Annotated in this window: 57 protein-coding genes and 1 riboswitch (1 of these 58 only partly in view); of the genes, 26 read left to right on the top strand and 31 right to left on the bottom strand. The window is 71.6% G+C overall.

The annotated features are described in order from the left end of the window. Window positions 1-628, top strand: partial view of a helix-turn-helix domain-containing protein gene (locus tag JHE00_RS21970; protein WP_200321082.1) — the final stretch only. It extends 1832 nt beyond the left edge of the window; only the last 628 of its 2460 coding nucleotides appear in the window; the start codon falls outside the window, past its left edge; the stop codon is at window positions 626-628. On the opposite strand, the gene JHE00_RS21975 is transcribed toward JHE00_RS21970, so the two are convergent. Together JHE00_RS21975 and JHE00_RS21980 are read right to left on the bottom strand one after the other, a co-directional pair. Then, window positions 625-1101, bottom strand: a complete 477-nt coding sequence (locus JHE00_RS21975; protein WP_307832054.1) for a nitroreductase family deazaflavin-dependent oxidoreductase — start codon at window positions 1099-1101, stop codon at window positions 625-627. The genes JHE00_RS21970 and JHE00_RS21975 overlap by 4 nt on opposite strands. Next, complete coding sequence (locus JHE00_RS21980) at window positions 1098-1697, bottom strand: TetR/AcrR family transcriptional regulator (RefSeq protein ID WP_200321084.1); 600 nt, start codon at window positions 1695-1697, stop codon at window positions 1098-1100. The genes JHE00_RS21975 and JHE00_RS21980 overlap by 4 nt, the downstream gene beginning before the upstream one ends. A gap of 121 nt (window positions 1698-1818) precedes the next feature. On the opposite strand from JHE00_RS21980, the gene JHE00_RS21985 reads away from it, so the two are divergent. After that, a complete protein-coding gene (locus JHE00_RS21985) occupies window positions 1819-2811 on the top strand; it encodes a LamG-like jellyroll fold domain-containing protein (RefSeq protein ID WP_230424696.1) in 993 nt (330 codons plus the stop codon). A gap of 30 nt (window positions 2812-2841) precedes the next feature. Further along, entirely contained in the window at window positions 2842-3780 is a 939-nt protein-coding gene (locus JHE00_RS21990) for an RluA family pseudouridine synthase (RefSeq protein WP_200321086.1), read from the top strand. A gap of 542 nt (window positions 3781-4322) precedes the next feature. On the opposite strand, the gene JHE00_RS21995 is transcribed toward JHE00_RS21990, so the two are convergent. The 3 genes from JHE00_RS21995 to JHE00_RS22005 all read right to left on the bottom strand — a co-directional run bounded on the left by JHE00_RS21995 (window position 4323) and on the right by JHE00_RS22005 (window position 10074). Next, window positions 4323-6806: a DNA gyrase/topoisomerase IV subunit A gene (locus JHE00_RS21995; protein WP_200321088.1), complete on the bottom strand. Its 2484-nt coding sequence runs from the start codon at window positions 6804-6806 to the stop codon at window positions 4323-4325. A 16-nt stretch (window positions 6807-6822) separates the two neighbouring features. Further along, on the bottom strand, window positions 6823-8880 hold the full coding sequence (locus JHE00_RS22000) for a DNA gyrase/topoisomerase IV subunit B (RefSeq protein WP_200321090.1): 2058 nt from the start codon (window positions 8878-8880) through the stop codon (window positions 6823-6825). 156 nt (window positions 8881-9036) lie between these two features. Beyond that, entirely contained in the window at window positions 9037-10074 is a 1038-nt protein-coding gene (locus JHE00_RS22005; RefSeq protein WP_200321092.1) for a DNA polymerase IV, read from the bottom strand. Window positions 10075-10134: 60 nt separating this feature from the next. On the opposite strand from JHE00_RS22005, the gene JHE00_RS22010 reads away from it, so the two are divergent. The 4 genes from JHE00_RS22010 (at window position 10135) to JHE00_RS22025 (ending at window position 14352) form a co-directional block, all read left to right on the top strand. Further along, the gene (locus JHE00_RS22010) at window positions 10135-11046 is read left to right on the top strand and encodes a ribonuclease Z (protein ID WP_200321094.1); all 912 of its coding nucleotides are present in this window, start codon (window positions 10135-10137) and stop codon (window positions 11044-11046) included. Window positions 11047-11128: 82 nt separating this feature from the next. Next, window positions 11129-11392: a WhiB family transcriptional regulator gene (locus JHE00_RS22015; protein ID WP_230424697.1), complete on the top strand. Its 264-nt coding sequence runs from the start codon at window positions 11129-11131 to the stop codon at window positions 11390-11392. A gap of 649 nt (window positions 11393-12041) precedes the next feature. Beyond that, the gene (locus tag JHE00_RS22020; protein WP_200321097.1) at window positions 12042-12764 is read left to right on the top strand and encodes a class I SAM-dependent methyltransferase; all 723 of its coding nucleotides are present in this window, start codon (window positions 12042-12044) and stop codon (window positions 12762-12764) included. A 259-nt stretch (window positions 12765-13023) separates the two neighbouring features. Beyond that, window positions 13024-14352: an MBL fold metallo-hydrolase gene (locus tag JHE00_RS22025; protein WP_200321099.1), complete on the top strand. Its 1329-nt coding sequence runs from the start codon at window positions 13024-13026 to the stop codon at window positions 14350-14352. 13 nt (window positions 14353-14365) lie between these two features. Here the strand turns inward: JHE00_RS22025 and JHE00_RS22030 are convergent, their stop codons facing one another. Then, window positions 14366-14662, bottom strand: a complete 297-nt coding sequence (locus JHE00_RS22030; RefSeq protein WP_200321101.1) for a hypothetical protein — start codon at window positions 14660-14662, stop codon at window positions 14366-14368. Window positions 14663-14753: 91 nt separating this feature from the next. On the opposite strand from JHE00_RS22030, the gene JHE00_RS22035 reads away from it, so the two are divergent. Next, window positions 14754-14975, top strand: a complete 222-nt coding sequence (locus tag JHE00_RS22035) for a ribbon-helix-helix domain-containing protein (RefSeq protein ID WP_200321103.1) — start codon at window positions 14754-14756, stop codon at window positions 14973-14975. Next, window positions 14975-15322 (top strand): type II toxin-antitoxin system PemK/MazF family toxin, encoded by a 348-nt coding sequence (locus JHE00_RS22040; protein WP_307832055.1) that lies wholly within the window; start codon window positions 14975-14977, stop codon window positions 15320-15322. Before JHE00_RS22035 ends, JHE00_RS22040 begins: the two co-directional genes overlap by 1 nt. Before the next feature lie 19 nt (window positions 15323-15341). On the opposite strand, the gene JHE00_RS22045 is transcribed toward JHE00_RS22040, so the two are convergent. Both JHE00_RS22045 and JHE00_RS22050 read right to left on the bottom strand, forming a co-directional pair. Next, window positions 15342-15656: a DMT family transporter gene (locus JHE00_RS22045; protein ID WP_200321107.1), complete on the bottom strand. Its 315-nt coding sequence runs from the start codon at window positions 15654-15656 to the stop codon at window positions 15342-15344. Between the two features lie 37 nt (window positions 15657-15693). Further along, window positions 15694-15758, bottom strand: a riboswitch (guanidine-III (ykkC-III) riboswitch). 26 nt (window positions 15759-15784) lie between these two features. Further along, complete coding sequence (locus JHE00_RS22050; protein ID WP_307832056.1) at window positions 15785-16168, bottom strand: hypothetical protein; 384 nt, start codon at window positions 16166-16168, stop codon at window positions 15785-15787. Between the two features lie 202 nt (window positions 16169-16370). On the opposite strand from JHE00_RS22050, the gene JHE00_RS22055 reads away from it, so the two are divergent. Continuing rightward, window positions 16371-17150, top strand: a complete 780-nt coding sequence (locus tag JHE00_RS22055; protein WP_200321110.1) for an alpha/beta fold hydrolase — start codon at window positions 16371-16373, stop codon at window positions 17148-17150. 43 nt (window positions 17151-17193) lie between these two features. Here JHE00_RS22055 and JHE00_RS22060 read toward each other — a convergent pair whose 3' ends face one another. Beyond that, on the bottom strand, window positions 17194-17691 hold the full coding sequence (locus tag JHE00_RS22060) for a DUF1269 domain-containing protein (protein WP_200321112.1): 498 nt from the start codon (window positions 17689-17691) through the stop codon (window positions 17194-17196). Window positions 17692-17876: 185 nt separating this feature from the next. On the opposite strand from JHE00_RS22060, the gene JHE00_RS22065 reads away from it, so the two are divergent. Beyond that, on the top strand, window positions 17877-18329 hold the full coding sequence (locus JHE00_RS22065) for a DUF7144 family membrane protein (protein ID WP_200321115.1): 453 nt from the start codon (window positions 17877-17879) through the stop codon (window positions 18327-18329). A gap of 89 nt (window positions 18330-18418) precedes the next feature. Here the strand turns inward: JHE00_RS22065 and JHE00_RS22070 are convergent, their stop codons facing one another. Continuing rightward, window positions 18419-18625: a DUF8691 family protein gene (locus JHE00_RS22070; protein WP_200321117.1), complete on the bottom strand. Its 207-nt coding sequence runs from the start codon at window positions 18623-18625 to the stop codon at window positions 18419-18421. Window positions 18626-18865: 240 nt separating this feature from the next. Here JHE00_RS22070 and JHE00_RS22075 point away from each other — a divergent pair, with 240 nt between their 5' ends. Together JHE00_RS22075 and JHE00_RS22080 are read left to right on the top strand one after the other, a co-directional pair. Further along, entirely contained in the window at window positions 18866-19465 is a 600-nt protein-coding gene (locus JHE00_RS22075; protein ID WP_200321119.1) for a potassium channel family protein, read from the top strand. A 35-nt stretch (window positions 19466-19500) separates the two neighbouring features. Continuing rightward, window positions 19501-20340 (top strand): formylglycine-generating enzyme family protein, encoded by an 840-nt coding sequence (locus JHE00_RS22080; RefSeq protein ID WP_200321121.1) that lies wholly within the window; start codon window positions 19501-19503, stop codon window positions 20338-20340. Here JHE00_RS22080 and JHE00_RS22085 read toward each other — a convergent pair. Beyond that, window positions 20333-22936 (bottom strand): winged helix-turn-helix domain-containing protein, encoded by a 2604-nt coding sequence (locus JHE00_RS22085; RefSeq protein WP_200321123.1) that lies wholly within the window; start codon window positions 22934-22936, stop codon window positions 20333-20335. The two genes, JHE00_RS22080 and JHE00_RS22085, sit on opposite strands and share 8 nt — an antisense overlap. Window positions 22937-23028: 92 nt before the next feature. Next, complete coding sequence (locus tag JHE00_RS22090; protein WP_200321125.1) at window positions 23029-25695, bottom strand: winged helix-turn-helix domain-containing protein; 2667 nt, start codon at window positions 25693-25695, stop codon at window positions 23029-23031. A 196-nt stretch (window positions 25696-25891) separates the two neighbouring features. Between JHE00_RS22090 and JHE00_RS22095 the strand changes: the two genes are divergently transcribed. From JHE00_RS22095 to JHE00_RS22120, 5 genes are all read left to right on the top strand, one after another. After that, window positions 25892-26362: a DUF7144 family membrane protein gene (locus tag JHE00_RS22095; protein WP_200321127.1), complete on the top strand. Its 471-nt coding sequence runs from the start codon at window positions 25892-25894 to the stop codon at window positions 26360-26362. Further along, a complete protein-coding gene (locus JHE00_RS22100) occupies window positions 26359-26616 on the top strand; it encodes a DUF8691 family protein (protein WP_200321316.1) in 258 nt (85 codons plus the stop codon). Before JHE00_RS22095 ends, JHE00_RS22100 begins: the two co-directional genes overlap by 4 nt. A 28-nt stretch (window positions 26617-26644) precedes the next feature. Next, entirely contained in the window at window positions 26645-27703 is a 1059-nt protein-coding gene (locus JHE00_RS35910) for a methyltransferase domain-containing protein (RefSeq protein WP_307832058.1), read from the top strand. A gap of 218 nt (window positions 27704-27921) precedes the next feature. Continuing rightward, window positions 27922-29946: a S9 family peptidase gene (locus JHE00_RS22115; protein ID WP_200321128.1), complete on the top strand. Its 2025-nt coding sequence runs from the start codon at window positions 27922-27924 to the stop codon at window positions 29944-29946. 72 nt (window positions 29947-30018) lie between these two features. Further along, a complete protein-coding gene (locus tag JHE00_RS22120; protein WP_200321130.1) occupies window positions 30019-31092 on the top strand; it encodes a MerR family transcriptional regulator in 1074 nt (357 codons plus the stop codon). Window positions 31093-31138: 46 nt separating this feature from the next. Here JHE00_RS22120 and JHE00_RS22125 read toward each other — a convergent pair whose 3' ends face one another. The 5 genes from JHE00_RS22125 to JHE00_RS22145 all read right to left on the bottom strand — a co-directional run bounded on the left by JHE00_RS22125 (window position 31139) and on the right by JHE00_RS22145 (window position 36383). Further along, on the bottom strand, window positions 31139-31552 hold the full coding sequence (locus JHE00_RS22125) for a VOC family protein (protein WP_200321132.1): 414 nt from the start codon (window positions 31550-31552) through the stop codon (window positions 31139-31141). Window positions 31553-32236: 684 nt separating this feature from the next. Then, window positions 32237-33373: an ABC transporter permease gene (locus tag JHE00_RS22130; RefSeq protein WP_200321134.1), complete on the bottom strand. Its 1137-nt coding sequence runs from the start codon at window positions 33371-33373 to the stop codon at window positions 32237-32239. Continuing rightward, entirely contained in the window at window positions 33373-34263 is an 891-nt protein-coding gene (locus JHE00_RS22135; protein ID WP_200321136.1) for an ABC transporter ATP-binding protein, read from the bottom strand. The genes JHE00_RS22130 and JHE00_RS22135 overlap by 1 nt, the downstream gene beginning before the upstream one ends. Window positions 34264-34341: 78 nt before the next feature. Beyond that, a complete protein-coding gene (locus tag JHE00_RS22140; RefSeq protein WP_200321138.1) occupies window positions 34342-35043 on the bottom strand; it encodes a response regulator in 702 nt (233 codons plus the stop codon). Beyond that, complete coding sequence (locus JHE00_RS22145; protein ID WP_200321140.1) at window positions 35040-36383, bottom strand: sensor histidine kinase; 1344 nt, start codon at window positions 36381-36383, stop codon at window positions 35040-35042. The genes JHE00_RS22140 and JHE00_RS22145 overlap by 4 nt, the downstream gene beginning before the upstream one ends. Window positions 36384-36452: 69 nt before the next feature. Here JHE00_RS22145 and JHE00_RS22150 point away from each other — a divergent pair, with 69 nt between their 5' ends. Next, entirely contained in the window at window positions 36453-37445 is a 993-nt protein-coding gene (locus JHE00_RS22150; protein WP_200321142.1) for a LacI family DNA-binding transcriptional regulator, read from the top strand. A gap of 3 nt (window positions 37446-37448) precedes the next feature. Here the strand turns inward: JHE00_RS22150 and JHE00_RS22155 are convergent, their stop codons facing one another. The 7 genes from JHE00_RS22155 to JHE00_RS22185 are packed head-to-tail and all read right to left on the bottom strand — an operon-like array spanning window position 37449 to window position 44699. Continuing rightward, a complete protein-coding gene (locus JHE00_RS22155; RefSeq protein WP_200321144.1) occupies window positions 37449-38546 on the bottom strand; it encodes a C45 family autoproteolytic acyltransferase/hydrolase in 1098 nt (365 codons plus the stop codon). After that, entirely contained in the window at window positions 38543-39547 is a 1005-nt protein-coding gene (locus JHE00_RS22160) for a P1 family peptidase (RefSeq protein ID WP_200321146.1), read from the bottom strand. The genes JHE00_RS22155 and JHE00_RS22160 overlap by 4 nt, the downstream gene beginning before the upstream one ends. Before the next feature lie 14 nt (window positions 39548-39561). Then, entirely contained in the window at window positions 39562-40311 is a 750-nt protein-coding gene (locus tag JHE00_RS22165; RefSeq protein WP_200321148.1) for an ABC transporter ATP-binding protein, read from the bottom strand. Further along, on the bottom strand, window positions 40308-41270 hold the full coding sequence (locus JHE00_RS22170) for an ABC transporter ATP-binding protein (RefSeq protein WP_200321150.1): 963 nt from the start codon (window positions 41268-41270) through the stop codon (window positions 40308-40310). Before JHE00_RS22170 ends, JHE00_RS22165 begins: the two co-directional genes overlap by 4 nt. Further along, complete coding sequence (locus JHE00_RS22175; RefSeq protein WP_200321152.1) at window positions 41267-42097, bottom strand: ABC transporter permease; 831 nt, start codon at window positions 42095-42097, stop codon at window positions 41267-41269. Before JHE00_RS22175 ends, JHE00_RS22170 begins: the two co-directional genes overlap by 4 nt. Next, window positions 42094-43068 (bottom strand): ABC transporter permease, encoded by a 975-nt coding sequence (locus JHE00_RS22180; protein ID WP_200321154.1) that lies wholly within the window; start codon window positions 43066-43068, stop codon window positions 42094-42096. Before JHE00_RS22180 ends, JHE00_RS22175 begins: the two co-directional genes overlap by 4 nt. A 23-nt stretch (window positions 43069-43091) precedes the next feature. Then, window positions 43092-44699, bottom strand: coding sequence for an ABC transporter substrate-binding protein (locus JHE00_RS22185; protein ID WP_200321157.1), 1608 nt, complete (start codon window positions 44697-44699; stop codon window positions 43092-43094). 214 nt (window positions 44700-44913) lie between these two features. Between JHE00_RS22185 and JHE00_RS22190 the strand changes: the two genes are divergently transcribed. From JHE00_RS22190 to JHE00_RS22205, 4 genes are all read left to right on the top strand, one after another. Beyond that, window positions 44914-46839, top strand: a complete 1926-nt coding sequence (locus tag JHE00_RS22190) for a primary-amine oxidase (RefSeq protein ID WP_200321159.1) — start codon at window positions 44914-44916, stop codon at window positions 46837-46839. Window position 46840: 1 nt separating this feature from the next. After that, entirely contained in the window at window positions 46841-47479 is a 639-nt protein-coding gene (locus JHE00_RS22195) for an FMN-binding negative transcriptional regulator (protein ID WP_200321161.1), read from the top strand. A gap of 251 nt (window positions 47480-47730) precedes the next feature. Beyond that, window positions 47731-47934 (top strand): cold-shock protein, encoded by a 204-nt coding sequence (locus JHE00_RS22200; RefSeq protein WP_200321163.1) that lies wholly within the window; start codon window positions 47731-47733, stop codon window positions 47932-47934. A 74-nt stretch (window positions 47935-48008) separates the two neighbouring features. After that, on the top strand, window positions 48009-48257 hold the full coding sequence (locus JHE00_RS22205; protein WP_200321165.1) for a hypothetical protein: 249 nt from the start codon (window positions 48009-48011) through the stop codon (window positions 48255-48257). A gap of 1 nt (window position 48258) precedes the next feature. On the opposite strand, the gene JHE00_RS22210 is transcribed toward JHE00_RS22205, so the two are convergent. Next, window positions 48259-49143 (bottom strand): LysR family transcriptional regulator ArgP, encoded by an 885-nt coding sequence (locus JHE00_RS22210; RefSeq protein ID WP_200321167.1) that lies wholly within the window; start codon window positions 49141-49143, stop codon window positions 48259-48261. A gap of 69 nt (window positions 49144-49212) precedes the next feature. Here JHE00_RS22210 and JHE00_RS22215 point away from each other — a divergent pair, with 69 nt between their 5' ends. Further along, entirely contained in the window at window positions 49213-49839 is a 627-nt protein-coding gene (locus tag JHE00_RS22215; RefSeq protein ID WP_307832059.1) for a LysE/ArgO family amino acid transporter, read from the top strand. On the opposite strand, the gene JHE00_RS22220 is transcribed toward JHE00_RS22215, so the two are convergent. The 3 genes from JHE00_RS22220 to JHE00_RS22230 form a co-directional block, all read right to left on the bottom strand. Further along, complete coding sequence (locus tag JHE00_RS22220; protein ID WP_200321171.1) at window positions 49836-50474, bottom strand: LysE family translocator; 639 nt, start codon at window positions 50472-50474, stop codon at window positions 49836-49838. The two genes, JHE00_RS22215 and JHE00_RS22220, sit on opposite strands and share 4 nt — an antisense overlap. A 61-nt stretch (window positions 50475-50535) precedes the next feature. Continuing rightward, window positions 50536-51003 (bottom strand): archease, encoded by a 468-nt coding sequence (locus JHE00_RS35630; RefSeq protein ID WP_200321173.1) that lies wholly within the window; start codon window positions 51001-51003, stop codon window positions 50536-50538. A gap of 55 nt (window positions 51004-51058) precedes the next feature. Beyond that, on the bottom strand, window positions 51059-52483 hold the full coding sequence (locus tag JHE00_RS22230; protein WP_200321175.1) for a DUF2252 domain-containing protein: 1425 nt from the start codon (window positions 52481-52483) through the stop codon (window positions 51059-51061). A 136-nt stretch (window positions 52484-52619) separates the two neighbouring features. On the opposite strand from JHE00_RS22230, the gene JHE00_RS22235 reads away from it, so the two are divergent. Next, the gene (locus JHE00_RS22235) at window positions 52620-52889 is read left to right on the top strand and encodes an amphi-Trp domain-containing protein (RefSeq protein WP_200321177.1); all 270 of its coding nucleotides are present in this window, start codon (window positions 52620-52622) and stop codon (window positions 52887-52889) included. A gap of 3 nt (window positions 52890-52892) precedes the next feature. Here JHE00_RS22235 and JHE00_RS22240 read toward each other — a convergent pair whose 3' ends face one another. The 3 genes from JHE00_RS22240 to JHE00_RS36225 all read right to left on the bottom strand — a co-directional run bounded on the left by JHE00_RS22240 (window position 52893) and on the right by JHE00_RS36225 (window position 54960). Continuing rightward, complete coding sequence (locus JHE00_RS22240) at window positions 52893-54224, bottom strand: diacylglycerol/lipid kinase family protein (RefSeq protein WP_200321179.1); 1332 nt, start codon at window positions 54222-54224, stop codon at window positions 52893-52895. 92 nt (window positions 54225-54316) lie between these two features. After that, a complete protein-coding gene (locus JHE00_RS36220; RefSeq protein WP_443678460.1) occupies window positions 54317-54712 on the bottom strand; it encodes a class I SAM-dependent methyltransferase in 396 nt (131 codons plus the stop codon). Next, window positions 54676-54960, bottom strand: a complete 285-nt coding sequence (locus JHE00_RS36225; protein WP_307832061.1) for a hypothetical protein — start codon at window positions 54958-54960, stop codon at window positions 54676-54678. Before JHE00_RS36225 ends, JHE00_RS36220 begins: the two co-directional genes overlap by 37 nt. 157 nt (window positions 54961-55117) lie before the next feature. On the opposite strand from JHE00_RS36225, the gene JHE00_RS22250 reads away from it, so the two are divergent. Next, window positions 55118-55921: an IclR family transcriptional regulator gene (locus JHE00_RS22250; protein WP_200321181.1), complete on the top strand. Its 804-nt coding sequence runs from the start codon at window positions 55118-55120 to the stop codon at window positions 55919-55921. Window positions 55922-55969: the final 48 nt, after the last annotated feature.

Here is a 55969-nt window from a genome sequence, read left to right on the forward strand (position 1 = left end):
CGCCTCGGTCGCCGAACAGATCACGACGCTGCTCGCCGAACTCGGCAACCCACCACTGTGGACGACCGCCACCCGCTGGGCCCGCTTCTACGCGAGCGTGATCTCCGAGGACAGGGCCGCCGCCGAGGACGGGCTCGCCGGGCTGCGCGAGTTCGCGGACGCGGGCCGCTACCCTGCCGTGCTGACGGAGGCGGGCGCCGCCTGGCTCACCGTCCTCGACGCGAAGCCGGACGTGGACCTGGTGACGGTGGCCGCCACCGCGCTGCACGAACTAGGCCTGCCCTGGGACGCTGCTCGACTGGCCGGGCAGGCCGCCATCCGCTCCGACGACCGCGCGGCAATGGCCCAGCTGCTCGACACGGCGCGCCAGTTCCAGCGCCTCTCGCACGGTGGCGAACCGGCGGCGCCCACGTCCCACCCCACGGCGAGGACGGTGCTGAGCTCACGCGAACAGCAGGTCGCCGCCCTGGTGGTGGAGGGCCTGACCTACAAGCAGATCGGCGCCCGGCTCTACATTTCGGGCAAGACCGTCGAACACCACATGGCCCGGATCCGGGGCAAGATCGGCGTGACCAACCGAGGACAGCTCATCACCGCACTGCGCGAGCTGCTCGGCAGGCCACGCTAGGCCGGATCGAGGCGCACGAACGGCATCCGGCGCCCGACCTCCCGGAAGTCCGCCTCGCCGCCGTCCACCGCGAACCCCATGTAGCGGGCGAGTTTGCGGCCCAGCGTCGGGTTGCGTGCACCGTAGGCGGCCATCACGTCGGCGCCGCCCTCGGCCTCGAGCGGCACGACCCTGGCCCGCGAGACGCGACCCCGGACCTGGATGTCGACCTCGGGCGTGGCGAGCACGTTGCGGTACCAGTCGGCCTTCTCCCCGAACCCGGAGCACAGGTAGTAGGAGCCCTCGCGCGTGCCCACCACCTCGAGCACGACGTCCCTGCGCCTGCCCGACTTGCGTCCGATGTGGATGAGATACAGAAAGCGGGCGGGCACCAGCCTGCCGAGCCCCACGCGGTACAACCTGTTGGGCAGACGGAACAACAGCCGCCGCAGCCCCGTCGGCGGCTCCGGTCTGGCGACGATCTCCACGGTCACTCCCCTCCTCCCGAGGCACCGAGGCGCCCCAGCGTGTCCAGTGCGATTCCCACGGGCAGGTCCGGATCGAGCAGCGCGTGCAGCACGAGCCCGTCGACCAGCGCGGCCAGCAGCACGGCGGCGCCGTCCCGGTCGCGTTCCGGCAGGTCCGGGTACAGCTGCTCCAGGTGGTCGGCGACGCGGGCGCGGGCCTGCCGCAACCCGGCCCGGAAGAGCTCGGCCAGCGCCGGATCCCTGGCCGCCCCGGCGATCAGCTCCACGCTGAGCCGGACCACCCGGTCGTCGGCGGTGACGGCGGGAACGACCTCGCGCAGCACGTCGAGCGCTGCGGCGGGACTGCCCGCCGCGAGCACGGCGTCCACCACGGGTTCGATCACCAGCTCACCGGCGCGCCGCGCGATCGCCTCGCGCAGTCCGGGCAATCCGCCGAAGTGGTAGTGGATCAGCCCCTGGTTCGCCCCGCCGCGCTCGGCGACCGCGCGCGTCGTCACCGCGGGCCAGCCACCCTCGCCGAGCAGCTCGATCCCGGCCGCGACCAGCTGTTGCCTGCGGCGCTCCCCGCGCGGCGAACTTGGCCGGTCGACTAAATTGGTCACTCGACCAAGTTAGCACGTTCTCGCCGATTCGGAACCTGGACGGTTCGGCTGATCGACTGTAGGCTTCAGAACCGGGTTACTGAAAGCGCTTTCAGGCTACGGATCACGACGAGGTGAGCAGATGTCGATGGCACAGGGATTCGTTGACCGCAGGCGGAAACCGGCGATCCGGACACTGGGCGTACTCGCGACCGCGCTCGTCTGCACGACGCTGGCCACGCCGGTCGCGCAGGCCGGGAAACCGGGTCGCGGGGACGTTTTCCCCACCCTGGCGCCGAACCTGGCCGCCTACTACGACTTCGACCACCCCGTGCGCGGCGACGCCGCGAAGGAACGCGACCGCGGCTTCTCCGGCACCGAACTCGACCTGGTCAACGGGGGCGAGCAGATGCGCGTGCGCGACAGCGCGTTCCCCGGCAGCGGCCAGGCCCTGCAGACCAAGCAGGTCGACCCCGAGGTCGACGGCAACGACGACTGGAAGGCCGGCGTGTACGACGCCGACGGCGTGCCGACGCTGAACGCGTTCAACGGGGTCACCGGCACCACCGTGATGGGCTGGTTCAAGGTCACCGGCGAGCACCCGAAACCCAACTCGACCACCCCCGATCCCGACGACCGCTACAACGCGGTGGGCCTCGCCGGGATACTGGCAGGCAACTCCGACGGACACGGCGTCCGCGCGCTGCTCGAACTGATCGATGTGGACGGTGAGCTGCGGCTCGTCGCACTCGGCAGGCGCGACGACAACGGCAGCTCGCAGACGTTCGCGGCCTCGCAGGACTGGCGGACGCTGCTGCCGGATGGCGAATGGGTGCACCTCGCGGCCACGTTCGACTTCGACGACGGCACGATGGCCCTGTACCGCAACGGAAAACCCGTCGACGGCTTCTACACCGACCCCGGCGACCCGTGGGGTGTCGACGGAGAACCGGAGCCGGACCGCACGTCGCCGACCGACCCCGCGGGTATCAAGATCGGCGGCAGCTTCCCGCAGAACACGCTGGAACGCAATCCGTGTGACTGCCGGTTCGACAGCCTCATGTTCCTCGACCGTTCGATCTCGCCCAACGAGGTGCGCCAGCAGTACCGGTGGATGGTCCGAGGCAGAGGGTGACACCCGCGGCGGCGGTTAGAGTGGGAGCCGATGAAACGCCCCGCTTCGCCGCTGCCGCCCCGGCACGGACTGGACGCCGCACGGCTCAGGCTGCCCCTCGAGGGCACCTGGGCCACGGTGCGCGACCACCTCGTCGAGCGGCTGCACCGGCTGGAGCCGAGCCGGATCGACGAGATGCTGCGGGACCAGCGCATCGTGGGCCTCGACGGCCCGATCGGCATGGACACGCCGTACGTGCCGGGGACGTTCATCTGGTTCCACCGCGACCTGCCCGACGAGGTGCCGGTGCCGTTCGAGATCGGCATCGTGCATCGCGACGACGACCTCGTGGTGGTGGACAAACCGCACTTCATGGCCACCATCCCGCGCGGGCAGCACGTACTGCAGACCGCGCTGGTGCGGCTGCGGCACGAGCTCCGGCTGCCCGAGCTGAGCCCGGCGCACCGGCTCGACCGCGTCACGGCGGGGCTGGTGATGTTCGTGGCGCGGCCCGAGCTGCGCGGGCGGTACCAGACGCTGTTCCGGGACCGCAGGGTGAACAAGGAGTACGAGGCGATCGCGCCGTACGACCCCGCCCTGGAGCTGCCGCGCACGGTCCGTAGCCGGATCATCAAGGAACGCGGCATCCTGACGGCGCAGGAGGTGCCGGGAGAGCCCAACGCGGAGACGTGGGTGGAACTCTCGGAGCAGCGCGACGGGCTCGGCCGGTACCGGCTGCGCCCGCAGACGGGGCGCACGCACCAGCTGCGGGTCCACATGTCCTCGCTGGGCGTGCCGATCCTCGGTGACACGTTCTATCCGGTGCTCAGGGAGACGCCGCTGAACGACTTCAGCCGTCCCCTACAGCTGCTGGCGCGGGTCCTGGAGTTCACGGACCCGCTCACGGGCGAACCGCGCCGCTTCGAAAGCCGCGCGACCCTGCAATCGTGGACGAACCACGAAGCCTGGCAATCCACAATCCTGGCGTAACCGCGCGAGTCCCCCACTCCGGCGCGCGAGTCCCCCACCCAGGCGCGCGAGTCCCCCACCCAGGCGCGCGAGTTGCGCGCCCAAGCGCGCGAGTCCCCCACTCCGGGGCGCGAGTTGCGCGCCAAGGGGCGCGAGTCGTGCGCACCAGTTCGCGAGTCAGGCGCTCGGAACGTCGAGCTGTGCGTTCAGGCTCGGTGCGGTGCCGGATCGCGGACGAGTCCGCCCATCGTGGTCGAAGTTGTTGAGGCGAACACGGAGCACCGGTCCTCAAAGATTCTGCGGACTCGTCGCAGCCCCCGCGGGCTGGAGCGGAGGACTCGTACACCCCGAGCGGTCGGCTCGCGGTCCCGAGTGCACAAGTCGGCGACCTGCACTGCACGACTCGCGGTTCCGAGTGCACGACTCGCGAGCAGGATTGCACGACTCGCGGGCCGGAACGGGCAACTCGCATGCCCGAGCGAGGGACTCGCGAACCGGAGCGAGGGACTCGCGAACCGGAGCGGGGGACTCGCGGACCCGGCGCGGAGCGCCGGGCCGGGGCTTCAGCCTCGTTCTACTTGGTGGCCCACCACGTCCGGGCCCGGGTGGGCGGCTCCGGAGCCGTCCCGGCGGGCGTCCACCTCGGGCAGTTCCACCGGGTCGCCGTTCTTCATCGCCGCCGCCGGCCTCGGGCCGATCCACGCCGCGGTGAGACCGTTCTCCCCCTTGAGGAAGCGGTGTGCCCGCACACCCGCCGTCGCCCTGCCCTTGGCCGGGTACTCCGCGAACGGCGTCATCTTCACGCTCTGCCCTGTCGCCGTCACGACCATGGGCTCGCCGTGTTCCTCGTCGTCGGTCCGGATCGCGCCGAAGAACACCACCTCGGCGTCACCGCTGAGGTTGATGCCCGCCATGCCACCGCTCCTGAGCCCCTGCGGCCGCACGAGCGACGCCGCGAACCGCAGCAGCGACGCCGCCGACGACAGGAACGCCAGCGTCTCCTCGCCGTCGGTGAGCCACACGGCGCCGATCACCTCGTCGCCGTCCTTGAGCCCGATCACCTCGAACTCGTCGGACCGCACCGGCCACTCCGGCGAGCACACCTTCACCACGCCACGCCGGGTGCCGATCGCGAGGCCCGGCGAACCGGCCGCCTTCTCCCCCAGCGGCGCGATGCCGACCACGCGCTCGCCCTTGTCCAGCGGCACGAGCTCGCGCGCGGCCATCCCGCCGCGCAGCGACACCGTGCCGACCTGTTCCGGCAGTACCGGCAGCGGCAGGACGTCGACCTTGAACGCCCGACCCGCGCTGGTCACCAGCAGCACCTGGCCACGCGCCGTGGAGTGCACGACCGCGGACACGGCGTCGTGCTTGACGCGACCGCTGCGCCGCCTGCTCTCGGAGGCTTCCTCCGACTCGGCCGCCGTGCGCGCCACCAGACCCGTCGCCGACAGGATCACCTGGCACGGGTCGTCGGCCACCTCCAGCGGGCCGGCCGGCTTCGAGGCGGCGAGCACCTCCTTGAGGTCACCGTCGATGAGCGACGTGCGCCGCTCCACCGGGAAGTCCTTGGCGATCCTGGCGAGCTCCTGCGAGACGACCTTCTTCAGCACCGACTCGTCGTCGAGGATCTTGGCCAGCTCGGCGATCTCCTCGAGCAGCTTGTCCTGCTCGGTCTCCAGGTCGATCTTGTCGTACTTGGTGAGCCTGCGCAGGGGCGTGTCGAGGATGTAGGTCGCCTGGATGTCGGAGAGCTCGAACCGCTTCATCAGGCCTTCCTTGGCGGCCTGCGCGTTGTCGCTCTGGCGGATCAGCCGGATGACCTTGTCGATGTCGAGCAGGGCCTTCAGCAGGCCCTCCACCAGGTGCAGCCGCTCCTCACGCTTGCGCTTGCGGTAGCGCGTGCGCCGCGTGACGACCTCGTAGCGGTGTGCCAGGAACACGTCGAGCAGCTGCTTGAGCCCCAGCGTCTGCGGCTGGCCGTCGACGAGCACGAGGTTGTTGATGCCGAACGACTGCTCCAGCGGCGTGAGCCGGTACAGGTCGGCCAGCAGCGCCTGCGGGTTGACGCCCACCTTGCACTCGATCACCAGTCGCGTGCCGTTCTCGCGGTCGGTGAGGTCCTTGACGTCGGCGATCCCACTGAGGCGCTTGGACTTGTTGACCTCCTCGGTGATCTTCTCGATCACCTTCTCGGGGCCGACGCCGTAGGGCAGTTCGGTGACGGTGATGCCCTGCCGCCTGCTGCCCTCGATCGGGCCCGTCTCGACCTTCGCGCGCATGCGCACGATGCCGCGGCCGGTCTCGTACGCCTTGCGCACCTCGTCGAGGCCGAGCAGCATCCCGCCGGTGGGCAGGTCGGGGCCCGGCACGAACTCCATGAGCTTGTCGAGCGAGGCGTTGGGGTGGTTGATCAGCCAGCGCGCGGCGGCGATGACCTCGCTCAGGTTGTGCGGGATCATGTTGGTCGCCATGCCGACGGCGATGCCTGAGGTGCCGTTGACCAGCAGGTTCGGGAACGCAGCCGGCAGCACGGACGGCTCCTCGAGCGAGCCGTCGTAGTTGAGCCGGAAGTCGACCGTCTCCTCGCCGAGTTCGCCGGTGAGCAGCATCGCCTCGGGCGACATGCGCGCCTCGGTGTAGCGCGAGGCGGCGGGGCCGTCGTCGGGCGAGCCGAAGTTGCCGTGCCCGTCGATGAGCGGCACGTTCATCGAGAAGTCCTGCGCCAGGCGCACCATCGCGTCGTAGATCGCGGTGTCGCCGTGCGGGTGGTAGCGGCCCATCACGTCGCCGACCACGCGCGAGCTCTTCACGTACGCGTGGGTGGGCCGGTAGCCGTTCTCGTTCATGGAGAACAGGATCCGGCGGTGGACGGGCTTGAGTCCGTCGCGCGCGTCGGGCAGCGCGCGCGAGTGGATGACCGAGTAGGCGTACTCCAGATAGGAGTCCTCGATCTCGGTCTTGACGGAGTTGTCGTAGACGTTCGCGCCCGCCTGGTCGAACGCGGCCGGATCGACGCGGGTGATCGTGCCTTTGCGGCGTGCCATCGCTTGTTACCTATCCCTAGATGTCGATCGCGGCCTGGTCCACGCGGGCGGCCGACGAGATGAGCCAGTTGCGCCGGGGTTCCACCTTCTCGCCCATCAGCAGCTCGAGCGCGGACTCGGCCGCGTCGACGTCGTCGAGGGTGATGCGGCGCACGGAGCGCGTCGTGGGGTTCATCGTGGTGTCCCAGAGCTCGTCGGCGTTCATCTCGCCGAGGCCCTTGAACCGGGGAACGGGCTTCTTGACCGTCTTGCCCGACGTCTCCAGCTGCGCGACCTTCGTCAGCATCTCGCGCTCGGTGAAGGTGTAGTGCGTCTCCTCGTTGCGGCCCTTGGTGACCACCTTGTGCAGCGGCGGCATCGCGGCGTAGAGCCTGCCGTCCTCGATCACCGGCCGCATGTACCGCGCGAACAACGTGATCAGCAGCGTGCGGATGTGCGAGCCGTCGACGTCGGCGTCGGCCATCAGGATCACGCGGCCGTAGCGCATGGTCGAGAGGTCGAAGGTGCGCCCGGTGCCCGCGCCGAGCACCTGGACGATGGACGAGATCTCGGCGTTCTTGAGCGCGTCGCCGAGCCCGGCCTTCTGCACGTTGAGGATCTTGCCGCGCAGCGGGAGCAGCGCCTGGTACTCGGAGACACGGGCCTGCCGCGCGGAGCCGAGCGCGCTGTCGCCCTCCACGAGGAACAGCTCGCTGCGGGAGACGCCGGTGGTGCGGCAGTCGACGAGCTTCGGCGGCATCGCGGCACCCTCGAGCGCGGTCTTGCGCCTGGCCGCGTCCTTCTGCTGCTTCTGCGCGAGCCGCACGCGCGAGGCGTCGACGATCTTCTGCAGCACCGTCTTGGCCTCGGCCTTGGTCTTGCGGTTCTCGGCCCACGCCTTGATGTCACGTTCGACGATGCCCTGCAGGACCTTGGTGATGCCCGCCGTGGACAGTTCGTCCTTGGTCTGCGACGTGAACTGCGGCTCGGGGATGCGCACGTGGACCACGGCGGTCATGCCCTCGAGCACGTCGTCGAGCGTCGGCGGGTCCTCCTTGGCCTTGAGCAGCCCGCGCGTCTTGGCGATGGTCTCCTGGAACGACTTCACGAGCGCGCGGTCGAAGCCCTTGCGGTGGGTGCCGCCGTGGAGGTTGCGGATGGTGTTGGTAAAGCACTCGACGGTGCGCTCGTAGCCGGTTCCCCAGCGGAGCGCGATCTCCACCTCGGCATGACGTTCCACATTGGACTTCATCACGCCGTTCTCGTCGGCGGCGTTCTCCTTGTAAACGCCTTCACCGTTGATGACGAGCATGCCGCAGACGGCCTTGTCCCCGGCGGGAGCGAGGAACTCGACCATGTCGGTGAGCCCGCTCGGGTGGTGGAACGTCTCCTCGTTGATGGCACCGTCGGTGGCGGTGCGCAGCACGTAGGTGACGCCGGGCACGAGGAACGCCGTGTTGCGCAGCTTCGTGCGCACCGACTCGACGTCCAGGGCGGCGCCGGTCTCGAAGTAGCGCGCGTCGTACCAGTAGCGGATCGTGGTGCCGGTGGACTCGGCGCGCTTCATCTTGCGCACAAGCCGCAATCCGGACTGCGGGGTGAACTTGGCCTTCGGGCCCTGGCCGTCGAACGTGCCCGCGACGCCGCGCGCGAAGGACACCTCGTGCACCTTGCCCGCGTGCTTCACGGTGACGTCGAGGCGCAGCGAGAGCGCGTTGACGGCGGAGGCGCCGACACCGTGCAGGCCGCCCGAGGCCTTGTAGCCGGAGCCGCCGAACTTGCCGCCCGCGTGCAGGCGCGTGAGCACGAGCTCGACACCGGAGAGCCCGGACTTGGCGTGCACGCCGGTGGGGATGCCCCTGCCGTCGTCCTCCACCTCGACGGAGCCGTCCGGGTGCAGGGTGACCACGACCTTGCTCGCGTGCCCCGCGACGCCCTCGTCGGTGGAGTTGTCGACGATCTCCGAGAAGAGATGGTTGACGCCGCGGCTGTCGGTGGACCCGATGTACATGCCGGGCCGCTTCCGAACCGCTTCCAGCCCCTCAAGGTGGGTCAGGTCGTCGGCCCCGTAGAGGGTCTCAGCAGAAGCTGTCACAGGGTGCTCTCTCCCAGATCTCGAAGCGCCGGTGCGTGCCGGACGAAGTGCGGCGCGACCAGCGAACAACCGTAGTGCACGGTATCCGCCCTTCCCGACATTTCCGCACGTGCCTCGCCGACCACCGGTGTGCGCGGCGGTCCGAGGTGACCAGGTTCACGTGCGGTCGAAGTCGGCCCTGACGCCGAGCAACCGGACCTCACGTGCCAGTTCGAAGCGATTCAGCACGGTCAGTGCGGCGCGCTCGAGCTCCACGGCGTCGCTGGTCGGACGCTCCAGGGTAGCGCTTCGGGTTTGCGTGGTGAACGGCGCGAACCGCACCTTGACCGCCACGCGCACCGCGGGCCGTCCCTCGGCCACCACGTCGTCGGCGACCCGGTGGGCCAGTTCGCGCACCCGCTGCTCCATCTCGGCGCGGTCACTGAGGTTGCGCTGGAACGTGGTCTCCCTGCTGCGCGAGCGGTGGACATACGGCGTCGCGGTGACCTCGCGATCGCCGGCGCCGTGCGCGAGAACCCGGAAGTAGGGGCCCATCGTGGGCCCGAAGCGGGCGGCGAGCTCGGCGGGATCGGCCGCGGCGAGCCCACCGACCGTCGTGATGCCGAGCTCCGCGAGCTTCTTCACGGTCTTGCCGCCGACGCCCCACAGCGCGTCGGGCGGACGGTGGGCCATCACCTGGACCCAGTTCGCCGCGGTGAGCCGGTAGATCCCGGCCGGTTTGGCGAAGCCGGTGGCGATCTTGGCGCGCGCCTTGTTGTCGCCGATGCCGACCGAGCACGACAGCCCGGTCTCCTCCAGCACGGTCCGCCGGACCCCGGCGGCGAAGGCCTCGGGGTCGTCGGCGCTCACCCCGAGGAACGCCTCGTCCCAGCCCATCACCTCGACGACGACGGGCAGCTCGCGCAACGCGGTCATGACCCGCTCCGAGACCGCCTCGTAGGCGGGTGGGTCCGAGGGCAGGAACACCGCGTCGGGGCAGCGCTTGGCCGCCGTGCGCAGTGGCATGCCGGAGTGCACTCCGAACTCGCGGGCCTCGTAGGACGCCGTCGCCACGACGGCTCGTTTGCCCGGATCGCCCTCGCCGCCGACGATCACCGGTTTGCCGCGCAGCTCGGGGTGCCGCGCCACCTCGACCGCCGCGATGAACTGGTCGAGATCGACGTGCAGGATCCAGTCCGATGTAGACGCCGACACGGGACCAGTATGTGCTCCCTCGGCATGCGTGGCCAGGGTGAGCGGGCCTAGAGTTCGTCCGTGTCGGTTCGCGAGCTCGTGGTGCTGGGCACCGGAAGCCAGGCCCCGTCCCGCACGCGCAACCACAACGGCTACCTGTTGCGCTGGGACTCCGAGGGGCTGCTGTTCGACCCCGGCGAGGGCACCCAGCGGCAACTGCTGTTCGCGGGGGTGCCCGCGAGCGCGATCAGCCGGATCTGCCTGACGCACTTCCACGGCGATCACTGCCTCGGCGTGCCCGGCATCGTGCAGCGGCTCTCGCTCGACGCCGTCTCGAGGCCCGTGCGGGCGCACTATCCGGCTTCGGGCGCGCACTACTTCGCGAAGCTGCGCCACGCGAGCGTGTTCCACGAGGTGGCCGAGCTGATCGAGGAGCCCATCGAGGCCGAGGGCACGCTCGCGACCGGCCCGTTCGGCGAGCTCCGGGTCCGCAGGCTCGACCACCCGGTGGAGGCGTTCGGCTACCAGCTCGTGGAGCCCGACGACCGGAGCATGGTGCCCGGGCTGCTCGCGGCACACGGCATCAGCGGGCCGGACGTGGGCGAGTTGCGGCGGGCGGGCTCGCTGCGCGGTGTCTCGCTAGCCGAGGTGAGCGTGCCGAGGCCGGGGCAGCGGGTCGCGTTCGTCATGGACACCAGGCTCTGTGACGGCGTCTTCGCGCTCGCGCAGGACGCCGACCTGCTCGTGATCGAGTCGACGTTCCTGTCCGAGGACGAGGCGCTGGCCCACGAGCACGGCCACCTCACGGCGGCGCAGGCGGCCAGGGTGGCCGCCGAGTGCGGCGTCCGCACGCTGGTGCTGACGCACTTCTCCCAGCGATATCGGGACCCGGCGAGGTTTCACGCCGAGGCCGCCGAGGTATACGGCGGCGAAATCGTGGTGGCGGAGGACCTGATGCGCGTCCCTGTCCCCCGTCGCCGCACAACGGAATAGTCCCCGGCGGGCAGGTGTTGACTCCGTGGCCTGCCCGAACCGAGGCAGGAAATCCCCGTAAGAAAAGGAGGGCGGCACAGCCATGCTCGACATCGCGTGGTCGGAGCGTGCCGCCTGCCGTGACGAGGATCCAGAACTGTTCTTCCCGGTCACCGACATGGGACCGGGCGCACAGCAGACCGCGCGCGCGACAGCGATCTGCGCGAGCTGTCCGGTGCGGGCGCAGTGCCTGCAGTACGCACTGGACGGCGGTCTGGACTTCGGGATCTTCGGTGGCACGAGTGAGCGCGAGCGTCGCGATCTCGTGCGCCGGAACCGCGCGGCAGGTCAGCCACGCGCCGCATAACGGCCGGTGAGAGAGTTCACCGAGCCACGGGAACATCGGCCGCGGTGCCGGTGTTGAACAGGATGGTCGATGCGCACCGTGTCCCCCGGGCCGCATTACTAATTGCCGTCACGGAATACCGTTCGGCTGGAGCCGTGACGCGCCTTTCGCCGAGAGGCGACCGTGCGCATCGACCCCTAGCCCGGAACGGCCCCCACTCGCGCGGTGGGGGCCGTTTTCGTTCTCGCGGCGCGCTCGGTGGCGCCGGCCAGCAGGTGGCCGCGCGCTGGCGGAACCATTCGTTCCACGGCGCGCCGGTCGTCCGGGGCCGGGCCGAGCGCTGGGGCGCCGGGAGAACCCTTGTCCCGTCACCACGTCGCGATGGACTCTCCGTGACTGGTCTCACCAGTGGGCGGTGCACCAGTAGGAGCGCCGGGGACCCCACCGGTTACAGTGATGCATCGAGTCGATCACGCCGGTGACACGCCGGAGATCACTCACCTGCCTTTCGCTCGATCGCAGAGTCGTTTAGGCTGACGGAAATTTCGCGCTAAATCGATAAATCGCCCTGTTTCGCGGGGCCTGGTCGTTATTGCTGCACCGCCACGGTTTCGCGGCAGTCACCTCGCCCGCTGCGTTGCTGAGGGCTCGCACGCCGACTGGAGGCCGCGTGACACACGACGAGCAGGGACAGGGCGCATTCAACGCCGCGACCGGCAGGAGCCTGGAAAGCGACAACGGCAAGCCGCGTTACCTCGCCTACCAGCGCGAACTGATCCGACCGCACTGCGGCCGGTCACTGCTCGAGGTCGGTGCGGGCATCGGTGAGTTCGCGGACGGCTTCACAGGTCTCGACCGCTACGTCGTGACGGATGTGGACCCCGAGGCGGTCCAGGGCATGAAGCAGCGCTTCGCCGACCGCCCCGAGGTCGAGGTCCAGCAGTTCGACATCGACGGTGCCGCCGTGCTGGAGCAGCCGGTGGAGACGCTGGTCGCGATCAACGTGCTGGAGCACATCGAGGACGACGTGGATGCGTTGCGGTGCCTGGCGAAGTCGGTCACCGACGGTGGCGACATCGTCCTGTTCGTACCCGGCTACCAGCAGCTGTACGGCGAGTTCGACCGCAAGGTCGGCCACTTCCGCCGGTACACGCCCACGACCGTCACCGCCGCCGCCGAGCAGGCCGGGCTCACGGTCGAGGTGGCCCGGCCCGTGAACTTCCTCGGTGCGTTCGCCTGGTGGGCCGCGGTGCGCAAGGGCGGAGCGGGCGCGCCGAACCCCAAGCTCGTGGCCGCCTACGACCGCTTCGTGGTGCCGGTGACCAAGGCACTCGAGTCCAAGGTCAAGGTGCCGTTCGGCCAGTCGATCCTCTGCGTGGCCAGGAAGAACTAGCTCTCGACCACGACCCGCCGCCGCCTCTCCGCCCGGCTCGGCCGGCGCCGGAGGGGTGCGCGGGCACGGTCCCGCTCTCGCCCCGATCGATCATCCACAGTAGACATCCTGGGGACGCCGCGATCTCTCGCTCGCCGGTGAGACCGTTGCCGGTTGCCCCGATACAGCGCCCTCCCGTGGAGAATGCGCTGAAGTTTTCGAACACCCTGGCGTCGCGACGCGGCTCGGTCTAGAAAGTGGATGTGGGAGGGAGCTGGACATGGAGATCGTGGCTGTCGACACGCCGACTCTGGGCGACCGCAGTTACCTGGTGCACGACGGCGAGGTCGCCTTCGCCGTCGACCCGCAGCGCGACATCGACCGGATGCTCGCACTACTCGAGGACCGGGGTGTGCGCCTGACCCACGTCTTCGAGACCCACATCCACAACGACTACGTGACCGGCGGCTTCGCGCTGGCCAGGCTCACGGGGGCCGCCTACCACGTGAACGCGGCCGACCCGGTGTCCTTCGAGCGGGAGCCGATCGACGACGGTGACGTCGTGGAGGTGAGCCAGGCGCTGCGCGTGCGCGCGCTGGCCACCCCCGGCCACACGTTCACCCACCTGGCCTACGTCCTGGACTCCCCCGGCGAGGTGCCCGCGGTGTTCACGGGCGGCTCGCTGCTGTTCGGCTCCACCGGACGCCCCGACCTGCTCGGCCCCGCCCACACCGGTGAGCTCGTGCACGCGCAGTACTCCTCCGCGCGCCGGCTGGCCACGGAGCTGCCCGACGAGACCCGGGTCTTTCCCACCCACGGCTTCGGCAGCTTCTGCTCGGCGACGCCGACCTCGGGTGAGGAGTCCACGATCGGCAGGGAGAAGCGGATCAACCCGGCACTGACCGAGGACCAGGAATCCTATGTGACCAGCCTGGTCGCCGGCCTCGACGTCTACCCCGCCTACTACGCGCACATGGGAGCGGCCAACATCGCGGGCCCCGGCGCTCCCGACCTGAGCCCGCCGGAGCAGGCCGAGCCGGCTGAGCTGCGCAAGCGGATCGACGCGGGCGAGTGGGTGGTGGACCTGCGCCACCGCACCGCGTTCGCGGCCGGTCACGTCGCCGGGACGCTGAACTTCGGCATCGACGGCGGCTTCGCGACCTACCTCGGCTGGCTGCTGCCGTGGGGCAGCCCGCTGACGCTGCTGGGCGACTCCCCCGAGCAGGTGGCGGAGGCGCAGCGCGAGCTGGTGCGGATCGGCATCGACCGGCTGGCCGCGGCCGCCGCGGGCGACGTGCGCGACTGGGCGCCGGAGCTGCGCTCCTTCCCCACCGCGTCGTTCGCCGACCTCGCGCAGGTGCGCCACCACCGCCCTGTGGTCGTGCTGGACGTGCGTCGCGGGTCGGAGTGGGCCGAGGGCCACCTCCACCACGCCGTGCACATCCCGCTGCACGAACTGCTCGAGCGCATGGCCGAGGTGCCCGACGGCGAGGTGTGGGTGCACTGCAAGTCCGGCTATCGCGCGGCGATCGCCGCGTCGCTGCTGGACGCCGCGGGGCGCAGGGTCGTGTCGGTCAACGACGACTACGACGCCCACGTGGCGGCCTGAGCGCACTCGCAGCTCAGGTCGATTGCTCCGCGGTGCGCCGCTCGATGAACGAGTCGGGCGCCGACTCGGGCACCTCGGTGCGCAGGTCGGAGTCCCGCAGCACCTCGCGCGCCTGCGCCTCCGGGTCGGCACTGCCCGCCGCTTCCTCCTCGGGCAGCAGCTCGGCACGGGTGTCGGCCCTGTGCTCGACGTCGTTGCGCTCGTCGAAGACCTCGGGCCGGTCCAGGTCATGCTCCCGGCGGACCGCGCGCTCGTCCTGCGCGGAGAGCTCCGTCTCGCCGAGGTCCAGTGGTTCGTGATCGCGAGCCATTCTCGCGGCTACCCCAGCGCGCGAGCGGCTAACCGGCGCCGCTGGGCTCCGACCTTTGCCACCACGTTCCCACCCCGGGTAGCATCGAAGTATGAAGATGAGTGTGAGCCTGCCCTCCGAGGACGTGGAGTTCCTCGACGACTACGCGCGCGAGCACGCCATCGGCTCCCGGTCGGCCGCACTGCACCGGGCCGTCGACCTGCTCCGCGCGGCCCAGCTCGGCGACGCCTACGCCGACGCGTGGGACGAATGGGAGCAGACCGGCGAGGCCTCGGTCTGGGAACCCGCCACCGCCGACGGCCTGTCGCGTTGATGCGCAGGGGAGACATCTACCTCGCCGACCTCGACCCTGCGCGCGGCGCGGAGACCAACAAACGCAGGCCCGTGGTGATCGTGAGCAACGACGGGGCCAACGCCACCGCCGAGCGGCTGCGCCGCGGGGTCGTCACCGTCGTGCCGGTCACGTCCAACACGGCGCGCGTGTACCCGTTCCAGTTGCTGCTGCCCGAGGGCGAAGCCGGACTCGACCACGACTCCAAGGCACAGGCCGAACAGGTGCGCTCCATCGCCGTGCAGCGGCTCGGCGCGAAGCTCGGCCGCCTCAACCCGAGGCTGGTGCAGGCGCTCGACGACGCCTTGCGCCTGCACCTCGGCCTCTGAGTACCCCTGACCGCGAGGGTCAGTGGAGGAACTTCAACCCGGCGACACCGGCGACGATCAGCACGAGACACGTGATCCGGGCCGTGGAGACGGGATCACCCATCGCCACCATGCCGTAGATGGCCGTGCCGATCGCACCGATGCCGACCCACACCGCGTAGCCCGTGCCGACGGGCACCGTGCGCAGCGCGTAGCCGAGACCGGCCATGCTGATGACGAGAGCAACGAGAAACACGATGCTGGGCACGAGCTTGGACAGCCCGCGCGACGCGCTGAGCGCCGCCGCCCACACGGTTTCGAACAAGCCGGACACAATGAGCGCGACCCACGCCATGACGATCCTTTCGCAGTAATGCGTTGACAGCTACATCACTGCGTCGTCTTGGCATGACCGGGTACGACGCGCTCGTCCGGGACCGTGAACCACACGGCCGAGATCCACGCTAGCACGCACTACGCGCGCTACAACCGGAAAGCGGCGCAGGACACCGCCACGTAGGAACGCTGCGGAGCGCGCCACGCCACCTCGGCCCAGCGGTTGTCGGTCACCTGCGCGCCGTTCGCGCCGACACAGCTGTAGACGCCGCCCTCGACGTAGGGGCCACAGGGCTGGTCCTTCGACGCGTGCGCGCACGTCGTGTAGTTGGCGCAGGTGAGCGTGATCAGGGCCGTCGAGGAGACGTCGGGGCCGGATCTGACGTTGAGCTTGCAGGCGTTCTGCCCGGACGCGTGCACGAGCGCCGGAGCGGGATCCGGTTCCGCCGCGCTGGCCGAGGGGCCTGCCACCAGCAGACCGGCCAGCGCCGCGCAGACGACGAAAACGGGAGCACGAAAGGAAAAACGCACGAAAGGCCTCCACAGCCGAACGATCAAGGACCTCACAGAGGGTATCGAAATCAAGACCCTCTGCGATCACACGATCAGGGGAGAGATCAGGGGGCCGGTACGCGGAATTGGACTACACCGCCGCCCCGTGAGGACGCGCACTGAAAAACCCCTGTCGCGTCGTACTTTTCCACGCGCTCACCCGAGGACAAGACTGTCGGTTATGGACTTCGACATCACCCGGCATGGCAACGGCGAACCAGTCGTGTTCGTGCACGGCGGCGGTGCGGCCGACGAGTTCCTGCCCCTGCTGCACGAACCGGCGCTCGAGCGGTTCCGGCTGATCTCCTACCGCCGCAGGGGATACGGCTACGCCGGCTACACCGGTCCGGTCTCCGTGGAGCAGCACGCCGCCGACTGCGCCGCGGTGCTCACCAAGGCGGGTGTGGACCGCGCACACGTGGTGGGCAAGTCCTTCGGAGCCCTCGTCGCGCTGCAGCTGGCCGCCGACGAGCCGAACCTCGTGCACAGCCTCACCCTGCTCGAGCCGACGCTGGCCGCGGTGCCGAGCGGGCCGCAGCTGCTGCGCGGGCTGGCTCCCGTCGCGCAGCTGTACCGCGACGGAGATCCCGGCGGCGCCGTGCACGCCTACCTCACCGCCGTGTGGGGCGTCGACTGGCGCGCCGAGTTCCACCGCGCCGTGCCGGGCGGGCCGAAACAGGCCGAGCGCGACGCGGCCGGCCTGTTCGAGTCCGACCTGCCGCAGCTGGCGTCGTGGGCGCTGCCGGCGGAGCTGTCGCAGCCGGTGCTGCACGTGCTCGGCACGCAGAGCAGCCCCGTCTTCGCCGAGGGCAGGGACCTGCTCGCCGCACGGCTGCCGCAGCTGGAGGTCGCCGTGCTGCCGGGACTCAACCACCTGCTGCAGCTCCGCGATCCCGCCCGCGTCGCGGCGGTCGTGGCGGGGTTCCTGCACCACCATCCGATGGAGGTCGCCGCGCGCTGAGGGCCACCCCGGCCGGGGTGGCCCTCAGGTACCTCGCGCGGAGCTACACGACCTCGGTCTCCGAGAACGCCTCGCGCAGCCGAACCTCCTGCTCGCTGGACAGGTTCGTCGAGATCAGCGTGGCGCCGCTGCCCTTGAACTCCTCCAGCACCTTGTCCACCACCGCCTGCGACGACATCAGGAACAGCGCCGAGGTGCCCGGCGTGACGTTCTCGCGCACCTCTCGGATGAAGTCGTCGTCGATGCCGACATCGGTCATCGCGCCGGTCGCCGCGCCCACGGCCGCGCCGACGGCCAGTCCGAGCAGCGGCACGAAGAAGAGCAGCCCGAACAGCAGGCCCCAGAAGCTTCCGCCGAGCGCCCCCATCCCGGCGAGGTGGTGGAGCTGTTTCGTCTTCGGCTTCTTCTGACCCTCTGGCCAGTAGACGTAGGCCGCGTCGTTGATCTGGATCAGCTGCTCCTTCTGCAGCCGCTCCAGTTTCGCCAGCGCGTCGGCGGCCCCGTCGGCCGAGTCGAACTTCCACACCGTGAAGGTGCCCATTTCCCTGCCTCCTCGAAGTCCATCGGCCCGTCGCGTACCGGGCCCGCCACAGCACTGTCCTGGCCCGCGAGACAGGAGGGCATCACCCGGCGCGGGCGACGTTCATCCTTCACGGATGAGGTGTGGCCGGGCGCCGGCGTGACGATGAGAGTGCAAGCCGGCCGCCTCAGCAGAAGGAGAAGGCCATGGCCGAATATTCGCACTCCGCACGGGACGCCACCCGCGACAGCTACACCACCGGCTGGAGCGGCTGGACCGGCTGGGTCATCTTCGCCGGAGTCATGCTGGTCCTGGTCGGATTCTTCCAGGCGATCGAGGGTCTCGTGGCGCTCTTCGACGACGGGTACTACCTGGTCGGTTCCAACGGCCTCGTCGTGGACGTCAACTACAACACCTGGGGCTGGGTGCACCTCGGCGTCGGCGTGGTGGCCGTGCTCACCGGGCTCGGGCTGATGACGGGCAACCGCCTGGCCCGTGTCGTCGGTGTGGTGCTCGCCGTGGGCAGCGCGGTGCTGAACCTCGCCTTCATCGCGGCCTACCCGGTCTGGTCGACCGTGGTCATCGCCATCGACGTCGTGGTGATCTACGCGATCGTCGTGCACGGCAGGGAGCTGGAACGCGACAAGGTCGGAGTCTGAAGCCCCCAGAGGTTGCCCGACACACTGCGGTGAAGGGCACCTTTACTGCGTTGAACGCAGTAAAGGTGCCCTTCACCGCGGTTGGCGCGTCAGCCGGGTACGGGGCGCGCCGAGACCACCATGACGCCCAGTGCTTGTAGCTGGGCGAGGATTCCGTGCAGCTGCGCGTCGTCCACGACGTCGCCGTCGATGATCGTCTGCGGCGGTTCCTCCGAGATCCGCATCCCCGGAAAGGCGCTCCTGCCCTCCTCGGAGAGCCTGCCCTCGACCCGGAACTCGTACCGCGTCCCCGCCATCGCTCCACCGTCGCTCCGCCGCACCGGCGAGCCATCGCCCGGCGGGGGTGAGCCCGCCGGCGCACCCGGATCACCCCGGGCGGGTGACGACCCGTGCGGTGCCGCGATGTTTGCGTGTCGGTGCCGCCCGGTGCGAGGTGGAGGGCCGGAGCGGCGTTGCGGGGAGGGGGTGCCGGGTGCGGCGCAGCGATCGGGCGCCGCACCCGGTACGCGTGCCAGGCCGAAGCCACGGAGCAGCCGATGAAGCAACGTCGGCCGGAGGCGGTCGCTCGAATCCGCCGGATCGCGCTGGGACTGGCGCGGTCGATCGTGGCGGTGGCGCTGCTCATGACCGCGTACTACCTCGCTCCGCTCGACACGACGCCGGACGTGGGCACGTGGATCGGCTTCGTCGCTGCACTCGGCGCGGTCGCGCTGATGTTCGCCGTCCAGGTTCGGGCCATCCTGGACTCCGACATGCCGCGACTCCGCGGGGTCGAGACCATGCTGGTGGGGCTCGTCCTGCTGCTGTTGCTGTTCGCGGCCGCCTACACGGTGATGTCCAACGCCGATTCCGCGAACTTCGACGAGCCGCTGACGCGCAGCGATTCCCTGTACTTCACGGTGACGGTGTTCGCGACGGTCGGCTTCGGCGACATCGTGCCCGTCAGCGAAACCGCCAGGCTGATCACGACCGGCCAGATGGTGGTGGGCCTGATCGCGCTGGGCCTGGTGGCGAAGATCGTGCTGAGCGCCGTGCAGCTCGCCGTGCAGCGCCGGGCGCACACCGACAAGAACGGGCACGACAACGACGACACCGACGGGCACGGTGAGGACGGCGAACCCATCTCGGGTGGGTGAGGGCGGCGCGTGCGCGGCCGCGTCACCATCCGGGCATGACCCAGCAGCTCGAGGTACGCGCCGCGGACGAGTTGCGGCTGCTGCGGGAGGCCTCGTTCACGATGGGCTCGGCCGAGCGGTTTCCCGGCGAGCAGCACGATCCGCCGAGGATCAAGCGGGTGCCGTCGTTCCGGATCTCGCCGAGAGCGGTGTGCAACGACGAGTTCGCCGTGTTCGTGGCCGAGACCGGATACCTCACGACCGCGGAGCGCGACGGCTGGTCGTTCGTCTTCGAGAGCATGCTGCCGCCGGGCCATCCGCCGACCGAGCCCTATCCCGGCGCGCCGTGGTGGCGGCGGGTGCCGGGCGCCACCTGGCACCGTCCCGAGGGGCCAGGCTCCACGCTGGCCACCAGGGGCATCCATCCCGTGGTGCACGTGTCCTGGCTCGACGCCCGCGCCTACTGCCGGTGGGCCGGGGGCAGGCTGCCCAGCGAGGTGGAGTGGGAGTACGCGGCGCGGGGCGGCCTGCACGGCGCGCGCTACCCGTGGGGCGACGAGCTCACGCCCGGCGGCGAACACCGCATGAACGTCTTCCAGGGCCGGTTTCCGCGGCACGACACCGGGGCCGACGGCTTCGTCGGCACCGCGCCGGTCACCGCCTTTCCCGCCAACGGCCACGGGCTGCACAACATGGCGGGCAACGTGTGGGAGTGGTGCGTGAACCGGTTCGGCGCGACACGGCCGGGCAAACGGGCACTACGGGGCGGTTCCTACCTGTGCCACCCGTCCTACTGCCGCGGATACCGGTGCGCGGCGCGCAGCGCGTGCACGCCGGCCACGAGCGCGGGCAACATCGGATTCCGGCTGGCCGCCGACGTCGCGCGCCTCAGGTGAGGCCGCGCTCGCGGGCCGCCACCACGGCGGCGCGCCGGTTGTTGACGCCGAGCTTGCCGTAGATCGCGCGGACGTGGGTCTTCACGGTGTTCACCGAGACCGAGAGCCCGCTGGCGACCTCGGACAGCGACTGGTGCGTACCGAGTCGCGCGAGCACGACGTGCTCCCGTCCGGTGAGCAGTCCCTCGGCGTGCGCGCTCTCGAGTTCGGCGAGCGCGCGGTGCACGCGTTCGGCGAACGGCTCCGCGTGGGCGAAGCCGCCCAGCTGGTCGGCGAGCAGCTGGCGCACCGAGGCGTCGGCCAACGCGAACGGCCGGATCAGTGCCTGCCGTTCCGCGAGCGTGAGCGCGTCGCCGAGGCAGCGCCGCGCCCGAGTGCGCTCGCCCGCGCGCAGCGCGAGCTCGGTCTCCAGCACCAGCGCCTCGACCGCGGTGAGCCCGCTCAGCACCGAGGGCGCCGTCGCCGCCTCGCGCGCCGCGCGCCTGGCCGCGTCGGGCTCACCGCGCGCGGCGTGCGCCCACGCCGCCAGCAGCGCGCACTCCCCTGGCGCCGCGGTGCGCGACCGCAGCCACGTGCCGACGTCGGGCGGCTCGTGGCCGAGCGTCATGGCGGCGCGGTACTCCAGCAGCGTCGTCAGCGCGGCGGCCTGCGGCGGCAGCGTCACGTCGCCGAGCTCGCCTCGCGCGCCGCGCAGCCCCCGCAGTCCCTCGGTGTGGTGGCCCTCGTCGGACAGGGCCGCGCCCCGCAGTGCTCCGGTGAGGTGCCGCAGCCTCGCCTGTGGCACCTCGCCCACTGCGGCGGCGGCCACGCCCGCGTGCCCCAACGCCGCGGCGGGCTCCGCCGCGAGCAGCGCCGCGAAGCCGAGCATCAGGTGCGCTGGCGCGAGCAGCGGCGTGCCGCGCCAGTCGTGCTCGGCGGCGATCGCGACCGCTTCGGCGCACCACTGCCGCATCGCCGGGTAGTCGCCGTCCAGCGCCGCGGCCGCGCCGAGCGCGGTGAGGCAGTGCGTGGCGAGGTAGCTCAGGCCGCGTTCGCGCGACGCCCGCAGCGCGGCCGACAGTTCCCGGCGCGCGGCGATGGTCTCGCCCTCGAACAGCAGGCCGCCGCCCTTCACGAGCCCGGCCCACGGCAGCGCGGAGGAGACGGGTAGCTCCTCCTGGTCCACCGGGCCAGGAGGACGGCCGCAGACGAGCGCGTGGGTGGCGAGCACGAGGCGCCACAACGCGCCCAGCTCGGCACCGGCGTCGGCCGGCCACGCCGCCTCGCTGTCGGCCAGCGCCGACTCGGCCGCGTCCAGCTCCCCCGCCTCCACGTGCGCGAGCGCGGCGACGAGGCTGAGCCACGCGTCGCCTCGCACCCGCGGGGCCCCGGCGGCGGCGAGCCCGTCGAACACCGCCGCCAGGTCCCCCCGCAACAACAGCTCCACCGCCTGCACGCGGAGCATGTCCGCCACGATCTCGCCGTCCTCGGTGCGGCCGGCGTGCTCGAGTGCCTCGTGCGGGCTCGCGTGCGAGGCGTACCAGAGCGCGGCGGTGGTGTGCAGCGCCACGACCTCCTCCGGCGCCTGCCGCCGCAGCCCCGCCCGCAGGTGTTCCCGCAGCAGCGGGTGGACCCGGTACCACGGCTGGGGCGAGGGCGCGGCCGTCACGAGCGCGTCGTTGTCTGCGAGCTCGTCGAGCAGCATTCCCGCGTCACTGCGCCGCGACAGCGCGCCGGCCAGCGGTGGCGTCACCGTGTCGCAGACGCTGATGGCGCGCAGGAAGTCCCGCACGTCGGCGGCGAGCCCGTCGAGCACCTCGCCGCCGAGGTAGTCGGCGACGGCCCTGTCCTCGACGACGAACCCGGCGAGAAAGGCCTCCCGGTCGGGCGCGGCCGGCAGCGACCTGGCCGCGAGCCGCAGGCCGGCGACCCAGCCATCGGTCTGCTCGACGAGCCCGGCGAGCTGCTCGTCGTCGAGCACGACACCGGCCGCGCGCAACAGCGCATCCGCCTCGTCTGCGCCGAAGCGCAGCTCGGCCGCGGTGAGGTCGGTGAGGCGGCCCTGCACCCGCAGCCGTGCGAGCGGCAGTGGCGGGTCCCTGCGCCCGGCGAGCACGAGCGACAACGTCGCCGGCTGATGCCGGACGAGCGTGGCCAGCCCGTGCAGGGTGGCGACCCCGGTGAGCTCGTGGACGTCGTCGAGGACGAGGCACACCTCGCGGGGCAGCGCGTCGAGCGCGTCGACCACGTCGGCGACGAAGCTCGCCGCGTCGTCACCACGTCGGGGGCGCAGCGTTCGCAACGCGCTGTCCGGCGGCACGGCGGCACACTGCGACAGCGCGCTCAGCACGGCGGAGAAGAACCGGTCGGGATCGTTGTCGTCGTCATCGAGCGAGACCCAGGCCGTGCGCGACTGGTCGCCCGCCCGCGCCCAGTCGGCGAGCAGCAGCGTCTTGCCGTACCCGGCGGGCGCGCACACCGTCGTCACCGGGGTGCGGCCGATTCGCTCGCGCAGCGCGATCCGCTGAACGAAGTCGCGCGGCAACGCGGGGACGTCGAACTTGGCCCGGGACAACCACCAAGGCCTCGGTGCTCCGTCGTGGCTGTTCGGCTCCACGCACAAAAGCCTAGGCAGGGGACGGGAAAACTCCAGTGGCGTCGGTCCCTAGCGCGTAGGGCCGAACGCCTCACCGGGTCGCTGGCCACGTGCTAACCGCCGTTCGGGTCAACCATCCACAATGGATCCCCAGCGACCTCCAGCAGTCCGCGCTCCACGGCGACGGCGACCGCGTCGCGACGCCTGCGCACCCCGAGCTTGGTGTAGATGGCCCGCACGTGGGTCTTGACAGTGTTGGGCGAGACCGTGAGGTCCTCGGCGATCTCGTCGAACGACCGCAGCGTCGGCAACAGCCGCAGCACACTGCGCTCGCGCTCCGTGAGCGGAGCCGACACCGGCGCGGTGCGCAGCGCCCTGCGGGTGGCGAGCACGTGCTCCGCGAACCCCTGCGCGGCACCGAGCCTGCCCAGCAGGCGGGTCAGCAGCTCCACCACGTCGGGCCCCGCCGACACGAGCGGGAACCCCACGCCGAGCGACTCGGCCAGCGCGAGCGCGCGCTCCAGCGCCTTGCGCGCGCGAACCGGTTCGCCCGCGTGCAGCGCGATCCCGGCCTCGACGACCCTGGCCTCGACACCCGACCACGGCAGCGCCAGCGCCACCCGCTCCTCCACCAGCGGACGCAGCAGCTGTGTGGCCGCGTCGTGCCTGCCGAGCGCGAGCTGGGCCCTGGCGCGCAGCAGTGCGAGCTCCCCGTGCCCGGCGAGTGGTTCCTGGCACCACAGCACCACGTCGCGCGCGGCCTCGGTCCAGCCGAGCAACAGCGCGGCGCGCTGCTCCAGCACCGCGCACAACGCGACCCGCTCGGCCGGCAGCGCCCCGGCTGGCGCCGCGAGCCGGGCCGCGCCCATCCTGCGCAGACCGCCCGCGCGCTCGCCGAGTTCGAACTCACCCGCGCCCAGCAGCGTCTCCGCGAGCCCACACGGACTCGTCTCCCCCGCGACGGAGCGGGTCGCCACCAGCTGTTCGGCCCTGCCCGCGTGGTGCACGCAGTCGCGGGGATCGGCGCGCAGCAGGGCGCCGTAGGCGAGCAGCACACAGGCCGTCACGCCCGGCACGGTCTCCTCCCACCGGCGCGCGACGGTGCGGCCGTCGGCCTCCGCGGCGAAGCGGTCCATCGCGCGGTAGTCGCCGCCCGTGGCCGCGATCGCGGCGAGTTGGGTGAGGCACTGCGTCACCACGTAGTCCTGGCCCGCCTCCCGCGCCTGCTCGAGCGCGGTTCGCACATGCGCCCGCGCCTCGTCCGTGCGGCCTCGCGCGAGCAGCACGGCTCCCTGGTGCGACGACGCGAACGCGGCGAGTTCTGGCTCCCTGCCGGGATCGAGGTGGTCGTCCGCGCGCGCGAGGGCCTCGGCGTCACCGGAGAGCTGCGCCCGCCGCGAGCGCACGAGCGCGCGCAACGGCTCCAGCCCGGGGTCGCGGTCCGGCTCGGTGTCATAGCTCCGCGCCGCGGCGAGGTCGCCCTTTTCCAGCTCCAGCAAGGCGGAGACCAGTGAGGCAGGGCCGCGCCGGACGACCGTGCGCTCACCGAGCGCGGCCAGTGCCCTGCGCAGCGCCTCGTGCTCGCCCGCCAGTGCGAGGCCGACCGCATCCCGGCGCAGCAGCGCCAGAATCCTCGCCTCGCCGTGTGCCCTGGTGGCGTGGGCCAGCGCGAGCACGGGGGCGCCGTTGCCCTCGAACCAGTCCGCCGCGATGCCGTGCAGCTCCTGCGCCAGCGCCGGGCTCCGCCTGCGCAGATCGCCCAGCAGGTGCGTGCGCACGAGTGTGTGCAGCCGGTACCAGCGCCGATCGGAGCCGACCCGGACCGCGAGTGCGAGCTGACGATCGAGGTGCTCGAGCAGCGCACCAGCGTCGGACCGGCCGGACAACGCGCCGGCCAGCCCCACCGTCACGCGGTCGCAGACGCTGATGGTGCGCAGGAACTCGCGCAGGTCACCCGGCAGGTGCGACAGCACCTCGTCCACGAGGTACTCGGCCATCGCGCGGTCGTTCTCCGCGAACCCGGCGAGGAACCGGTCAGGGTCCTCGGCCCGGCTCAACGACGTCGCCGCCAGCCGCAGGCCCGCCGCCCAGCCCTCGGTCTGCTCGACGAGCCGCCGCCGCTGCGCGGCGCTCAGGTCGACGTCGGCCGACTCCAGCAGCGCGCGGGCCTCGTCGAGTGAGAACCGCAGCTCGTGCGCCCTGATCTCGGTGAGCTGGTCCTGCAGGCGCAGCCGCGCCAGCGGCAATGGCGGGTCGTACCGGCTCGCGAGCACCAGCCGCAGGCCGGCCGGAGGGTGTCGCAACAACGTGGCCAGCCCGCGCAACGGCTGCGGATCGGTCACCTCGTGCACGTCGTCGAGCACCAGCCACACCGGCACCGGCAGCTCGTCGAGCGCGTTCAGCACCTCGGCGAGGAACCCGGGATCGGCGCTCGGGCGCAACGGCGCCGACAGCGACCGCAACGAGCTGTCGGCGGGCACCGCGGGGCAGCGGGCGAGCGACTCCAGCACCGCGGTCCAGAACCTGCGGTCCTCGTTGTCGTCGGCGTCGAGCGAGACCCACGCCGTCACACCGACTCCGGTGCGGCGCGCCCAATCCGCGAGCAGGTAGGTCTTGCCGGAGCCCGCGGGCGCGCAGACGAGCGTGGCCACGGTGTCGCCCGCGTGGCTCAGCAGCATCAGCAACCGGGGCCGGGAGACCAGCAGCGGCGGTGCCTCCGGCACGGTCAGCTTGACCCGCGGCACCCGTCGCCGACCGTCGCCCAGCTGCGCGTCCGGCATCCGCACCTCCAGGTGGAAAGCCCGCCCAGCCCATCTACTGTCGCACCCCGCGGGCCCGTTCGCCAGAGCCGTTTTCCCTGCTGAGAAACGCAAAGTGACTCGATCTCACCCGGGGCGGGCGAAGTGCGGCCCGCCGGTGCGGGCACACCGTGGCGGCAGGTGGGCAGCCCTGCCCGCACCAAGCCTGGAGTGGATCATGCGCCTGCACTCACGTTCGGGGGCGAGTACCGCGACGGAGGTCCCGCCGACGCGGAAGGCACCCGAGGAGACCGGTTCGCGCAGCGTGTGGACGAACTGGATCGCCTTCGCCGCGGTGCTGATGGTCGTGACCGGAGCCTTCAACGTCATCAGCGGTCTGGTCGCCCTGCTGAACGACGACTACTACCGGCTGGGGTCGCAGGGGTTGCTGGTGTTCAACCTGACGGCGTGGGGCTGGATCAACCTCATCCTCGGCGGACTGGTGCTGCTCACCGGCCTGGCACTGTTCAGCGGAGCCGAGTGGGCCGGCATCTCGGCGGTGTTCCTGCTGGCGCTCAACGCGCTCGCGATGCTCGCGTTCCTGCCGGCGCAGCCGGTGTGGGGAGTGATCATCATCGTCCTCGACGTCGTGATCATCTACGCCCTGGTGGCCCACGGCGACGACGCGCGCGAGCGCCAGTGGTGGTGAGAGCGAGGCACCGGTACGAGTTCCGGGTGAGCGGGCGCCTCTCCGACCGCGTCGAGGAGGTGCTGCGGGAACTCGGCGGCACCGAACCGGACGACGTGCGGGTGGAGCCGACCCCGCCGGAGACGGTGATCTACGGCCGCGCCGGAGACGCGACCGAACTCACCGAGCTCCTGGAGCTGCTGCAGAACCTGGGCCTGCACATCGTGTCGGTCCAGCGCGTCCCCGGACCACGGCCCGGCGAAGCGCCGCGGTGAGCCCGGATTCGCGGTTAGTGTTGGGCTCATGGCTGAACGCGACGTCGCCCAGGAGTTCCGGAGTGCTGTCGAGGCAGGCGACCTCGATGCCGCGCTTGCGCTGTTCGACCCGGAAATCCGGTTCTTCAGCCCGGTGAAGTGGCGGCCGTTCGAGGGCATCGACGCCGTGTCGGCGCTGTTTCGCGTGCTGCTGCGCACCTTCGAGAACTTCCGCTACACCGGGCAGTTCGCCGGTCGCGCCCAGGAAGGCGACGGCGGAGCCGAGACCGAGAGCCACATCCTGCAGTTCCGCTGCGCCGTCGGCGGCAAGCAGGTGGAGGGCATGGACCTGCTGCAGCTGGGCGAGAACGGGCTGGTGTCCACGTTCACCGTGCTGCTCCGGCCCGCCTCGGCCCAGCAGGCCGTGAGCGAGGCCGTGTACCGCGGCCTGCTCGCCGACGGCGTCCTGCCCGCCGAGGGACGCCGGACGGTGCCGAAGACCGACTTCGACTCCGCCTACACCGAGGAGTGGGCGCCCTGGATCATCGGCGAACCGCAGCCCGCCGTGGTGCGGCTGGAGCGCGACGGCTGGATCACCGGCGCCGTGCTGGACCCCGGCTGCGGCACCGGCGAGCACACGATCCACCTCGCCCGGCTCGGCTACGACGTGCGCGGCATCGACTTCTCACAGCCCGCCGTCGACCGGGCGCGCGCCAACGCGAAGGCGCACGGCGTGCGGGCCCGGATCGACGTGGCCGACGCGCTGCACCTGGGCACCGAGCCGCGCTACGACACCGTGGTGGACAGCGCGCTGTTCCACGTGTTCGGCGACGCCGACCGCGCCGCCTACGTCGCCAGCCTGCACGCCGCGTGCGTGCCGGGCGCCCGGGTGCACGTGCTCGCGCTGTCCGACACCGAGCCCGGCCTCGGCCCGCGCATCTCGGACTCGGTGCTGCGCGACGCGTTCGGCGAGGGCTGGGAGCTCGAGGCCCTCGAACCCGCGCGGTACCGCGTGACGCTGCGCGACGAGGACGCCGACCGCCTCGGCCTGCCGCCCGGCAAGACCGCCGACATGGCCGCCTGGCTCGCCAGGGCGCGCCGGGTGTGAACCCGGATGTGAGGGGAAGTGCTCGCCGCGGATCCGCGAGGCCGACGTACGTGGCGCGATGACCGCGCTCGCGGCCGCGGGCAAGGTTTCACACGTGGTTCACGCTGGAACACCGCACATTCACTGATCAAAACGTCCCTTGTGGACAGTTGGCGATGTACGGGTGGTCTTTGCGAAAATCTTCCCACACGCCCGGACGCGGGGTGTAGGAAAGCGAGATGGCCACCATCGACCCGTACTCCGATCTCGATGCCTTCGCCGCCCTGCCCCGGCTCGGTGAGCTGGCGCTCTCGCCCGACGGCCACAGGCTCGTCGTCGGGGTGTCGACACCGGAGCGGGGCCGCCACCGCTACAGCACGGCGCTGTGGGAGCTCGACCCGTCCTGCGAGTCGCCCGCCCGCAGACTGACCAGGAGCGACGACGGCGAGTCGGCACCCGCGTTCACGCCCTCCGGCGATCTGCTGTTCCTCTCGGCGAGACCCGGCTCGGGAGGCGATCCCGACGTCGCGGCGCTGTGGCTGCAGCCCGCCGCGGGCGGCGACGCCAGGGTGGTCGCCGCACTGCCCGGCGGCGTCACGGGCGTGGTCGTGGGCGCCGACGGCACCCTGGCTGCCGGATCGGCGATGCTGCCCTCGGCCTCCGCGACCGCGGAGGACCGGCGGCTGCGCGCGGCCCGCGAGGACGCGGGCGTCGCGGCGATCCTGCACGAGCAGCCCCAGGTGCGGTTCTGGGACCGCGATCTCGGCCCCGCCCGCACGCGGCTGTTCGCCGCGAGCCCCGGCGGCACCGTCCCCGAGAACGGGCTCGGCCTGCGCGACCTCACCGGGCACGTCGGGTCGGCGCTGGCAAGCGAATGCACCTGGGACCTCACCCCGGACGGCCGCACGGTGGTCACGGCCTGGGCGGTGCCGGAACCCGGTGGCTCGGAGCGGCTCACGCTCGTGGCGATCGACATCGCGACCGGCGAACGCACCACGCTCGCCGACGACCCGGACCACGACTACGCCGCGCCCAGGGTCTCGCCCGACGGCACGCTCGTGGCCGTCGAGGTGCGGCAGCGCTTCACCATCGACCACCCCGGCGACCGGTGGCTCGGCGTGCTGCCGCTCGACGGCGGCGACTCTCGTGTGCTCGCGCGGGACTGGGACCGCTGGCCCAAAGCACCGCGCTGGACGCCGGACGGCACGGCACTGATCGTCGTCGCCGACGAGCACGGCCGCGCGCCCCTGTGGCGCGTGGACCTCGCCACCGGCCGGCACACGCGGCTCACGCCCGATCACGGTGCCTACACCGACCTCGCGGTGGCACCCGACGGGCACTGGGGCTACGCGCTGCGCTCGGCCGTGGACAGCCCGCCCGCACCGGTCAGGGTCGCGCTCGACGGCTCGGGCACCGTGCAGCCCCTGCTCGGCCCCGCCGAGGCGCTCGGGCTCAGCGTCGCCCCGGTGGGCAGGCTCGAGGAGGTCAGCACCACAGCGGCCGACGGCGCCACCGTCCGCGCGTGGCTGGCGCTGCCCGACCACGCCGACGAGCCGCTGCCGTTGCTGCTGCAGATCCACGGCGGGCCCGTGATGTCGGCCAACGTGTGGACGTGGCGCTGGAACCCGTGGGTCCTGGTGGCCCGCGGGTACGCGGTGCTGATGCCCGACTACGCGCTCTCGACCGGCTACGGCACGGACTTCATCCGGCGCGGCTGGGGCGAATGGGGCGGCACGCCGTACACGGATCTGATGTCGATCACCGACGCCGTACAGCAACGCCCCGACATCGACGCCTCCCGCAGCGCCGCCATCGGCGCCTCCTACGGCGGCTACATGGTGAACTGGATCGCCGGGCACACCGACCGGTTCGACGCGATCGTCACGCTCGCCTCGATCTGGGCGATGGACCAGACGCTCGCGACCACCGACACGCCGTCGGTGTGGGCGCGGGAGATGACCGCGCGCGCCGCGCGCGCTAACTCGCCACACCGCTTCGCCGACGCCATCACCACGCCGATGCTCGTCGGGCACGGCGACCTCGACTACCGCGTGCCCATCGGCGAGGGGCTGCGGCTGTGGTGGGACCTCGCCTCCCGGTCGGAGACCGCCGACATGGGCCCGCACAAGTTCCTCTACTTCCCCGACGAGGGGCACTGGATCCTCAAACCGAGCCACTCGACACTCTGGTACGAGACGATGCTCGCCTTCCTCGACCACCACGTGCTCGGGCGGGAATGGCGCCGCCCCGCACTGCTCGGCTGACGCCGTTGACTCTGTTGACCTTGCCCCTGGGGGAAGCCGCACGGTGGGTCCACCACAACGAGGGAGGCACGGTTGACGGGCAGGCTGAGCATCGGCGAGTTCGCACACGCCTCGGGACTCACCCCGAAGGCACTCCGGCTCTACGACGAGCTGGGGCTCCTGCGGCCCGCCGACGTCGACCCGCGCTCGGGCTACCGAACCTACGAACCGGACCAGCTCGCCCGCGCCCGGCTGGTGGCGTGGCTGCGAGGGCTCGGCATGCCGCTGGCCAGGATCCGGATCGTGTGCGACCTGCCGCCGCGCTCGGCCGCCGCCGAGGTGGCGTCGTACTGGCGTCAGGTCGAGGCCGACACCGCCGCCCGTAAGGAACTGGCCGCCTTCCTCGTCGACCATCTGTCCGGAAAGGACGTCGACATGACGGACATGCCAGTACGACTCACCCTGCGCTCCGCCGCCCGCACCGACCGGGGTCTGGTGCGACAGACCAATGAGGACGCCGCCTATCCCGGCGGCCGCCTGTTCGCCATCGCCGACGGGTTCGGCGCGCAGGGCGCCGACAGCGCGGCGGGCAGTTCCGCTGGAGCCGCTGGAGCCGCGGTGGCCGCGCTGGCCCCTCGCGACACCGACGTCGCCGCGGGCTCGCTGCTCGCGGCGCTCGCCACCGCCGTCACGGACGCGGCCGACGCGGTGCGCGACTTCGCCGCCGACCGGCCCCACGCCGGGACGACGCTCACGGCGCTGCTGTTCTCGGGCGCGCAGTTCGCGCTCGCCCATGTCGGGGACTCCAGGGCGTACCTGCTGCGCGGTGGCGAGCTGACGCAACTCACCCACGACCACACGTACGTGCAGTCACTCGTCGACGAGGGCAGGCTCACGGCCGAGGAGGCGGCGGTGCACCCGCGGCGCACCACGCTGATCAGGGCGCTGCACCAGAGCGAGCCCGACCTGCACCTGCGCACGGCTCAGCCCGGCGACCGCTACCTGCTGTGCACCGACGGGGTGCACGCGGTGCTCGCCGAGGAACGCGTCACCGCGGTGCTGCGCGACACGACGGCACCCGGCGCCGCGGTGGAGGAGCTGACCCGGCTCGTCCACGACGCGGGAGCGCCGGACAACCTGGCGTGCGTGGTCGTGGACGCGGCCTAGGTGTGGGCGGCGTGGGTGTGGACGGCGTGGGTGGCGTGGGTGGCCGTCACGAGCCGGGCGTGCTGATGTTGACCAACCACGAGACGCCGAACTTGTCGACGCACATGCCGAACTCGTCGCCCCACATCTGCTTCTCCAGCGGCACCGCGACCGTGCCGTCGCCCGAGAGCTTCTCCCAGTAACCGCGCAGTTCCTTCGCGTCGTCACCGCTGAGGCTCACGGACATGGTGTTGCCGGGTTTGTACTCCATCCCGGGTGGAGTGTCGGCACCCATGAGCGTGAACCCGCTGGGGGTCTCGAGGCTGCCGTGCATGATCTTGTCGGCTTCCGGCGCCTTCGAGTCCCCGAACTCGCCGAACGTGTTCAGCGAGAGCGAGCCACCGAAGACGCTCTGGTAGAACTCCATCGCCTGCTTCGCGGTGCCGTCGTAGCTGAGATACGGGTTGAGCCGAGACGCCATCAGATCCTCCTCGGTCCGGTGAGGAGCCCCATCGTCGCAGCAGAACAAGGCCCCCACTACGGCAAGAAGGCCCTATCCAGCCCACCCCCGCGAGTCCCCCACTCAGGCGCGCGAGTCCCCCGCTCAGGCACGCGAGTCCCCCACTCCGAACCGCGAGTTCCCCGCTCAGGCACGCGAGTTCCCCGGCCCGGCCCGCGAGTTCCCCGCTTGGCCGCGAGCCGTGCGCTCCCGACCGCGAGTCCCCCGCTCCAGCACGCGAATCCCCCGCTCGGACGCGTGAGTCACGCACTCCAGCACGCGAGTCGTGCGCCCCGGCCCGCGAGTCATGCATTCCAGACCGCGAGCTGTGCATTCGTCCTGCGATTCCCCTGATCTCGTACTCCGCTTCCGCGGTACGGCAGCCGAGCATGTTGCCCGAGGCCGGGCTACCCGCACCTCGCGGTCGAGAAGCACAACTCACGAGCCGGAGCGCACGTTTCGTGGTCACAAGCGCACGACACGTGGTCGCGAGCGCACGGCACGCTCTCCCGAGCGGGCAACTCACGCACCCGAGCGGGCAACTCACGCACCCGAGCGGGGGACTCGCGGGCTGGAACGGGGGACTCGCGATCCCGAGCGGGGGACTCGCGCGCCTGGGCGGGGGACTCGCGCATCCGCGCGAGGCCCCCGCTCCGGTGGTGCGGGTCAGCTCGCCTGGCTCCAGGCGTTCTTCAGGGCCACCTTGCCGCCCGTCTGGAGCAGCGAGCCCGAGTAGATGCGGCTCGCCAGGAGCATGATCAGCACGACCGACGCTGCCAGCACCCCCAGGGAGAGCAGCGCCTCCCACACCTGCGCCTCGCCGGCGAACATCCGCACCGGCATGGCGATCGCCGCGGAGAACGGAATGTAGGACAGCGCCGTCATCACCGCCGCGTTGTCCGAGAAGAACAGCACCGCGAAGTACGGCCCCATCACGAGCATCATCACCAGACCCATGCTGGAGCTCAGGTCCTCCTGCCTGCTCACCAGCGAGCCCGCGACCGCCCAGATCGAGGCCAGCAGCACGAACCCGAGGCACAGGAACGGCACGAACCAGCCGAGCGCGGGGACCACGACGGTGAGCAATGCCTCGTGCCCGCCGATACTCAACGCGATCGGCGCCGCCACGGCGAGCACGATCACCTGCCCGATCGTCAGCAGCGTGTGCCCGACGATCTTGCCCGACAACAGAGCGCGAACCGGCACGGTCGCCACGAGGATCTCCACGATCCTGGTCTGTTTCTCCGTCACCGTGCTCTGCGCGATCGCCGACCCGCCCATCGCGAAAATGACGAAGATCAGCGAGAACACCATGATCACGAGCTGCCGTTCGCCCTGGCTGACATCGGCGGCCTCCAGCAGGTCCACCGGCGGAGTCGTGCCCAGCTCGGCCATGATGTCGGTGGGCGGAGCGGACAACGCGACCACGCGCACGCCGGTGGCGGACTCACCCGAGTCGTCCGGCACGACCGCGGCCTCCACCTCCTCCGAGCGCACGAGGTCCTGCGCGACGGCGAGATCGTCGACCTCCCGAACTTCCAGTGCCGAGCCCTCCAGCGCGCCCGCCACCTGGGTTCCGACGGCCGCGACGCTGGGCTGGCCTCCCCCGAACACGGTGGGCAGGATCGCCGACGCGAACAGGCCGACCACGATCACGCCGAGCCCGATCCAGAAGCCCTTCATGCGCAGGAAGGACTTGATCTCGCGCTCGGCGACCAGCCGCGTCGCCGCGACGAACGACGTGCTCGGTTCCGGGTCACCGGCGCCCGTCTGCACGGGCCGCGGCTCGGTTGTCGCGGTCATCAGATCGCCTCCTTGAAGATCTCTTCCAGCGACGGCGCCACGGGGGTGAAGCCGCGGACCTCGCCGCGCTCCAGCGCCGCGCGCAGCACCTGCTGGTCGGTGCGAGCACCGTTGTCGCCGGCCAGCTCGAAGACGGCGCGCGGGCCGTCCATGCTGACCACGCGCACACCGGGCACGTCGCGCAGCCAGCCGGTGTCGGAGTCGACGACCAGTTCGTAGCGCACGGTCCCGTACCGCGTGCGCAGTTCCTCCCTGCCGCCGCTGGCGGCGATGCGGCCCCCGGAGAGGATCACGAGGTCGTCGCAGAGCCGTTCGACGAGCGCGAGCTGGTGGCTGGAGAACAGCACCGGCACGCCCGAGGCGGCGCGCTCGCGCAGCACCCTGAGCACGGTGTCGACGGCGATGGGGTCGAGCCCGGAGAACGGTTCGTCGAGGATCAGCAGCGCGGGGTCGTGCACCAGCGCGGCGGCCACCTGGGCGCGCTGCTGGTTGCCCAGCGAGAGGTCCTCGAGCTTGTCGCCCGCGCGCTCTCCCAGCTCCAGCTGCTCCAGCAGGTGCTCGGCGTTGCTCTTGGCCCGCTCAGCGGGCAGGCCGTGGAGCTGGCCGAACCACGCGATCTGCTCGCCGACCTTCATCTTCGGGTACAGCCCGCGTTCCTCCGGCATGTAGCCGAACCGCTGGCGCACGGGCTGGGTCACGGGCTTGCCGTGCCAGGTCACCGTGCCGCCGTTCGCGGCGAGCACCCCGAGGATGATCCGCATCGTGGTGGTCTTGCCAGAGCCGTTGGCACCGAGGAACCCGGTCATGCGGCCGGGCTTCACCTCGAAGGACACGTCGTCGAGCACGCGGTGCTCGCCGAAGCTCCTGCTGATCGTCGAAACCGTCAACATGATCGGCAGCCTACGAAGGCAGGGGGCTCCGGCGCGTCAGGCGCGCGACCGATTTCGGGCGTCCGCCGCGAGGGTGACCTACTCGCCCTGGGCGCTTCCGGGCGCGACGATGCCGTTCTCGTAGGCGAACACCACGGCGTGGGTGCGGTCGCGCAGGCCGAGCTTGGCCAGCACCCGCGACACGTGGGTCTTCACGGTGGCCTCGCCGAGCACGAGCCGCGCGGCGATCTCGGAGTTGCTCACGCCACGCGCCAGCAGCACGAGCACCTCGTACTCGCGGTCGGTGAGCTCGGTGGGCCTGTGCACGGGCACGAGCGCCGCCGGGGTCGAGAACCGGGCGATCACCCTACGCGTGACCTCCGGCGAGAGCAGCGCGTCTCCCCTCGCGACGATGCGCACGGACTCCACGAGGTCCTCCGGCGAGGCGTTCTTGAGCAGGAACCCGCTCGCGCCCGCCTGCAGTGCCTCGAACAGATAGTCCTCGCGGTCGAACGTCGTGAGGATGACGACCTTCACCGCGCCGTCGCCGTTTCCGGCTCCGAGGATGCGGCGGGTGGCCTCGAGCCCGTCGACTCCGGGCATCTGCACGTCCATCAGCACGACGTCGGGGCGGAGGCGCTCGACGGCGTCGACGGCGGCGAGCCCGTCTCCTGCCTCGCCGACCACGTCGATGTCGTCCTCCGCCCCGAGGATGACCCGGAAGCCGGCGCGGACGAGGTCCTGGTCGTCGGCGAGCACGACGCGCAGCGCCTGTGCCGGGGTGCCGTTGTTCTCGCTCACGTCGCCGGAAGCTCCTCACTGTCCTTCGTGGACTGTTCGTCGGGTCGGCCGAACGGCAGGCTCGCGCGCACCCGGTAGCCGGGCGAGGCCTGCCTGGGGCCCGCCTCCAGTTCGCCGCCGTGCACGGCGACGCGCTCGCGCATGCCCACGAGCCCGAACCCGCCGCCCGGTGCGGAGCCACCCGCGCGGGCGCGGCCGTCGTCGGAGACCTCCACCTCCAGCGCGCTGCGCAGGTAGCGCACCCGCACGTCGACGGTGCGGGCTCCGGCGTGCTTGACGACGTTGGTGAGCGCCTCCTGCACCACGCGGTACGCCGACAGCGCCACGCCCTCCGGCACCGGTCGCGGGTCGCCGTAGACGCCGTGCACCACCTCGAGTCCCGCGGACTCGGCGGTGGCCACCAGCTCGGACAGCTGGTCGAGACCGGGCGAGGCGGGGTGCGACTCGAGCGAGGGCTCGCCGGAACCCTCCGCGTCGTTGCGCAGCACGCCGAGCAGGCCACGCAGCTCGCCGATGGCGGTGCGGGCGGTCTGCTCCACGGTGCGCAGCGCCTCGCTGGCCAGTTCGGGGTCGCGGTCGAGTACACGCCGGGCCGCACCCGCCTGGATGCCCATCACGGACACGTGGTGAGCGACCACGTCGTGCAGGTCGCGCGCGATCCGCACGCGCTCGGCGACGATCGCGCCCCGGGTGTTCTGCTCGTGCGACAGTCGCAGTTGCTCCGCGCGTGCGCTCAGCTCGGCCTGCCTGCGCACGGCGAGCCAGGCCATACTGCCGAAATAGTAGGCGGAGAGGAAGAACATCAGGTTGAAGCCGACGTTGTAGAGCACCGACGCCAGCACCGGGTCGAGCGGCCCCGCCGCGCCGGGGAAGTCCGGGACGGGCTGGGCGAGCGACCACACGACATTGGCGCCGAGCCAGACGAACATGGCCGCGATCAAACCGATCCGCACCCAGCGCGCCGCCGTGCGGTTCTGTTCCCAGGCGCCGACGCTGTAGATCGCGATGAACAGCGCGATCGAGGGGATGAGGTTGTCGCCGATCGCCCTGGCCTGCGCGAGGATGAACACCAGCCCGACCACCAGCACCACGGCGATCGGGTACCGACGGCGCAGGACCAGCGGCAGCGACAGCACCACGCACCAGGCCAGCTGCTCGACCAGCACGGGCGCGGTACCAAAGGCGAACATACCCATGCTGTTGACGAGCACGATCATCTCGACGGCGGCGACCAGCACACTCAGCGCCACACCGATGTCGGAGCGCTGCACGGCGGGCTCCGGCCGCGGCCGACGCCACTGGCTCCAGTCCTGCTCCGGCGTGGCCTCGACCCTTTCCATGCGGCTCAAGGTAACGCACGCGCCGGGCAGCCCCCGCCGCAAGCGCCATGGACGGCTATCGTCTCCGGTGTGCGCGCGGACGAGCCGGTGAACCTGATCGCGGTGGCGAAAGCCGCCGGGGTCTCCAAGACGACGGCCTCCGACGCGCTGCGCAACTCGGGCCGGGTCTCGGAGAGGACCCGCGAGCACGTGGTCGCCGTCGCCACCCGGCTCGGCTACTCCCCCAACCCCGTCGCGCGTTCCCTGCGCATGTCGAGCACCGGCACGATCGGTCTGCACCTGCCCGAGGTCCTGACGCGCTCCGAGTACTACATGTCGTTCGTCTTCGGTGTCGTCGACCAGGCCGCGAAGCGCGACTACGACGTCACTCTGCTCACCGCTCACCACGTGTCCTCGCGCCGGTTCCACCGCGTCGACGGCGTGGTGCTCGGCGACCCGCTGGAGACCGACACGGTGGTGCGCGGGCTGCTGGACTCGTCGGTGCCCGCGGTGACGTGCGAGCGCTTCACCGGCGACGCCGAACCCGCGGGTGTGGTGCTGTCGGACCACGCGGCGATGCTCGACGAGCTGCTGGAGCACCTGCACTCGGCGGGGGCGCGCGACATCGCGTTGCTGGCCTCGAGCACCGTCACCGACTGGGGCCGCACGCTGCAGCAGGTGTACCTGCGCTGGTGCGAGCAGCGCGGCCTGCGGCCGCGGCTGCGGGAGATGGCGTTCGGTTCACCGACGGCCGTCATGCAGGACAACGTGCGCGCGCTGCTCAACGCCGACCCGGCGGTGGACGCGCTGGTGTGTGCGCCCGACGGCTCGGCCTCCGCGGTGCTGCCCGTGCTACGCGCCGCGGGCAGGACCATCGGCGAGGACCTGCTGCTTGCCTCCTGTGTGGACAGTACGGCGCTGAACCACACCGACCCGCCGATCACCGCCATCGACCTGCGTCCGCGCGAGGCGGGCGCGGCCTGCGCGCAGCTGCTGTTCGACGTCCTCTCCGGCGAGGCCCCGAAGGGCACCGTGCGCGCGCAGCCGATCGGGCTCGCCCGGCGGCGCTCGACCCGGGGCTGATGCTCAGGCGAACGCCGCCTGCCCCGCGGTGAGGGTGAGCCACGTGCGCTCCTCGACCTCGCACGGGCCGCCCCGGTGGACGTGCAGGTCGCCCGCGACGACGTCGAGCGAGATCGTCGCCAGGCTCTCCCAGCGCTGGTGCTCGGGCAGCGCGAGGTCCGCGTGGGCGCACACCGGTGCGCCGTCCTCCCGGTGCGCGCACAGTGCGTGGGCGCGCGCGGTGAGGTCGTCGGCGCGCAGTGCGGTGGCCGCCCGCTCCCGCAGCCAGGCGTCGCGCTCGAACGTACTCGACCCGCTGGCGGCCGTCGTGCGCTCTCCCCCGGCCAGCTCCGGCGCGAGGAAGTGGTTGGTGTGCAGGAGGAACCCGTCGTCCGGGTACACCTCGCCGATGCCGGCGGGGCACAGCTCGAGGCAGCGGGCCTCGTCGCGGGTCACCACGGTGAGCACCGTCGACGCCGACAGCCTCGCCGACCGGGCGATCCGCGCCGCGTCGTCCACGGTGACCGCCTCGTCGAGCACCCGCCTGGCCACCGCGTGCACCGGAACGCCGATGCCGGCGCTGTCGGAAAGGTGGCGCAGCACGTTGAAGTGCAGGCCGAGGCCCGCGTCGTTGACGCCGATCTTGGCGAGCACGCCGCACTCGGTGAACGTCGCGACCCGACGGCCCTCGGAGGTGGTGTAGGTCCACGCGAGCATCCCGCCGCGCAGAGTGTCGTGCCAGTCCCACGTCTGCACAGTGCGCGGGGGTGCGCCGCCGCCGGGCAGCACCACCGACGTGGAGCACTCGCCCTCGCCGGTGACGGCCGCGGCGGCCAGGATCTCGGTGCGGGCGTTGAGCGCGGCGACCTTCCACACCGAGAGACCACTGCCCTCGGCCAGCCCGGTGATCTCCTCGGCGAGGTGCGGCGCCCACGCGTCGATCGCGGCGAACGCGGCCCGGCCGTGGTCGCGCACGTGGTGCGGGTGCAGGCCGTGCGCGGCGAACAGGCGCGCGTACCCGGCGTAGGTCTCGTGGATCGCCTCGCGGCAGGCCGTGCCGAGCTCGTGGCCGCGCGCGGCCGGGTCGGTCGCGGTCGTCGCGTGGGCGGGGACGCGGCTCATCGGGCGCTCGACAGCACGGCGTCCCACGCGACCTCGGAGGCCAAGGTGCCGAGCCCGGTGCCGCCGACCCCGAGCGGCTCGACCTCATCGGTGGTGAGCGCGAACAGGGTGTCGCCGTCGAGTTCGGTGTGGAACGGGTGGATGGCCCTGTGCATCGAGCTGTGCACCTGGGTGGCGAACTGCCTGAGCGCGACGTCGGTGAGCTTGGCGTTGGTGATCACCACGGTGAGCGTGGTGTTGCCTGCCGACGTGCGCGCCGCCTCCGCACCGTCGACCGCGGCCGCGTAGTCGAGGGCCGGGACGTGCCGCTGCCCGGTGTCGGCGTGGTAGTTGCCGCGCACCACCGTGCCGTCGCGATCGACGATCACGCCGACGGCGTTGACGACGGTGGCGACCAGGACCTTCAGCTCGCCGTGCGTGCCGAACGCCGCGCCCTGGCCCGCGAACTCGGCGCGGGAGAAGTCGATCTTGCCGACCGAGGCGGACCGGCCGGCGCCGCAGCGGCCGACGGGGAACCGGCCCTCGACGGCGTTGGCCAGCGCAGCCCTGCCGAGCGCGGTGTCGGGGGCGATCGCGGTGTCGCGCGGGGAGAAGTCGTAGATCACCGCGCCCGAGACGTGCTGCAGCGCGGCCCAGTGCGTGCGGTTCTCCGCACGGTGCAACAGCTCCGTGCTCACCCCGGCCGCGGCCTCCAGCCCGTACACCGAGCCGCCCGCGAGCACGATGGCGTGGTGGAAGTCGTAGCCACCGGACAGGCCCACCGCGCCGCCGCGCGCGTCCACGGCGGTGCGCGCGCCCTGTGGGAGGTGGATCACCGTGCACCCGGTGGGGCCCTCGGCGTACTCGGCGGTGCCGACGAACACGCCGGGCAGGTCGAACTCGACGGTGGAGCTGCCGGGGCTCGGCTGCGGGGTCAGCGCCACGTCGTCGTTGCTCACCGCTCCCGCCGCGAACGCCGAGCGCTTCGCGGGCCGCGGCCCCGCACCGTTGGTCGTGCTCACAGTGCTCCCAGTGTTCACAGTGCCTCCACCAATCGCCTCGAGTACTCGTGTTCCGGGGTGCCGAAGAAGACGGCCGACGGCGCGGTCTCCACCACCTCACCGTGCCGCATCACCGCGACCCGGTCGGCGACGTAGCGCACGGCGCCGATGTCGTGGCTGATGAACAGCGCGGCGAAGGAGAACTCCGCGCGCAGGTCGCTGATGAGATTGAGGATCTGCGCCTGCACCGACACGTCCAGCGCGCTCACCGCCTCGTCGAAGACCACGAACGGCGGCCGGGTGATCAGCGCCCGCGCGATCGACACGCGCTGACGCTGGCCGCCGGAGAGCTGGTGGGGATAGCGCTGCGCGAACGACGCCTCGAGCCCCACCTGGTCCAGCGTGGCCAGCACCCGCTCGCCCACCTCGGCCTTGTCGGCGCCGCCGAGCACGGCCAGCGGCTCGGCCACGCTCTGGCCGACGCGCAGGCGCGGGTTGAGCGACCACTGTGGATGCTGCAGCACGGCCTGCATCCGGCCTGCGAGCTCCGTGCGGCGTTTCGGGAACGGCCTGCCCTCGAACAGCACGGTGCCGCTGGTGGGGCGCCGCAGCCCGAGCGAGACCATGCTCGTGGTGGTCTTGCCGGAGCCGGACTCGCCCACCAGGCCGAGGATCTCGCCCTCGGCCAGGCTCAGCGACACCTCGCGCAGGGCGTGCACGCGGCTGCGCCGCCACGGCGGGCCGGAGGTGAACGTGACTCCGACGTGGTCCAGTTCGAGGATCATCGGCCCGCCCCCACGGTCGCCTCGGCGAGGTGGCACAGCACGTCGCGCTCGGCCACCGACACCAGCGGCGGCCGGTCGGCCGAGCACGGGCCCAGCGCGTCGGGGCAGCGCGGCGCGAACGCGCACCCCTGCGCGGAACCGGTGAGCACGGGCGGCTGTCCGGGGATGGAGGACAGCCGCGCTCCGTCGGCCGCGGCGCCGGGCACGGCTCGCACCAGCGCGGCGGTGTAGGGGTGGCGGGGCGAGTCGAGCACCGCACTCGCGGCGCCCGACTCGACCACCCGACCGCCGTACATCACCACGACGCGGGAACAGCGCTTGGCCACGGCGGGCAGGTCGTGGCTCAACCACAGAATGGTGGTGCCGGCCTCCGCCGCGAGCGAGAAGATCACCCCCAGGACCTCCTCGCGGATCTGGCTGTCCAGCGCCGCCGTGGGTTCGTCGGCGATCAGGATCTCGGGCTCGCCCGCCATGGCCATCGCGATGGCGACGCGCTGCGCCATCCCACCCGAGAGCTGGTGCGGATACGACCGGGCGACCCGGTCCGGGTCCGCGAGCTGCACGCGAGCCAGGTGTGCCGTCACGTCGGCGCGGGTTCCCCTGCCGCGCAACGCCAGCTCCACCTGCCTGCCCACGCGCATCGTGGGGTCGAGCGAGCCGATCGGCTCCTGGAAGATGTAGCCGAGCCGACCGCGCCGCAACGCACGCAACTGCTTGGGGCGCAACGTGTTCACGTCGTCGCCGTCGACGCGCACGGCGCCGCCGGTCACGCTCGCCGCACCGGGCAGCAGGCCGCCGATCGCGGAGCCGAGGGTGGACTTGCCGGAGCCGGACTCGCCGACGATGCCGACGGTCTCGCCCCGCTGGACGGTGAGCGCGGCGCCGTCGAGCGCGCGCACGGTCCGCCCGCCGGAGGCGTAGTCGACCACGAGGTCGTCGATGTGCAGAAGAGGTGTCATACCAGCGACCGAGCCTCCCTCGGTTCGAGACCGTCGCGCAGACCGTCCCCGAAAACGTTGATGGCCAGGATCGCCACGACGAGCACGATCCCGGGTGCGACGACCAGCCACGGCGCCGCGAGCAGGTAGGTGCTGCCCTGCTGGATCAGCGCACCCAGCGACGACTGCGGCGGCTGCACGCCGAAGCCGAGGAAGCTCAGCCCGCCCTCCACGAGGATGCCGACCGACAGCGCGTAGGTGCCTTGCACGGCGATGGTGCCGGACAGGCTGGGCAGCAGGTGCCGCACGAGGATGCGCGGCCAGCGTGCGCCGCTGATCACCGCCGAGGTGACGTAGTCGCGTTCGGACACCGTCACCGCGGCCGCGCGCACCACGCGGGTCATCAGCGGGATGGTGATCAGCACGATGCTGCACATGGTGGCCGTCCGGCCGGGACCGACCACGGCGGCGACGAGGATCGCGAGCACGATCGTCGGGAACGAGTACAGCACCTCGACCAGCCGCAGCACGACCTCACCGAGCCAGCCGCCCCGGTAGCCGGCCGCCACCCCGAGCAGCGTCGCCAGCACCGCGGTGACGAGCACCGCGAGCGTCGACAGCAGCAGCGTCGTGCCGATGCCCTCGAACAACCTCGGCAACATCGAGCGGCCCAGCTCGTCCGTCCCGAGTGGATAGTCGACGCCCGGCGGGGCGAGCCGGGGCCCCACCATCGCGTCGGGGTCGCCGCCGATGCCGAACACCGTGCCCACCACCGAGACGAGCACCAGCACGGCCAGACACGCCAGTCCGGAGCGGGTGAGCCAGTCGGCCCTGCGCCACCATGTCATCGCTTCCGCCCCTTCGCCGCAGCACCGAACCGGGGATCGAGCACGCCCGCCGCGGCGTCGGTCAGCATGTTCAGCACGATGAAGACCACCGCCGCCAGCAGTACTCCCGCCTGCACCACCGCGTAGTCGCGCCTGCCCACCGCCTGCACCAGATAGGTGCCGATACCGGGCAGGTTGAACAGGTACTCGATGATCACCGCGCCGCCGAGCAGGTATGCGGTGATGGTCGAGAGCACGGTGATCACCGGGATCGAGGCGTTGCGCAGCACGTGCCTGGCCACGATGAAGCCGGGGCTCTCGCCGCGCGCGATCGAGGCCGTGATGTAGGGCTCCACCAGGACGTTGAGCACCGCGTCGCGAGTCGTCCTCGCAGCCACGGCGATCACGAACACCGACAACACCGCGGCGGGCAGCACCATCGACTGGAGATTGCCTGCCGGGTCCTGTCCGAAGGGCACGTAGCCGCCGACGGTGAGCCCGAGCGCGTAACGGGAGAACAGGAACACCACGATGCTGCCGAGCACGAACTCCGGCACGCTCACCCCGAGCCCGCTCACCAGCCTGCCCAGCGCGGCGCCGCCGCGCCGCCCGCCAGCGCGCACCGCGGTCAGCACCCCGAGCGGGACACCGATCAGCACCGCGGCGGCCACTCCGAACAGGGCCAGCTGGGCCGTCACCGGCAGGCGTAGCCCGAACTCGGTGGTCACCGGCTCGCCGCTGATCATCGAGATACCGAAGTCACCGGTGAGCGCGGTCCCCAGCCACAGCCAGTACTGCACGAAGACGCTCTCGTCGAGCCCGTACTTCGCCGCCACCTCGGCCTTCTGCTCGGGACTCGCGAACGGGCCGAGCACCACCTCGGCGAATCCGCCCGGCATCCACCGGGACGCCGCGAAGATCAGCACCGAGACGAGGAACAGGGTGAGCACCGCGCTCAGTGCCCGGCGCAGCCACCACGAGAACAGTCGCACAGCCGTTTCCCTTCCCCGGCCCGCTACTTGCTGAGCAGCCGGAAGTCGGCGATGCCACGGAAGACGTTGCCGTAGCCCTCGGTCTCGTACAGCGTGGGACTCAGCGCGTCGGAGCGGTAGCCGATCAGCGCGGGCCTGGTGACCAGCGGGATCATCTGGGCGTCGGTGTCGACGGCGTCGCACAGCTGCTGCAGCGCGGTCTCACGCTCGGGACCCTCCGGCGTCGCGATGGCCTTGTCGATGGCCTCGTTCAGCTCGGGGTTCGGCTCCATGAAGCCGACGTTGAACCCGGCCTGCTCGGGATTCCACCACTTGCCGACCATGCCAGGGTCCGCGTAGCCGGCGAACCACGACAGCGCGGCGTCGAACGTGGCGGGCACCTCGCCGTAGACCTTGCCCGACCAGCTGCCCTCGTCGAGCTGCTCGATGGTCACCTCGACGCCGATGCGCCGCAGGTTCTGCTGGATCACCTGCGCCACGGCGGGTGCCGGAGCGGTGGAGTAGGCCGCGAGCCCGAACGTCAGGTTCTCGGCCCCGGCCTCCTTCAGCAGCTGCTTCGCGCGGTCGAGGTCGGCCTCGGCCGAGGGCACCCGCGCCGGGTCGCACGCACCGGGCAGCCCGGCTGGCGTGACGCCGGTGGGCCTGCCGAGCCCGCCGAGCGCGGAGTCGGCCATCGCCTGGCGGTCCAGCGCGATGTTGATCGCCTGGCGCACGCGCGGGTCGTCGAACTTCCCGCCCTGCGCGTTGCTGTTGAGCATCAGGTAGTAGAAGTCCGTGGTGGCCTGAGTGCCGACACTCGTGCCGCGCGCGCCGTTCAGCAGCTGCGGGGCGTCGACGTTGCCGAGCATCACCAGGTCGGCACTGCCGTTCTGCAGCGCGGCCATCCTGGCCTGCTCCTGGCCCGCGATCACCACGTTGACGGTGTCGGCGGAGGGCTTGTCCTCGGCCCAGTAGCCGTCGTTGCGCGTGAACTTCCACGAGACGTCCTGCCGGTGCGACTCCACCACGTAGGGCCCGGTGCCGAGCATCTGCGCGGTGACGTCCAGCGAGCCGTCCTCGATCTCGGCCATCGGCAGCACGGCGGCGGGCACGTTGGCGAGCGCGGCGAGCAGCGGCGCGTAGGGCTCGGACAGGGTCACCGACACGGTGTGTTCGTCGACTGTGGACACCTTCTCGACGGGGCCGATCTGCGACTTCCACACGCCCTCACCGGCGAGCAGGCGCTCCAGGCTGCCCACGACGTCGTCTGCGGTCATCGGCCTGCCGTTGGAGAAGGTGACGCCCTCGCGCAGGTGGAAGACGTACTCGGTGGGGCTCGGGTTCTCCCAGCTCTCGGCCAGCGCGGGCTCGATGGAGAAGTCGGGCCCCACGGTCACGAGCGTCTCGTAGACCAGTGACATCAGCTGCCACGACGTGGCGACGTCGGCGAGCTGCGGGTCGAGCCCCGTCGCCGCGCCGTTGTCGACGGTCATCTGCAGGTCGAGTGTGCCGCCCGCGGTCACCGACTCGTCGGCGACCGCGAGGTAGCCGGGCACGTCGGAGGTCGCGGTCGTGGGGTCGAGCGGAGCGGCCGAGCAGCCCACGAGCACGGCGGCCGTCGCGGCGGCGCAGAGGACAACGGGGATCCGCATGGGACCTCGACTTTCCGGCGGTGACATGGCGTGGTCGCGGAAGGAGCGTCGCGTGAGGGATGCCGGAACGTTCCGACATGGGCAGTGATTAAACGGCGGCAGCCCAATCCCGTCAAGCCCCGGTTATCGATCATTGACCGATCCTGGCGCGCCAGCTAGCCTCCCACGGCAGTGCCGGAACGTTCCGGCATCCGCTGCGACTTCAGGAGAGCCCGTGACGGACCGGCAGGCACCACACCCGCTCGCGCCGCTGACCGCGGCCGAGTTCACGGACGTGCGCACGATTCTCGAGATCGGCGGCGTGCTGCGGGAGGCGACGCGGTTCTCCTACGTCGGCCTCGCCGAACCGGCCAAGGCCGACCTCGCGCGCCACGAACGCGACGGCTCGCCGGTCGAGAGGAGGGCCAGGGCACTGCTGCTCGACATCGCCACCGGCGAGGCGCACGACGTACTCGTGAGCCTCACCGAACGCGCCGTGCACTCGGTGGCCGACATCAGCGGCGAGCACGGTCAGGTGCCGGTGCTCGGCGAGGAGCACGACCTGGTCCGCGAGATCATGGCCGCCGACAAGGACTGGCGCGCCGCACTGGCCGAACGCGACATCACCGACCCCTCCCACGTCTACCTCGCCGCGCTCTCCGCAGGCCGGTTCGAGTCCATTCCGGACGGCGGGAGACGGCTCGTGCGCGTACTCGCCCACTGGCGCCCTGAAGAGTCCACGATGGTCTGGGCCCACCCCGTGGACGGGCTCGTCGCCTACGTGGACCTGATCGCGCGCGAGGTGGTGGAGATCGTCGACACCGGCGCACTGCCGATCCCCCGCGAGTCGGGCGACTACGACGACCCCGCGGTCTCCGGCCCGCCGAGGACCACGCAGCGGCCCATCGAGATCACCCAGCCGGAAGGCCCGAGCTTCACGCTCGCCGACGGCGTGCTCAGCTGGGAGAACTGGCACGTGCGCCTGGGCTACGACATGCGCGAGGGGCTGGTGCTGCACCAGCTCGGCTTCACCGACGGCGGCGAGCTGCGCCCCATCGTCCACCGCGCCTCGGTCGCCGAGATGGTGGTGCCCTACGCCGACCCCGGCCCGATCCGGTTCTGGCAGAACTACTTCGACACCGGCGAGTACCAGCTGGGCAGGCTCGCCAATTCGCTGAAGCTGGGCTGCGACTGCCTCGGCGACATCACCTACGTCGACGCCGTCGTCGCCGACGGGCGCGGCGAGCCCACGACGATCGGCAACGCGATCTGCATCCACGAGGAGGACGCGGGCGTGCTGTGGAAGCACACCGACCCCTCCAACGGCAGCAGGCAGACCCGCCGCCAGCGCAGGCTCGTGATCTCGTTCTTCGTCACGGTCGGCAACTACGACTACGGCTTTTACTGGTACCTCTACCTCGACGGCACGATCGAGCTGGAGTGCAAGGCCACCGGCATCGTGTTCACCGCCTACTACGACGACCGGATCGCGCCCTACGCGTCGCAGGTCGCGCCCGGACTCGCGGCGCCGTACCACCAGCACCTGTTCAACGTCCGGCTCGACATGGCGGTGGACGGCGACGTCAACGCGGTCGAGGAGGTGGAGGTGCGGCGGGTGCCGATGGGCGAGGGCAACCCGTTCGGCAACGCGTTCACGCGCTCCGCACGCAGACTCGCCACCGAGCGGCAGGCGCAGCGCATGGCGGCGCCCGAACGCGGTCGTGTGTGGCACATCGTCAATCCAGGCAGGCGCAACCGCCTCGGCGAGGAGACCGGCTACGTGCTCACCCCGCAGGGCCTGCCGACGCTGCTGGCCGACGAGGACTCCACCATCCACGGCCGGGCCACGTTCGCGAGCAAGCACCTGTGGGTCACCCGCTTCGACGAGAGCGAGCGCTTCCCCGCGGGCGATCTGGTGAACCAGAGCCCCACCGGCGCCGGGCTGCCGGAGTTCACCCGCGACGACCGCGACATCGACGGCGCCGACCTGGTGGTGTGGCACACCTTCGGGCTCACGCACTTCCCCCGGCTCGAGGACTGGCCCGTGATGCCGGTGGACCGCTGCGGCTTCACGCTCAAGCCCGCCGGCTTCTTCGACCGGAACCCGACCCTCGACGTGCCGGCGCCGTCGAGCGGGCACTGTCACAGCGACGGGGGCTGACGTGCACGAGTTCGCGCGCTACGCCGCGCCGTCCACTGCCGACGAGATCGAACTGGTGCGGCACAACCCCTTCGCGCTCGTGGTGAGCGCCACGGGCGAGGGCGCGCCGGTCGCGACGCACCTCCCGGTGATCTTCCCGGACGACGAGGCACCGCCGGAGTCGTGGGACGACGTGACCCTGCTGGGGCATCTGGCTCGCGTCAACCCGCAGTGGCGCGACTTCGCCGCCTGCCCTGAGCTGCTGCTGGTGTTCACCGGCCCGGACGGCTACGTCTCGCCGTCGGCGTACGGCTACACGCCCGCGGTGCCCACGTGGAACTACGCGGCCGTGCACCTCACGGGCACGGTGGAGCTGATCGAGAGTCCTGCCGCGACGCTCGACGTGGTCGAACGGACGGTGCTGGCACTGGAGTCGCCGCGGGACCCGAGCTGGGACCCGGCGTCGTCGAGGGAGAAGTTCGTCTCGCTCGTCGACCACGTCGTCGCGTTCCGGGTCCGGATCCGCACCGCCCACAGTGTCTTCAAACTGAGCCAGGACATGCCCTCCGACGTGCGCGAACGCGTGCGGGCGGACGTGGAGCGAACCTCGCCGTCCGGAGCGGCGCTGTCGGCACTGATGCGACGGCATGATCACGTGTGAGAGCGCTTGACGCCGCGCGGGTGCGGTAGCGTAGCGTATGCCGCGACGTCGACCGGCCGAATCCTCGGCCTGCTCGGCGTCGCTTGATGGTCGCAAGTTTTGCGTGTTCGTGTTCTTCCACGCTCCGCGGAATTTCGGTGCGGGCGTGTCGCGTGTCTAGCCTCTGGGCTTGAGTGGTGGCCCTCCACTGGCGCGGCTGCCGGACCCGCACGGTGCGGGATCCGGGTAACCAGCTCCTGGAAGGAGACCTCATGGCAGAGGGAACTGTGAAGTGGTTCAACGCGGAGAAGGGCTTCGGCTTCATCGCGGTCGACGGCGGCGGCGCTGACGTCTTCGTGCACTACTCGGAGATCGACGGCCGCGGCTTCCGCGAGCTGCAGGAAGGCCAGCGCGTGGCCTTCGAGGTGGGCCAGGGCGCCAAGGGCCCGCAGGCCACCGGCGTCCGCTCGCTCTGAGCGACGCACCCGGCGGAGTCCGCTCCCGGAGCCACTCCGGGAGCGGACCCACCGCCACCAGGAAGGAGTCTCACTTGACCTCCGCACCAGCCCCGCACGGGGACCCCGGCGCCGTCGCACCGGTGCTGTTCAGCCACCCGGCCGACGAGCGGCCGATCGACTACGAGCGCCTGAGCTCGCCGCCGAAGTCGGCCGACCTCAACGCGCCCTTCGGGCCAGGCCCGGTGGTCACCACCGCCGCCGACGAGCCCGTCATCGAGGCGCACATCCAGCCTCAGCGGAGCGCCCGCCAGCCGCGCAGGCCGCGGCGCAGCCGCTCCTGACTCACCGCAGCGCCGTCGCGGCCGCGTCCCGAACGGCGGCCGTGACCGCGTCAAGGCTCGCCGAGCGCAGCTTCCACTGCTGCCAGTAGAGCGCCACGTCGAGGTGCCCGCGCGGATCGAGATCCACGAACTCGCCCTCGACGGCGTGCTCGGTCTGCAGGTCCGGCAGCATTCCCCAGCCCAGTCCCAGCCGCACGGCCTCGAAGAAGTCGGTCGAACCGGGCACGAAGTGTCGCGGCGGCTGGAGCCCGCGCCTGCTCCGGCGGCGCAGGTATGCCTCCTGCAACCGGTCGTCGCGATCGAAGACGACCACGGGCGCGTGTGCCAGCTCCGCCGCGGTCGCGCCGCCCGCGAACCAGCGCTCGGCGAACGCGGGCGAGGCCATCGGCCGGTATCGCATCCGGCCCAGTTTCTCGAGCGAACAGCCAGGCACCGGTTCCTCCGACGCCGTGACCGCGGCCATCACCGAACCCTGCCGCAGCAGGTCCGCCGTGCGGTCCTGATCACTGCGATGCAGGTCGAACACCAGTGACCCACCGAGGCTCGCGAGCGCGGGCAGGAACCAGGTCGAGAGGCTGTCGGCGTTCACCGCGAGCGGGACCACCCTCGGCCCTGCCGCGGGCTCGTCGTCGCCGAGTTCGCGCGCGACGTCGTCGGTGACGGCCTGGATCTGGCGCGCCAGGCGCAGCAGCGTCTCCCCCGACGGCGTCGGCCGCACCGGCTTGGTGCGCGTGAGCAGCACCCGGCCCACAGAGGTCTCCAATGCCTTCACGCGCTGGCTCACCGCCGACGGCGTGACGTGCAGCGTGCGGGCGGCCGCGTCGAACGTCCCCTCCGAGACGGCGGCGGCGAGCGCCCTGAGCTGAGCCGGGTCCAGGTCCATCATCAGTGACTCTAACGTCGCTGAAGAATCATTAGCTGGATGCCAGGCGCGGCCGTGCCTAGCGTCGAGGTCGTGTTCGCCCCAGCAACCGTGACGAGCGCCGTCACGGGCCTACTCTTCAGCCTGTCCCTGATCGTCGCCGTCGGCGCCCAGAACACGTTCGTCCTCCAGCAGGGACTCCGCCGCGAGCACGTGCGCACCGTCGTGCTGATCTGCGCGGTGTCCGACGCCGTGCTGATCGCCGCGGGAGTGGCGGGCGCGGGTCTACTGTTCGACGGCCGTCCGTGGCTGATCGAGGTGGTCCGCGTCGCGGGCGCGGCGTTCCTGTTCGGCTACGGCCTGCTCGCCGCGCTCAGGGCCGTACGGCCGACCGCGCTGCGCACCGGGCCCGACGCGCCCGCGGTGTCGCGCTCGGCCGTCGCCGGGACGTGCCTGGCGTTCACGTGGCTCAACCCCGCCGTCTACCTGGACACCGTGGTGCTGCTCGGTTCGGTCGCCAACACCCAGTCCGCGCAGCCGTGGTGGTTCGGCGCCGGTGCCGTACTGGGCAGCGTGCTGTGGTTCGTGGCACTCGGCTTCGGCGCGCGTCTGCTCGCGCCGGTGTTCACCCGGCCCGTCGCGTGGCGCTTTCTGGACGTGTTCATCGCCATGGTGCTGGTGGCGATCGGGCTGCGCGTGCTGTTCACGCCGATCGGCTAGCGGGGCTGTTCCGTCACCAGGCGCACCGCGAGACCGGCGAAGATCGCCGCGGAGAGCCGGTCGAGCCACCGGCGCACGGCGGGCCGCCGGAGCAGCAGCACCGCGAGCGCGCCCGTGGCCAGCCCCACCGAACCGTCCACGGCGAACCCGACGAGCACGAACACCGCACCGAGCACGAGAAACTGCACCCACACCGGCCAGCCACCAGCGGGCACGACGAACTGCGGGAAGAACGCGAGGTAGAACAGGATCACCTTGGGGTTGGCCAGATTGGTCAGCACCGCCAGCACGTAGGTCCTGCGCAGCGAGCGACCCGGCGCCACGTCCTCGGCGCCGGGGACATCGGGCCGCCGCGACGACCGCCACGCCGTCCACGCCAGGTACAGCAGGAACACCGCGCCCACCACGCGCACGGCGTCGAGCACGGCAGGTGCCGCCTGCAGCAACGCGCCGAGCCCCGCCGCGGCCGCCACGGTGTGCACCGCGAGCCCAGTGGACATGCCCAGCGCGGCGACGACGCCGGCTCGCGGTCCCCGCGCGACCCCGTTGGCGACGATGAACATCATGTCGGGCCCGGGAACCAGGCTGATCACCAGCGCGGTGACCATGAAGGCGACGAGGATCGAGAGTTCCACCCACTCAGCAAACCACCGGCGGCAACCGGTTTTCGCCACCACATGAGGGCCTCGTGCGGCGTCAGACGTCGATGCCCGCCTCGCACCGCCAGCCGTCCAACGCGGGCTCGCACCGCACGCTGCCCTTGGCCACCCCCTTCGGGATCGCGCCGACCGGGCGCACCGCCCCGGCGTCGATCAGCTCGCAGCGCACCCACAGCCCCGACGGCGTGCGGGCGACCTCGGCCGAGACGGCGACCTGGGTGCGCCGAGACGGCCACGAGATCACCTGTCGCAGCACGGTTTCCAGCAGTAGTGCCTCGGATTCGCCCCGCACGTCGAACCGCACCCGGCACGCGAGCGGAGGCCTCGCCGGGCCGAGGAAACTGTCGGCCAGCGCACGAACGGCTTCGGCGACACAGCCCGGCATCGTGGGCGCCCACGCCTCGATGCGCAGATCGCCCGCGTGCAGCGGGCGGCCTCTGCGATCACGTTGCGGCGGCACGGCCGGTTGCGTGCCGCCTGGTCTTCTGGAGTCGTACGTCGTCACGACGCAGAGCGTCGGGGGCGCACCCACCGGCGGGCACCACCCGCGCCGGGTGAGTTCACTTACCGGCGATGGCGGCGATCTTCCCGGCGGTGATCGCGGACAGCAGCTCCGTGTGATCCTTCTCGTTCTGGTCGGCGTAGGCGCTCGCGAACGAGGCGATCGCCTCCTCAAACACCGACCGCGAACCGAGGTAGGCCGCCAGCGCCACCACGTCGCCCGTGCGCGCGTGCGCCCGCGCGAGCGTCCACGCGCACAGCCTGCCGTAGACCTGCAACGCCGCGGGCTTCATTCCCTCGGTCTCGGCGGAGCCCTTCCAGTCGCGCAGCTGCCGGACGTAGAAATCCCTTGTCCTGCCGTCGAAACCCTCGACCCTGACCCAGCCGAGGAAGACGTCGCTCACGGTCTGCATCAGGCGCTGCCCGACGACGACCCTGCGGCCCTCGTTGCCGTAGCGACTGGCTCCGGCGTACGGGGCGAGCACCGACCGGCCCGCCTCCTTCGCCTGCAGGAACAGTGGATCGGACTCGTCGTTGCCGAGCAGCAGCACCATCCAGCACCGCGTACCCACACTGCCCACGCCGACCACCTTGTGTGCCATGTCCACCACGCGGTAGCGGTCCAGCAGAGCGCGCCGCTCCGGCTCGAGCGAGCCCCGATAGGCCTTGACCACTCCGATCAACTGCGCCCACAGCTGGTCGGGATCCTGGTGTTCGGCCCCGGCCAGATCCTCCATGCGCTCGATCAGGGGCGGGTCGGGGTTGATGCGCAACCGGCCGTCGGTGACGGAGGCGAAGCGCCGCAGCGCGCCGAGGTTATCCTTGGTGTGCGCCCTGGCGACGTTACGGGCGAGCTTGCGGCGCCTGCCCGCCCCGATCTGGTCGGCGTACATGGCCCTGACGGTGTCGACGTCGGCGTGGGCGTACCAGACCGCGAGCGCCGTCGACGCGGCGAAGCCCCGGATCGCGCGCCGGTACTCGGCTCCCGCGGCGAGCACCACGGAGCGGCATTGCTGCACGGTGTAGCCGTTCTCGCGGGCCGCCACCTCCAGGCTCGCGGCGAGGCGCTTGATGTCCCACTCCCACGGCCCCGGCAACGTCTCGTCGAAGTCGTTGATGTCGAAGACCAGCCGCCGCTCCGGGGAGGCGAACACGCCGAAGTTCATCAGGTGCGCGTCGCCGCACGCCTGCACGGTCAGCCCCGAGCGCGGGGTGCTCGCCAGGTCGGCGGCCATGGGCAGCGCGGCGCCCCGGTAGTAGGTGAACGGCGAGACGGCCATGCGCCCGTAGCGGATGGGCACCAGCCCCGGCACGCGCGAGGCGTCCTGTTGCGCGAGCAGGGCCAGTGGGTCGACCGCGGGATCACGCGTGAACTCGGCGTGGCTCGACCGGGGGGCCACGGCGCGGGCGGCCTTGCCCCGCGCGGCCCGCTCCTCGCGAGTCGGTTGGTCGACGTCGGTCTTCGCTGGCGCTGTCGTCGTCATCGCCGCATCATCGGCCTCCCCCTCGCCACCGGACCTCCCCCGCGCCGGGTGAGGGCTCACCCTCCGCGGGCGGTGCGGGCGCGCCGGGCGGCGGTCGAGACTGATCGGTCGAACTCCCGGGGAACGGAGGCCTCCCGTGTCCGACGTCGAAGTCTCGCGGACCGAGTCGCTGTCGCGTCAGGAGGTCGCCCGCAGGCTCGCGGCGCTGGCCGAGGCGATGGAGGCAGGCGGTTACGTCGAGTTGGAACTGGGTGTCAGCAAGCTCAAGGTCCGCGTGCCCGACGAGCTCAGCTGCGAGCTGGAGATCGAGGTGGACGGCGACGAGGTGGAGCTGGAGGTGGAGCTCACGTGGTCCACCGCCACCCCGAAGCCCGCCCGCAAGCGGACGAAGAAGGACGGCGCGTGAGCCTCAGCGGGTGACCAGCGCGCGCAGCAGCAGGGTGACGAGGGCGCCCAGCCGGTCGGGCAGCTCCGAGGCCGGGGCGACGCTCGGCGTGGTGCGCGGCAGCCGCACCCGCAGCGCGCCCGGCAACGAACGGAACGTCAGCGGCGGGGCCAGCTGCACCGCCTCGCCGTCGATGCCGACCTCGACCAGCGGGCGCCCGGACTCGACGGCGAACTCCGGCACCGTCCACTCGCGGTACCCGGGAAAGCTGCCCATCCGGCCCGCGGCCTCCGCCGCGAACAGCGCCGGCACGTCGCGGGCGCGGTCGACCGTCAGCGTCACGACCCCGAGCACGCCCTCGTCGAGTCTGGCCCTGGTGCCGAAACCGCTCAGCCGGTCGAGCCGGTAGGCGCCGTTGGAGACGAGGACGAGGTCGGCGGCCGGCGCCCGCGAGCCGTCCGGGAGGCTGAACCGCAGGTCCATCGGCCGGCTGTCGGGCCCGAGCAGATCGGGCAGCATCTCGGCAGCGGTGCCCAGCTTGGCGTCGCGGTAGTGCGCCGACTGGACCACCGAGGCGTAGACGCCGAGCGAGGCGTTGTTGACGAACACACGCTCACCGATCAGCGCCAGGTCGATGCGCTGCTCCGCGGCCTCGCCGAACGCGTCGAGCGCCCCGGCGACGTCGTCGCGGTCGAGGCCGAGGTCGAGCGCGAAGTGGTTGCGGGTGCCCGCGGGCACGCACACGAACGGCAGATCGTGCCGTCTGGCGACATCGGCGACGAGCGCCTGCGACCCGTCGCCACCCGCCATGCCGAGCGCGTCGGCGCCCTCGCGCACCGCGCGCTCGGCCAGCTCTCGCAGGTCGGCGCCGAGCCGCAGGATCACGGGCTCGATGCCGCGGCGGCGTGCCTCGGCCTCGAGGTCGAACTTGGTGACCTTGCCGCCGCCCGACCGGGGGTTCATCAGCAGCACCCCGTGCCGCGCGGGCGGCACGGCGAGACCGCGCGGCGCCGGCTCCTCCGGCGCGATCGCGACCCGCGCCGCCGCGGTGGACAGCACCGCCAGCGCCACCACCACGATCAGCACCACCACCGACCACGCGTCCGGCAGCAGCACGGCCCCGACCAGCGCCAGTAGTGCGACGGCCGTGGCGGCCACCCGGTGCGCGCCGCGGTGCACCAGCGCCGTCCAGGCCGCCATCACGGCGGTCCCGAGCAGCGCCACCGCGGCGATCAGCTGCCAGGGATGGCGCACCAGCGCGACGATCGGCAGCACCACCGCTCCGGCGAGGGCGAGCAGTGCGACCACGGACGCGAGGCGGCGGCGCATACCCGGCCGCGAGTCAGCACCACCCATCGCCTCGCCTCCTCGTCGGCCCCCCCCAGTGTGCGCACACCCTGCCGGGTTTCGCGCGCGGCGGCCTCACCCGGCGCGGGCGAGGCGGCGGTTCAGCGGGCGCGCGCCAGTGCGTGCGCGTGCTGCGTCCGCTCGCCCTCCTCCGGCTCCCGTACGAGACTCGCCCGCACCTCGAACCCGGCATCGGCGAGCGACTCCGCGAGGCGTTCGGGGTGCAACCGCTGAAAGTCCACCGACACCCCGTGCCCGAGCGGGCGCTCCACCAGCACCGGCTCCTCGCCGACCTGGAAACCCAGCAGCAGCCAGCCTCCCGCCCCCAGCACGCGGCGGAACTCGGCGAACACCTCGGGCCTTCGCTGCGGAGGCAGGTGGATGATCGAGTAGAACGCGAGGATCCCGGCGAGTGATCCCTCGGGCCGGTCGAGCGCGGTCATCGAACCGACCTCGTAGCTCAGTTCCGGAAACTTCTCGCGCGCCACCGCCACCATCGCGGGCGACAGGTCGATGCCCGACGCGTCGAGGCCGAGGGAGCGCAGTACGCGGTGGCGACACCGGGCCCGCACCCGACGTCGGCGACCGGCCCGCCACCTCCGGCGAGCACGTGCTCGGCGAACACGCCGAGCATGGCCCTGGCCAACGGCCTGTCCTGGAGCTCGCGTTCGAAGAGCGCCGCGTAGTCGACGGCCAGCGCGTCGTAGAAGGTGCGGGTGTCGTGGAGGAAGGCGGGTTCGGTCACGCGGGCGAACCTAGCGCGAGGCTGCGACAGCGGTGGCGGTCCAGTCGTATCGGCCAGCGGAACAATCTGCCCGGAAAGCCAGGCGATTCGCCTTGACCACGCTTTTCACGAGCTGGGATACTCGTGGAAATCCATTCCCTCCACAGAAACGACGGCCGTGCCTCCAGCCAAGACCCCCGCACTGACCGGAAACGCCGGCACCGAGGCGGCCGCGCGCGTCGCCGACGTGCTGCTGCTGTTCACCGGCGGGCCAGAGTACCTCGGCGTCAGCACGATCAGCCGCGAACTCGGCCTGTCGAAAGCCGTCGTGTACCGCATCCTGCAGTCCCTCGTCTCGCGCGAGGTGCTCGCGACCGACCCCGGCGTGGTGGGCTACCGGCTCGGTCCCGCCGCGGTGGCGCTCGGCGCGAGCGCGCTGCGCCGCTTCGACGTCAGGACCGCGGCCGAGCCCGTGCTGCGACGACTGCGCGACGCGACCGGCGAGACCACCACGCTCTCCGGGCTCGTCGGCGACGAACGCGTGTATCTGGAGCAGTTCGAGAGCCGCGCCGAGATCAAGATGACCGTGGAGATCGGCAGGCGGTTTCCGCTGCACGCGGGTTCCTCCGGCAAGGCGATCCTGGCCAGCCTGCCGCTGTGGCGCCGCGACTCCGTGCTCGCGGGCGAGCTTACCGCGCTCACCGAGCGCACGGTCACCGACCACGACGCGCTGCTCGACGAGCTCACCACCATCTCCGCCGAGGGCGTCGCGGTGTCGCTCGGCGAGCGGCAGGCGGGAGCCGGCTCGGTGGCCGCCCCGCTGATCGGCCCCGATGGCGAGGTCCATGGCGCGATCAGCGTCTGCGGTCCCGTGTACCGGTTCAGCCAGGAGAAGATCGAGCGCTACCGGGGACTCGTGCACGAGGCGGCAAGCGAGATCACCCGAGCCTGGGCGGGCCCGCCCACCACACGCCCACGGTGAGTTGACTGCGGTGAAGGGCACCTTTACTGCATTGAACGCAGTAAAGGT

The organism is Prauserella cavernicola, assembly GCF_016595675.1.
GTDB classification, from domain to species: domain Bacteria; phylum Actinomycetota; class Actinomycetes; order Mycobacteriales; family Pseudonocardiaceae; genus Prauserella_A; species Prauserella_A cavernicola.

Excerpts from the sequence above, each read along its gene's own strand:
- JHE00_RS21985 (WP_230424696.1), top strand. The coding sequence starts at position 1,819 with ATGTCGATGGCACAGGGATTCGTTGACCGCAGGCGGAAACCGGCGATC.
- JHE00_RS21990 (WP_200321086.1), top strand. The coding sequence starts at position 2,842 with ATGAAACGCCCCGCTTCGCCGCTGCCGCCCCGGCACGGACTGGACGCC.
- JHE00_RS21995 (WP_200321088.1), bottom strand. The coding sequence starts at position 6,806 with ATGGCACGCCGCAAAGGCACGATCACCCGCGTCGATCCGGCCGCGTTC.
- JHE00_RS22015 (WP_230424697.1), top strand. The coding sequence starts at position 11,129 with ATGCTCGACATCGCGTGGTCGGAGCGTGCCGCCTGCCGTGACGAGGAT.
- JHE00_RS22025 (WP_200321099.1), top strand. The coding sequence starts at position 13,024 with ATGGAGATCGTGGCTGTCGACACGCCGACTCTGGGCGACCGCAGTTAC.
- JHE00_RS22030 (WP_200321101.1), bottom strand. The coding sequence starts at position 14,662 with ATGGCTCGCGATCACGAACCACTGGACCTCGGCGAGACGGAGCTCTCC.
- JHE00_RS22035 (WP_200321103.1), top strand. The coding sequence starts at position 14,754 with ATGAAGATGAGTGTGAGCCTGCCCTCCGAGGACGTGGAGTTCCTCGAC.
- JHE00_RS22040 (WP_307832055.1), top strand. The coding sequence starts at position 14,975 with ATGCGCAGGGGAGACATCTACCTCGCCGACCTCGACCCTGCGCGCGGC.
- JHE00_RS22045 (WP_200321107.1), bottom strand. The coding sequence starts at position 15,656 with ATGGCGTGGGTCGCGCTCATTGTGTCCGGCTTGTTCGAAACCGTGTGG.
- JHE00_RS22055 (WP_200321110.1), top strand. The coding sequence starts at position 16,371 with ATGGACTTCGACATCACCCGGCATGGCAACGGCGAACCAGTCGTGTTC.
- JHE00_RS22060 (WP_200321112.1), bottom strand. The coding sequence starts at position 17,691 with ATGGGCACCTTCACGGTGTGGAAGTTCGACTCGGCCGACGGGGCCGCC.
- JHE00_RS22065 (WP_200321115.1), top strand. The coding sequence starts at position 17,877 with ATGGCCGAATATTCGCACTCCGCACGGGACGCCACCCGCGACAGCTAC.
- JHE00_RS22070 (WP_200321117.1), bottom strand. The coding sequence starts at position 18,625 with ATGGCGGGGACGCGGTACGAGTTCCGGGTCGAGGGCAGGCTCTCCGAG.
- JHE00_RS22075 (WP_200321119.1), top strand. The coding sequence starts at position 18,866 with ATGAAGCAACGTCGGCCGGAGGCGGTCGCTCGAATCCGCCGGATCGCG.
- JHE00_RS22080 (WP_200321121.1), top strand. The coding sequence starts at position 19,501 with ATGACCCAGCAGCTCGAGGTACGCGCCGCGGACGAGTTGCGGCTGCTG.
- JHE00_RS22090 (WP_200321125.1), bottom strand. The coding sequence starts at position 25,695 with ATGCCGGACGCGCAGCTGGGCGACGGTCGGCGACGGGTGCCGCGGGTC.
- JHE00_RS22095 (WP_200321127.1), top strand. The coding sequence starts at position 25,892 with ATGCGCCTGCACTCACGTTCGGGGGCGAGTACCGCGACGGAGGTCCCG.
- JHE00_RS35910 (WP_307832058.1), top strand. The coding sequence starts at position 26,645 with ATGGCTGAACGCGACGTCGCCCAGGAGTTCCGGAGTGCTGTCGAGGCA.
- JHE00_RS22115 (WP_200321128.1), top strand. The coding sequence starts at position 27,922 with ATGGCCACCATCGACCCGTACTCCGATCTCGATGCCTTCGCCGCCCTG.
- JHE00_RS22125 (WP_200321132.1), bottom strand. The coding sequence starts at position 31,552 with ATGGCGTCTCGGCTCAACCCGTATCTCAGCTACGACGGCACCGCGAAG.
- JHE00_RS22130 (WP_200321134.1), bottom strand. The coding sequence starts at position 33,373 with ATGACCGCGACAACCGAGCCGCGGCCCGTGCAGACGGGCGCCGGTGAC.
- JHE00_RS22135 (WP_200321136.1), bottom strand. The coding sequence starts at position 34,263 with ATGTTGACGGTTTCGACGATCAGCAGGAGCTTCGGCGAGCACCGCGTG.
- JHE00_RS22145 (WP_200321140.1), bottom strand. The coding sequence starts at position 36,383 with ATGGAAAGGGTCGAGGCCACGCCGGAGCAGGACTGGAGCCAGTGGCGT.
- JHE00_RS22155 (WP_200321144.1), bottom strand. The coding sequence starts at position 38,546 with ATGAGCCGCGTCCCCGCCCACGCGACGACCGCGACCGACCCGGCCGCG.
- JHE00_RS22165 (WP_200321148.1), bottom strand. The coding sequence starts at position 40,311 with ATGATCCTCGAACTGGACCACGTCGGAGTCACGTTCACCTCCGGCCCG.
- JHE00_RS22170 (WP_200321150.1), bottom strand. The coding sequence starts at position 41,270 with ATGACACCTCTTCTGCACATCGACGACCTCGTGGTCGACTACGCCTCC.
- JHE00_RS22175 (WP_200321152.1), bottom strand. The coding sequence starts at position 42,097 with ATGACATGGTGGCGCAGGGCCGACTGGCTCACCCGCTCCGGACTGGCG.
- JHE00_RS22185 (WP_200321157.1), bottom strand. The coding sequence starts at position 44,699 with ATGCGGATCCCCGTTGTCCTCTGCGCCGCCGCGACGGCCGCCGTGCTC.
- JHE00_RS22200 (WP_200321163.1), top strand. The coding sequence starts at position 47,731 with ATGGCAGAGGGAACTGTGAAGTGGTTCAACGCGGAGAAGGGCTTCGGC.
- JHE00_RS22210 (WP_200321167.1), bottom strand. The coding sequence starts at position 49,143 with ATGATGGACCTGGACCCGGCTCAGCTCAGGGCGCTCGCCGCCGCCGTC.
- JHE00_RS22230 (WP_200321175.1), bottom strand. The coding sequence starts at position 52,483 with ATGACGACGACAGCGCCAGCGAAGACCGACGTCGACCAACCGACTCGC.
- JHE00_RS22240 (WP_200321179.1), bottom strand. The coding sequence starts at position 54,224 with ATGGGTGGTGCTGACTCGCGGCCGGGTATGCGCCGCCGCCTCGCGTCC.
- JHE00_RS36220 (WP_443678460.1), bottom strand. The coding sequence starts at position 54,712 with ATGGTGGCGGTGGCGCGCGAGAAGTTTCCGGAACTGAGCTACGAGGTC.